Source organism: Nocardioides sp. (assembly GCF_014360585.1).
Lineage (GTDB): Bacteria > Actinomycetota > Actinomycetes > Propionibacteriales > Nocardioidaceae > Nocardioides.
The window spans coordinates 1-56,358 of the sequence record NZ_JACIXG010000020.1 but is presented as its reverse complement, the minus strand read 5'-3'; the positions used below and the strand labels follow the sequence as shown (position 1 = coordinate 56,358).

Below are 56,358 nucleotides of genomic sequence, written 5' to 3'. Positions count from 1 at the left end.
GGTGCTGGCCGGCCTCGTCGTCGCGCTCGCGCTGATCCCCGAGGCGATCTCGTTCTCCATCATCGCCGGGGTCGATCCGCGGGTCGGGCTGTTCGCGTCGTTCACCATGGCCGTCGCGATCTCGTTCCTCGGTGGACGGCCGGCGATGATCTCGGCAGCCACCGGTGCGATCGCGCTGGTGATCGCCCCGGTGATGCGCGACCACGGCTACGACTACCTGATCGCGACCGTGCTGCTGGGCGGGCTGATCCAGGTCGTGCTGGCGCTGGTCGGCGTGGCACGGCTGATGCGGTTCATCCCGCGCTCGGTGATGGTCGGCTTCGTCAACGCCCTCGCGATCCTCATCTTCGAGGCGCAGATCGCCCACATGGTCGACGTCCCCTGGCTGGTCTACCCGATGATCGCCGTCGGCATCGCCGTCATCGTCGGCTTCCCGCGGATCAACAAGGTGATCCCGGCCCCGCTGGTCGCCATCGTCGCGCTCACCGCCTTCACCGTCGTCGGCGCGATCAACGTGCCGAACGTCGGCGACGAGGGCGAGCTGCCCAACAGCCTGCCGAGCTGGTTCATGCCCGACGTACCTCTGACTCTCGAGACGCTGCAGATCATCGCGCCGTACGCCCTCGGCATGGCCCTGGTCGGGCTGCTCGAGTCGCTGATGACGGCCAAGCTCGTCGACGACATCACCGACACCCACTCCGACAAGACCCGCGAGGCCCGCGGCCAGGGCATCGCGAACCTCATCACCGGCTTCTTCGGCGGCATGGGTGGCTGCGCGATGATCGGCCAGACGATGATCAACGTGAAGGCCTCCGGGGCGCGGACCCGCCTGTCGACCTTCCTCGCCGGTGTCTTCCTGCTCATCCTGGTCGTCGGGTTCGGCGACATCGTGGCGCTGATCCCGATGGCCGCCCTGGTCGCGGTGATGATCATGGTCTCGGTCGGCACCTTCGACTGGCACTCGATCCGTCCGGCCACGCTGCGCCGGATGCCGCGCTCGGAGACCACGGTGATGGTCGCGACCGTCGTGGTCACCGTCGCAACCCACAACCTCGCCATCGGCGTCATCGTCGGTGTCCTGGTGGCGATGACCCTCTTCGCCCGCCGGGTCGCCCACCTGACCGAGACCGACCGCACGCTGGTCGAGGGCGCCGACGGCCGGGTCACCGCCGTCTACCGGGTCACCGGCGAGCTCTTCTTCGCCTCCAGCAACGACCTCTACACCCAGTTCGACTACGCCGAGGACCCCGCCGACATCGTCATCGACCTCTCCGACTCCCACATCTGGGACGCCTCCACGGTCGCCGCGCTCGACGCGATCACCCACAAGTACGAGACCAAGAACAAGTCCGTACGCATCATCGGTCTGAACCGGTCCAGCGCCGATCGGCACGAACGGCTCACCGGCCAGCTCAGCAGCCACTGACCGGCACCCCGGCCGGCTCACCCCAGCGACACGCGGGCCGCGACCGGTAGGTGGTCGCTCCCAGACAGCGGGAGGACCCGCAGCTCAGTCACCTCAGCACCACGGGCCAGAACATGGTCGAGCTGCACGACGGGGAGCGCAGCAGGGAAAGTGAGCCGGAACCCGTGCTCCTCGCGGGAGACCTGATCGGTCACGGGGGCCAGCCCGCGGTCGCGCAGATTCCCGTTGAGGTCGCCGGCCAACAGCACCGCCGGCGCCGGATCCGCGGCGATCTCCTCTCCCAGCAGCTCGGCGCTCCGGTTGCGGCTGCTCGCGGCGAGCCCGCGCGGGCCCAGTCGGACCGAGGGCAGATGTGCAACGTAGACGGCCGCATCGCCCGCCGGGGTCCGGACGACCGCTCGCAGGCACCGGTCCCAGGAAGCGCCGATGCCCGGCGGGCGGATGTCTACACGCGTGCGCTCCGCGATCGGGTGACGCGACCAGAGCCCGACGGTGCCTTGGGTCGCGTGATGTTCGAAGGTCTGGCCCAGAGCCGCTTCGTACTGCGAGAGGTGCTCGGAGGTGACCTCCTCGAGCGCCACGATGTCAGGATCCGCGGCCAGCAGGACCTCGACGGTCCGCTCGACATCGTGGTTGTCATCGGCGACGTTGTGCTGCACGACCGTGAGGTCGTACGCCCTCGGCTCGACGGGCGTCAGCTGCGGGCCGAACACGCCGACCCAGGCGGCAAGCGGGGCCAGCGCGAGCAGTGCGGCGATGGCCGAGCGGCGTACGACGGCTCCGAGGATCAGCAGTGGCACCGCCAGACCGAGCCACGGCAGAAACGTCGCGACCAGCGAACCCAGGTTGCCCCAGCGGTTCGGCACCAGCTCATGCAGCCCGATCACCACCGCGAGCAGCACCGCACAGACCGCGAGCAGCCGTCCTCGTCGCCACCGCGACCCCCGCGGCGCAGGTCGCCCGCCGTCGTCCGCCTCGACCTTCACAGACAGCGACACTAGTGGCCCGGCCGGCTCTCTCCGAGTTCGCGAATCCACCGCCGTGACCATGTAGAGAACCGCGTGCCGGCCTCGTTCACCGCGCAGAGACACCACACAGACACGAGGATGGCAGTCATGACACACCAGTTGCGGTTCGACCACATCGGTATCACCGTCGCCGACATCGAGCGGGCCACGGAGTTCTTCGTCAGCCTGGGCCTGGAGGTCGAGGGGCGTGCGTTCGTCGAGGGTGAGTTCATCGACACCGTCTGCGGGATCCCCGACTCCCGCTGCGAGGTCGTGATGCTGCGGCCTCCGGGCGGTGACACCTCGCTCGAGCTGGCCCGGTTCGTACGTCCTGACCACGTGCCCGGATCGCCCGAGGCGATGGCCAACGAGCTGGGTCTGCGCAACGTCTGCTTCGAGGTCGACGACCTCGACGCGGCCCTCGAACGGGTGGCCGCGGACGGCTATGGCCTGGTCGGAGGCGTCGGCGTCTATGAGGGCACGGTGCGGATGGCATACGTGCGCGGCCCCGAAGGCATCGTCGTCTCGCTCTCGGACCGACTGACCTCGCAGAGACGACGTGGGAGTGCTGAGGTCACTGGGTGACCCCAGCACTCCCACGTCGCTGGGCTCAGTCGAGCGGCGGGGCGATCGGCGGGTCGCCGCCGTCGTCGGCGGGCGGGGCCAGGGGCGAGTCTGCGACCTGCTTCTCGGCAGCCTGCTCCGCCGGCTTCTCGGCGGGCGGCTCGACGGCGGCCGGCTTCGCCTCCTCGGCCTGCGGCTTCGTGGTCACCGAGCTGAGGATCTCGACAAGCGTCGCCGGCCGGATCCTGCGGAACTTGCGCGGCTGGGTGCGGTTGCGGTCGAGGACCGCGACCTCGAGGTCCTTCGCGGCGATCTCACGATCGTCGGTGTCGGTGTGGCCCAGCGCGGCGACGGCCAGCCTGATGGCGTCCTCGAGCGTGGCGCCCTGGGTGTAGCGCTCCTTGAGGTAGCCCCCGACGGACTCGGCCGCGCCGCCGATGGCAGCGAACCCGTGCTCGTCGACGACCTGGCCGTCGTAGGTGAGCCGGTAGAGCTGGTCGTCCTCGGCGGAGTCGCCGATCTCGCCGACGAAGAGCTCGACCTCGTAGGGCTTCTCCCCACCGGAGGAGAAGATCGTGCCGAGAGTCTGGGCGTAGGCGTTGGCGAGTCCGCGGCCGGTGACATCGCGCCGGTCGTAGGCGTAGCCGCGCATGTCGGCCAGCCGCACCCCGGCGATGCGGAGGTTCTCGAACTCGTTGTAGCGACCGACCGCGGCGAAGGCGATCCGGTCGTAGATCTCGCTGACCTTGTGCAGCGCAGCCGAAGGATTCTCGGAGGCGAAGACGATGCCGTCGGCGTACTGCAGCGAGACCAGGGCCCGGCCCCGGGCGATGCCCTTGCGCGCGAAGTCCGCGCGGTCGCGCATCAGCTGCTCAGGGCTCACATAGAAGGGTGTGCTCATCGACGGCCTCGCTTCGCTCGTGCCGCCGAAGAGACTGGCTCATGGCGGTGTTGAATTGTTCGCTCGCTACGCTCGCTCACTTGGCCTCCAGCTCGGCGATGGGACCGTCGGGCCGCTGGAGCCTCCCGGCGATGACGTTCTCGGCCACGGCCGCGACCTCGGCGTCGGGCAGCGTGCGCCCGCCGTCGGCGGTGATCACGTGGACCAGCGGGAACAGCCGGCGTGACAGGTCCGGGCCACCGGTGGCCGAGTCGTCGTCGGCCGCGTCGTAGAGGGCCTGGATCAGGACCGCGACCAGGCCGGCCTCGTCGAGGTCGGGTCGGTAGAGCTTCTTCAGCGAGCCCTTGGCGAACAGCGATCCCGATCCGACGCCGGTGTATCCGGTCTGCTCGAAGCGGCCGCCGGTGGGGTCGTACCCATAGATCTTCCCCTTCTCGGCGTCGGGGTCGAAGCCGACGAAGAGAGGCACGACGACGAGGCCCTGCATCGCCATCGCGAGGTTGCCGCGGACGAGAGCGGACAGCCGGCTCGCCTTGCCCTCGATCGACAGCGTGGTGCCCTCGATCTTCTCGTAGTGCTCCAGCTCGGTCTGGAAGAGCTTGACCAGCTCGATCGCGATCCCCGCGGAGCCGGCGATGCCGACCGCGGAGTATTCGTCGGAGGGGAAGACCTTGCGCATGTCGCGCTCGGCGATCAGGTTGCCCTGCGTGGCCCGCCGGTCACCGGCGATGATCACGCCGCCGGGGAAGGTGGCCGCGACGATCGTGGTGCCGTGCGGCGCGATGTCGCTCAGGTTGCCCGGGACGGCGTCTCGTCGCGGGAGCAGGTCTGGGGACTGCGCCGTCAGAAAATCGGCAAAGGACGAGGTGCCCGGCGTCATGAAGGCGGCCGGGATACGAGATTCGGACATCTACTACTGCCCGCCCTTCTGGATGAAGGACTTCACGAAGTCCTCGGCGTTGGTCTCGAGGACGTCGTCGATCTCGTCCAGGATGTCGTCGACGTCGGAGTCGAGCGCTTCCTTGCGCTCGTTCACATCGGTCTCGGGCGCGGTCTCGACGGACTCCTCCGTCTCGGAGGACTTCTTCGGCTGCTTCTGCTCCTGTGCCATGTCATCAACCTATCCACTCGCACCGACAAACCTGAGGAAACAATGCCCGATTTCGCTACGGGAGGAAGCAGAAGTCGTCCGTTGGACCGTGATGTGGCACGAGTCGTGACCTACGGGTCAGGAACCGGTCAGTCGGTTGAACAGGTCGAGGGCGGTCTCGGAGGAGTCGAGCAGGCCACCGACGTGCTTCTTGGTGCCGCGCAGCGGGTCGATCGTCGGCACCCGCTGCAGCGACTCGCGACCGGGCAGGTCGAAGATGACCGAGTCCCAGCTGGCCGCGGCGACGTTCTCGGAGTACTTCTCCAGGCAGCGGCCGCGGAAGTAGGCCCGGGTATCGGTCGGCGGCTCGTGCATCGCCTTCTCCACCAGGTCGTCGGTGAGCAGGCGCTCGATCCGGCCGGAACGGACCAGCCGCTGGTAGAGGCCCTTCTCGGGGCGGATGTCGGCGTACTGCAGGTCGATCAGGTGGAGCTTGGGGTCGTCCCACTCCAGGGAGTCGCGGTCGCGGTAGCCGAGCAGGAGCTTGTACTTCGCCACCCAGTCGAGCTCGGTGGCGCACTCCATCGGGTCGCGCTCGAGGCGGTCGAGGATCGACTCCCAGCGCTCCAGGACGTCCTTCGTCTGATAGTCGGCATCCGAGCCGTAGCGCTCCTCGACGAACTTCTTGGCCAGGTCCAGATACTCCATCTGCAGCTGGACACCGGTCAGCTTGCGACCGTCCTTGAGCGTGATCAGCGTCTTCAGGGTCGGGTCGTGGGAGACCGCTCGCAGTGCCGAGACCGGGCCGTCGACACTGAGATCGCGGGTGATGTAGCCGTCCTCGATCATGGCGAGCACCAGCGACGTACTCCCGACCTTGAGGTAGGTCGAGACCTCGGCCAGGTTGGCGTCGCCCAGGATCACGTGGAGCCTGCGGTATCTCTCCGGGTCCGCGTGGGGCTCGTCGCGGGTGTTGATGATCGGCCGCTTGAGAGTGGTCTCCAGGCCGACCTCGACCTCGAAGAAGTCGGCGCGCTGGGAGATCTGGAAGCCGTGCTTGGGGCGCTCCTGGCCGATCCCGACCCGCCCGGCGCCGGCGAAGACCTGCCGGGAGACGAAGAACGGGATCAGATGCTTGACGATGTCGGCGAACGCGGTGCTCCTGCGCATGAGGTAGTTCTCGTGCGCGCCGTAGGAGACGCCCTTGTTGTCGGTGTTGTTCTTGTAGAGGTGGATCTGCGGGTTGCCCGGCAGCCGCGCAGCCGCGCGGGAGGCGTCGAGCATCACCTGCTCACCGGCCTTGTCCCAGCGCACCGCGTCGAGGGGATTGGTCACCTCGGGGCAGGAGAACTCCGGATGGGCGTGGTCGACGTAGAGCCGGGCGCCGTTGGTGAGGATGACGTTGGCCAGCCCGAGATCCTCGTCGGTGAGCTGGCTGGGGTCGGCCACCTGCCGCGACATGTCGAAGCCGCGCGCATCACGCAGCGGCGACTCCTCCTCGAAGTCCCAGCGCGCTCTCCTCGCCTTGAGAGTCGAGGTCGCGTACGCATTGACGACCTGCGAGGACGCCACCATCGGGTTGGCCTGGGGCTGTCCAGCCACGGAAATTCCGTATTCGACCTCCGTGCCCATAACCCGTCGTACGCTCATGCCTGCAAGGCTACCGGCCACGTGTGCGAAGGCACGTGAGCATCCACCCGCCGCGCTGAGGTTGGCGGCAGTTGTTCGGCTGGACGGAACCAGGAGGATCCCGCACGTGAGACGCTATGCCTGGTGGTACGGCGCCGGAACGGCCGTCCTCGCGATGCTGGTGCTGTGGCCGCTCGCGGCGGCCGCGGTCTGGGAACGCACCGGCGAGACCGTCGCCGAACCGACCACGATCACCGACTACCGCGCGGAGTTCACCGTCGGCGCCGACGGTTGGATGGACGTCACCGAGACGATCACCGTCGACTTCCCGCGCGAGGGCAGCCACGGGATCTTCCGGTTCTTCGACTCCGCCGACCCCAACGCACCGAAGCTGCGTCGGGAGCCCGTCCTCCAGGACGTCACCGTCGATCCTGACACCACCGAGGCGCAGCGGCTCGAGCTCGCCCGGAGCTCGTTCTCGGAGGGCTACTTCGACGAGGAGATCCTGCCCGGTCTCGTCGAGGAGTACGGCGAGGCCGAGGGCCGGCGCCGAGCACTGGACTACTACGGCGACCCGTACAGCGAGACCTCGACCTCGAAGGCGGGCTGGGCCGACCGGTTCACCAACATCCGGATCGGCAGCGAGTCGGACGAGGTCGCCGTCGGCGAGCACGTCTACGTCATCACCTACAAGATGAGCTCGGTGCTCCTGGCCGACGGTGACGGCTCGCGGTTCTACTGGAACCTGGTGCCCTCCGGATGGCGTCAGCCGATCGAGCGGGCCGACCTCACGGTCCATCTGCCCGCCGAGGCCGACGGGGTCCGCTGCGCGGTCGGGAGCGGACGCGGCTCCGGCTGCGCGAGCGTCGAGGGCGAAGGCACCGGCACCGTCCACGTCACCGCTCGTGACCTGGCTCCTGGCACCCCGGTGACGCTCCGGACCGGGATGGACCTCGCCGCGCCCTCGACCGAGTTGGCCGAGCTGCCGTGGTCCCAGTCGTGGGACCCGGTGATGGGCTCCGACACCGGGATCCTGGGTGTGCTCATCGGGCTGGTGGTCGCTGCCATGATCCCTGCCGGGTACATCCTGGCCAGGACCTGGGACCCGCTGCCCCGCGCCGATGCCCGGGCGACACCACCGGCCGGGGTCGGGCCGGCGCAGGCGGCGTACCTCGTCTCGAAGACCGTCCGACCGCGACAGCTCGCGGCGTCGCTCCTCTACGCGGCTTCCCGCGGAGCCCTCGCCATCCGGTCGACGCAGAACGGCTGGAAGGTCTCCCTGGACAACCCGAGATCGTCGTGGGACGACATCGACGGGGTCAGCGCCGTCGTCCGCGAGCTGGGTGGCGTCGCCATCGGGGCGAAGAAGAGCACCGCCGCGGCGCAGTCGGCCGGGCGCCGGATGTACCGCATCCGCAACACCTACGGAAAGAAGGTCCGGGCGTGGGCTCTCGACGAGGGCCTGCTGGAACAGCGTACGAGCCGGGTCGGGTGGATCGTCGCCTTCGTCGTCTGCGCCCTCGCGGCGGTCGTCCTCGCGGTCGTACGTCCCGGCGGCACCACCCTGTGGGCGCTCGTCCCCGGAGTGTTCGCCGTCCTCATCGGTCCCGTTCTCGCGGCCGGGTCCGGCCTGGTACGCACCCGGGCGGGGCGTGAACTGGCCGCCGAGGTCATCGGGTTCCGCTCGACGCTCGGCTCACGCAAGGGCGACTTCGTCGGCGACCAGGCCACCTACGACTCCTTCCTGCCCTGGGCCGTCGCGCTCGGCTGCGCGAAGGACTGGGCGCGCAAGCTCGAGGTCAAGGGCTCCGCACCCGCCGCCCCCAGCTATCTTCCCTACGACCAGCACCCTCGGTATCGGAACATGACCGTCGTAGGCACCGCCGGTCTCGTCAGCGAGATCACCCACGACTTCGAGTCCTCGATCGACTCCGCCGTCCGCTCCTACTCGGTCTCCTCCAGCGGCGGCTCGTCGTCCGGCGGTGGGTCCTCCTACTCCGGCGGTGGAGGCGGCGGAGGCGGCGGCAGCTTCGGTGGTGGCGGAGGCGGCGGAGACGGCGGCGGCGGGTCATGGTGAGGTTGGACCATGGGCACTCCTGAGATCCGGCGGGCGACCGCCGACGACCTCGACGACATCTTCTCGATCTGTCTGCTGACGGGCGCATCGGGCGAGGACGCAACCGAGTTCTACGACGACCCTCGGCTGCCTGGAAACATCTACGCCGCCCCCTACATCGTGCTCCGTCTCGGCCTCGGCTTCGTCGCGGTCGACTCCGAGGGTGTGGTGGGCTACGTCGTCGGCACCCCGTTCACCCGTGCCTACGAGCTGGAGTGCGAGGAGGACTGGTGGCCCGCCCTGCGCGTGGTCAACCCCGATCCCGGACCCGACCACGACCCCAACGACTGGAACGCCCGGCTCCGCTCCTTGATCCACCGGCCCGTGCGGACGCCGGGCGAGCTGTTGAGCGAGTTCCCGGCCCACCTCCACATCAACCTGCTCCCCCGCGCCCAGGGCCAGGGCGTCGGCAAGGAGCTGATCGGGATGATGCTCGGCTCCTTCCACGTCGCGGGCGTACGCGGCGCCCACCTCGGCGTCAGCACGGCCAACACCAGCGCGATCGGGTTCTACCAGCGCCTGGGGTTCGCGACGATCGCCGAGACCGAGAGCACGCTGCTGCTCGGGGTCCAGTGGACCGGCGAGATGGAGGAGTGAGCTCCGATGGGACTGTGGGAGACGCGCGTGGTGCCACACATCGTGGACCGCTCCTGCGGAGTCGCCCAGCTCGATCCGCTGCGGGCGCGAGCGTGTGAAGGTCTTCGCGGCCGCGTCGTCGAGATCGGGTTCGGCAGCGGGAGCAACATCGGCCGCTATCCACCCGCCGTCACCGAGATCGTCGCTGTCGAGCCCTCCGACGTCGCCTGGCGGCTCTCTTCCTCGCGGCGCTCGGACTCGTCGGTCCCCGTCAGCAGGGTCGGGCTCGACGGCGCCCGGCTCCCGCTCGCGGACACCTCGGTCGACACCGGCCTGGTCACCTTCTCGCTGTGCACCATCCCCGACGTCGCCGGCGCACTCGCAGAGCTGCGCCGCGTCCTACGCCCCGGCGGCACCGTCGGCTTCGTCGAGCACGGCCTCTCCCCCGACGCCTCCGTCGCCCGTTGGCAGCACCGCCTCGACGGTCTCCAGCAGCGGCTCTTCGGCGGCTGCCACCTCACCCGCGACATCCCGAGGCTGATCGAGTCCGCAGGCTTCACCTTCGACGCGCTGGAGCAGTCCTACCTCCCCGGGCCGGCGCTCTCCCGCCCGTGGGGATATCTCTCGGTCGGGCGGGCTGCTCCTTCGTAAAGGTATGCAGGTCAAGGCTCACTTCCCTAGCGGAACTCCGCACGGGATGTGTTACTTCGCCTGCATACCTTTCGACAGGCTCAGTGCGCGACGTACGCGTGCGGCGGTCACCGCGGGGTGGGCGAAGTCGCTCCAGATCAAGCGGATCATCGAGAAGCCGGTGATCTCGCGCAGCTCATCCTCACGCCTCTTCTCTGCGAAGACGACGTCGCCGGGGTCCTGCCCCGGTTGGAGCAGGCGGCCGTACTTGACCCGCCCGTCGAACTCGCCCAACAGTCCGAACTCTGGCCATGCCCAGTCGGTGACACCCACGATCGAGCCATCGGCGCGACGTACCTCGTACTGAAGTTCTGGCTGCGGGAGGCCGAAGGAACGGAACAGATGCTTTCCACGTGACTCCCCGATCGAGTCCGATCTGCCGTCTGCGAACGGAACGAGATCTCTCACACGGTGCATGTACGGCCAGTGCTCCACGATCTTGTACGCCGCCTCTAGGCGGTCTCGGTCGAATGTCTCACTCCTGAGTCCGGCATCGAGCAGGCATCACGCGGTCTCCATATCGACGCGCGAGGCCGCTTCGAGAACGCATCGCTCCGGAAGCACCGCCCGCGTCCCGTCAGCCGAGACCAACTCGCTGTCCAGACTGAAGCCCTCGTGGTGGACGACGTCACCTTCGATCCGGCCGGCGCCGTCGTCGAGACGGGTGACGTGCACTCGGTCGAGAGGCAGGTTCCAGACGTCGATGCCGTGGGCCACGACACCGGAGGTGTGGCTCAGCGCCACGGCCCCACCCAGCGATCGCATAACCGCTCGAGACCTGACCCGATGCTGCGCCACCGGGTCCAGCTCCAGCCAGGTAGCCCCTGGCGCGTAGGCGCCACGCCGAATTCGGTGCCACTCGCCTGAGCGCGTCATGCGGGTGATGTCTCGTTTCCCGTACCCGACCTCCAGCGCCATCTGGGTGGTGAAGAATCCGTCTCGCTCGATGAAGTAGTGAAGTGCGTCCATGACCGCAACCTTCACGCTGCGGCGCGAGTCCAGAAAGCCCAAATCCCCCAGCCTGTGGATAACCTCCGATCGAGCCAGGTGTGTGGGCGGCGAGCGGCCCGGCGTGCGTCGTGCTCCTTCGTCAAGGTATGCAGGCGAAGTCACACATCCCCAGCGGAGTTCCGCACGGGATGTGTCACTTCGCCTGCATACCCTTCGACAGGCTCAGGACGCGGCCTTGCTCGAGGAACACCCCGGAGCCTCAGCGTTTGCGCGTACGCAGCGCGTGGGCGACGTTGACGCCGACGAGGCCCACCCAGGAGATCACCAGGGCACCGACGTTGTCGGTGACGCCGAGGGTGATGCTGATCGGGATGCCGGCCACGGCCGATCCTGCGCCCAGGACGAACTGGAAGACCGAGGTGCGCGACTCGTTGCGCTCGGCGAGGGTGCGGGCGGAGGCGGTGGCGCCGACCCGCTCCTGGACGGTCTTCTCGATGCGATCGGCGAAGCCCGCCACCAGCTCGGCGTCGAAGGCGTCCCCCAGCTCATGGCGGGTCTCAAGCCCAGCCTCGATGTCCTTGCGCGCCATGTCGTCTGCCACGTCGATCAACCTTAAGAATCAGATGCCGGGGCCGAGGTCCCCGGAGTTGTGTTGAATGTTGGTTCGCTCGGCGTGGCCGTGTGCGGCCTGCACGCCCGGGGCGTTGTTCGGGTCGATCACGCCTCCCGGCCTGGCTCGACCCGACAGCATCCAGACTAGAGCCACGAGGCCGACGACGAGCAGCGCTGCTCCACCCAGGATCAGCAACCACGCTGCCATCTGACTCCCCCGTTCTCCGGCCCGCTCTCGCGAACGTTCAAACACTAGCCCGCGGGCCGCGCACCCGCAGCCGAATACATTTCGGCCGGTCTCCCCGATCGCCCGAGTCGACGAGTTGAGTACCCATGCTCACGCGCCGCACCACCGCGAGCCGCTGCAATGGCCATATGGAAACCGGAGCAAGACCCGTCGCGCCGAGGCGGCTCGACTGGCTGAACGACGAGACCGCCCGCTGGGTCGGCGAGGGCATCCTCACCGATCACACCGCGGAGAAGATCAAGGCGCAGTACGTCGCTTCCCACACCGGCTCGCTGACGCGGGTCATCTCCTACCTCGGCGGCGCGTTTCTGGGTGTCGGGCTGGTGTGGCTCGTGGCGACCAACCTCGACGCGCTCTCGCCGCTGGTGCGGTTCGCCGGGATCGTCGTCGTCTGGCTCGCGTTCACCGCTGCCGCGGAGGTGCCCACGCTGCCGCATCCCCTGCGCGGCGCTTTCCGCGGGATCGCGGCGATCGGCTTCGGTGGTGTCGTCTTCCAGGCGGCGCAGAGTCTCCAGGTGCCGGCCTACGAGCCCTCTCTGGTCGGGCTATGGGGACTCGGGGCGCTGCTCTACGCCTACGCGAGCACAGGCGTGGCGCCACTGGTCGTCGGCATCACGACCACGATGATCTGGTTCGACTGGCAGGTGGTGGCGAGCAGCGAGAGCACCTTCGCCGGCGTCTTCGCGGTGCTGATAGGCGGCGTGATCGCGACTGCGACAGCCGCGCTGCACGACCGAGGCCGGGAGGCGTTCGCCCGGGTATGGCGGCTCGCGGGCGGCGTACTCGTCCTGGGTGGCCTCTTCGTCGCCGCCATCCCGCAGATCGGCGACCGCGACCTGGCGTGGAGCCCGACCCTCGTCGTGGCGCTGGTGGTCGCCGCGCTTCTCACCGTCGTCGCGGTGGGGCGTACGCGTGGATCGTCCCGGTGGGAGGTGCTGGCCTCGGCGCTCATCGTGCCGATCGGACTCGCGCTGGTCGCCTGGGACCCGCAGGTGAGCGACCTCGGCGCCGTGTCAGGCGAGGCGTGGCTGTCCGCCTTCGTCAGCATCGCGGTATACGTCGTCGTTGCCGGCGCGGTCGCCGTCGACGGCTCAGTGCGCGACCACACGCTGCTCGTCGTGCTCGCCACCGGCGCGCTCGTCGTCTTCACGACCATGCAGAGCTTCGCGGTCTTCGCGCCGATCATGTCCGGCGCGACCCTGTTCCTGTTGCTGGGAGTGCTCCTGCTCACCACCGGATTCGTCTTCGACCGCGCCCGACGTGGCGTGGCCGCCAACCTCAGCGAGGCCCTCTCATGAACGCTCGTATGAAGTTGATCCTCGTCTGCCTCCTCAATCTCGGACTGGTCGGCCTCGCCGTCGCCGGTCAGCTCTCCGCACGTGTCACCGGCGACGAGATCCGACTCCGCGTCGCCCCAGTCGATCCGATCGACCCGTTCCGTGGCGCCTACGTCGACCTCGCCTACCCCGACATAACCGAGCGTACGACGCACCAGACCGGGGATGCGTACGTCTCGCTGGCACGACGTGGCCAGGTCTGGGAGGCGACCAGCGTCTCGGTCGACCCGCCTGCCGACGGGCTGTTCCTGAAGTGCCACGACGACGGCTCGCGCCTCGCCTGCGGCATCGAGAGCTTCTTCGTCCCGCAGGACCGAGCGCGGGAGATCGAGAGCGACGTCGGCCGCGGCGATGCCGTCGCGGTGGTGAAGGTCGATTCGCGCGGCAACGCGGCGCTCGTCTCCGTCCGGACGCGCTGACAGGCACCCGCGCGCCGCAGGCCCGCTCCGACAAGGAGCGGGCCCTGCGTACGGACTCCTCTACGAATACTGACCCGTAGACCTGCTCGGTCGAACGGCCAGGTTCGGTGCCCTGCTTGCCGGTGATGAGCATGCGTATGAAGACGGCCCGCACCAAGGCGCTCTTGAGTGATACACGTGGCTGCTGCCGGATCGGGGGCTGACATTGCGCTGATCCCGGTATGAACGTCAGGCCGTGAGCATGCCTTCGACCGTTTGCGTCGTGAGGGGGTTTCCACCCCAGCGTCGAATGAGTTCATCGAAGACGTGATCCACATCCGCCCTGGGGAGACCGTACCCGTAGACGGAAGCTGCCAGCAGCGAGGACGGGACCGCATCCGCCTCGAGCAACGTCCTCCACTCGGCCAGACCGATCTCGAGGTACTCCAGGTGATCAAGCTCGCCGATGACAGGCGGGGCCGCGATCGTTCCCGGGGCGGCACGCAGCGTACGTAGCCTGGGCAGTCCGACAAGCGGGGTCAGATCGGTCGGTGCGTCCGACCGGCCGATGGTGAGCACCTCGAGGGCAGTCGTCGCGGCAGCCTCGATGGTCAGGTTGGACCCAGCAACCAGATTGACGACTGCCGGGGGACTTGTGCAGGCGTCCTCGGGGACGTTCGTGGTCTTGCCGTGGACTAGGAGGTCAGTGAACGACTTGGCGAGCAGCTCAGCCCCGATCTCGGCTTCATGGCTGATGACCACCAGTTGGCCGATGTGCCCCGCGGGCCCAGGGGCGAGGTCCACAGCAACCCAGTCGCCTGTGCCTCCCCCGTGATCGCCGATCACCAGCCAGTCCGGTGGGTCGATGAGGCCTTGAACCGCAGAGTCCAGGGTAGTGACGGCGGCGACGCTTGCCAGCATGTCGAACGGGAGGCCTTTGCGTACGTCTGCGGTCGACGCTGACTCGATCCCGTGGAGACCGAAGAGGCAGATCCCGCCCAGCGCCTCGGTCTCCGTGCTCTCCAGATCCCAGTCGGTTCCGTAAGCCGCCTTGGTCACCGTGAGCACAGCGCGCAGCTCGTCGGGCAGCGGACGACCGATCCGTTTCTCCAGGTCGGCCAGCTCGTCCGCGCTGGCGCCGATGGCCCCGGGCATCCGCTCACGGAGGACACTCTCAAGAAGCTCCGGATCAGCTGATGGGGCGGTGCGTACGTCAGGAAAGAAACTTGGTCTCTGCCGAGCCGGAGCCGGGTCGCGATCAGGAACCAGAAGCAAGGTTCCCGCCGAGTTGATGCCGGGCACCCGAACGATTTGATGGGTAGTGGACTCGGCGGCCAAGGTGATACTCACGCGGCCGTCATCGGCGATGTGTACCGCGAAGTCGACAGAGCCGCGACCGGCTTTTCGTAGTGCCTGTTGGACTGGTTCGCAGGCACGCATGAGGTCGAGATAACCGTCGTCCGGCGTCATGGCGAATCCTCCGATCACGCCGCGACCGACACTCGCCTTCCAGTCGGACAACCTGGGCTCCCACGTGTTGACCAGCTGGATCAACGTCCGCCAGGTGGCAAAGTCCGTCAACTCGTGAGACTCGGTCGGCTCCATATGACTCCTGGTTCGTGAAGGGGGACCTCGCGGCCGTCCTGTGAACCCCTGAGAGTAACGAGGCCTGCCACCTGATTCCGCAGGTGGCAGGCCGACGTCGGTGGTGCGACGCTTACAGGTACTGACCCGTGTTGGAGACCTGCTCGATGGAACGGCCGGGCTCGGTGCCCTGCTTGCCGGTGATGAGCGTGCGGATGAAGACGATCCGCTCGCCCTTCTTGCCGGAGATGCGGGCCCAGTCGTCGGGGTTGGTGGTGTTGGGGAGGTCCTCGTTCTCCTTGAACTCGTCCACGCAGGCCTGGAGCATGTGCTGCACCCGCAGGCCTTTCTGGTTCTGGTCCTGCTTGGAGTCGAGGAAGTCCTTGATGGCCATCTTCTTGGCCCGATCGACGATGTTCTGGATCATCGCGCCGGAGTTGAAGTCCTTGAAGTAGAGGATCTCCTTGTCACCGTTGGCGTAGGTGACCTCCAGGAAGCGGTTCTCCTCGGACTCGGTGTACATCCGCTCGACGGTGGTGCGGATGAGGCCGTCGACGGTCGCCTGACGGTCGCCACCGAACTCGGCGACGTCGCCGGGGTGCAGGGGCAGGTCGGGCAGGAGGTACTTCGTGAAGATGTCGCGAGCGCCCTCGGCGTCGGGGCGCTCGATCTTGATCTTCACGTCGAGCCGGCCCGGGCGCAGGATCGCCGGGTCGATCATGTCCTCACGATTGGAGGCACCGATGACCAGGACGTTCTCCAGCGCCTCGACACCGTCGATCTCGGAGAGGAGCTGCGGCACGATCGTGTTCTCGACGTCGGAGGAGACGCCGGAGCCACGCGTGCGGAACAGGGAGTCCATCTCGTCGAAGAAGACGATGACCGGGGTGCCGGCCGCGGCCTTCTCACGAGCACGCTGGAAGACCAGGCGGATGTGGCGCTCGGTCTCGCCGACGTACTTGTTGAGAAGCTCGGGGCCCTTGATGTTGAGGAAGTAGGACTTCCCGTCGGCACCGGTCTTGGCGGCGACCTTCTTCGCCAGGCTGTTGGCGACAGCCTTCGCGATCAGGGTCTTTCCGCAGCCCGGAGGGCCGTAGAGCAGCACGCCCTTGGGTGGCTTGAGCCGGTGCTCGATGAAGAGCTCGGGATAGAGGTAGGGAAGCTCGACCGCGTCCTGGATCTGCTCGATCTGGCCGGCGAGGCCACCGATCGACTCGTAGGCGATGTCGGGCACCTCCTCCAGGACGAGCTCCTCGACCTCGGACTTCGGGACCTTCTCATAGACATAGCCGCTGCGTGGCTCCAGAAGAAGCGAGTCGCCGGCACGGAGGGTCTCGTTGAGAAGCGGGTCGGCGAGACGTACGACTCGCTCTTCGTCGGCGTTGGCGATGACCAGGACGCGCTCGCCGTCGGCGAGCAGCTCCTTGAACATCACGACCTCGCCGACCTTCTCGTACTCCATCGCGGCGACGACGTTGAGCGCCTCGTTGAGCATGACCTCCTGGCCATAGCGCAGCTCGTCGAGGTCGACGTTGGGCGATGCGGTCACCCGGAGCTTGCGCCCACCGGTGAACACGTCGATCGAGTCGTCCTCGTTGCGCTCCAGGAACGTGCCGAAGCCTGCCGGCGGCTGCGCCAGCCGGTCGACCTCCTCCTTGAGCTTGATGATCTGGTCGCGAGCGTCCCGAAGCGTCACGGTGAGTCGCTCGTTCTGCGACGTCACGGCGGCCAGGGAGCGCTGCGCGTCTGCGAGCCTCGCCTCCAGGCCACGCGAAGATCCGGGCATCTCGGTCAGCCTGTGCCGCAGGTCGGTCACCTCAGCTTCGAGGAAACGGACATGACTCTCGAGCTCCTCGGGGCTGCGCCCCTCGGACTGGAATCCATCGGATGTCGACATCAGCACACCTCCTCTACTGCCTCGACCCTACAAGGGCGAGGGGTAGGAGAGGTGAAGGATTTACCGGTGTTGGACACATTCGCTCGACTTCGGTCGAGTTCGTGTCGACCCGTGGCACGCCGGAATATCCGGACCGGCGCGGTGCGGACTCAGTCCAGCTCGCTGCCGTCCTCGGGAAGCACCTCGGCGACAGGCTCCGGAGCCGGCATGTCGGCCGGGCGCGGGCCCTTGTAGTCAGGTCCGTACGCCCCAGGAGCAGGTCGTCGCGTCTTGCGGGGCGCACGCTCGCCGGGCGCGAGCTTTCGGGCCGTCACCAGGAAGGCGGTGTGGCCGATCATCTTGTGACCCGGCCGGACAGCGAGGCCCTCGACGTGCCAGTCGCGCACCAGCGTCTCCCACGCCTGCGGCTCGGTGAACCCGCCGTGGGCACGGACCGTCTCGACGAAGCGGGACAGCTGGGTGGTGGTCGCGACGTAGGCGCAGACCATCCCGCCGGGGTAGAGCGCGTCGGCGGTGGCGTCGATGCACTCCCACGGAGCGAGCATGTCGAGGATCAGCCGGTCGCAGCGGATCTGCTGGCGCGGCAGCTCCTCCTGGAGGTCGCCGAGGTTGAGCGACCAGTTGGGGTGCGTCTCCCCCGCCGGCGTGCCGAAGAACTGGTCGACGTTCTTGCGGGCGACCTCGGCGAACTCCTCGCGACGCTCGAAGGAGGTCACCTTGCCGTAGGGTCCGACCGCGCGCAGCAGCGAGCAGGTCAGGGCGCCGGAGCCGACCCCGGCCTCCACCACGGAGGCGCCGGGGAAGATGTCGGCCATGGCGACGATCTGGGCGGCGTCCTTGGGGTAGACCACGGCGGCACCACGCGGCATGGAGACGACGAACTCGCTCAGCAGCGGGCGGAAGACCAGGTATTCACCACCGGTCGAGGCGGTGACCGTGAAGCCCTCTTCGCGGCCGATCAGCTCGTCGTGGTCGATGTGGCCCTTGTTGGAGAAGAAGCGCTTGCCGGCGACGAGCTCGAAGTTGTGGCGGCGACCCTTGGTGTCGGTCAGCCGCACCCATTCGCCCTCACGGAGCGGCCCTCGGTGCACGCCCGCTCGGGCCTCTACCGGAATGTCTGGGATATCAGCGCTTGACACCCGCCGAGGTTATCGGTTTCCCGGGCGAACCCGGCAAACCGCGATCCCTATGCCCCCGCGCGGAAGGCCGCGTCGACGTCGGAGGTGACCAGTACGCCGTAGATCGAGCCGTCCGGCTCGACCAGGAGGTATTCGGGCGCCGGGGCCTTCGAGATCGCCTGGATGAGCTCCTCGCCGTCGAGGTCGGCCGGGAGGGTGAGGCCCTCCTCGAGCCGGCGGGTGACCGTCGAGGTGGCCATCCACGGGCGGCGATCCTCCGGCGTCGCCAGCAGCGCGCCCTCGTGCACGAGACCGATCGGCTCGCCGCCGCTGGTCACGGTGACGATGCTGCCGGCCTCGGCCTCATGGGCGCGGCGTACGGCCTCGGAGAGCGGGAGATCGGCGGGCACGGCCAGGGTGCGGCGGGCGAGGTCGCGGGCGACGAGGAGCGGGAGCCGGAGGCGTACCTTCGCCGACATGATCGCCGCGGAGGCACCGCTCCAGAGGAAGATGCCGATGATCACGGCGAGGACGTAGTCCAGGAGGTCGGGCTGCGCGCCGAGGATCTGGCCCTGGGTGAAGGGCCACAGCAGCACGAGGACGGCGAGTGCCCGGCCGGTCCAGCCGGCGACGATGCTGCCCCGGTTGATGTTGCCGGTCGCGGCCCACACGCCTGACTTGAGCAGCCGGCCGCCGTCGAGGGGCAGGCCAGGGACGAGGTTGAGCACACCGACGAAGAGGTTGGTGATCCACAGCCCCCCTACGATCAGCGCGATCAGGCCGTCGGGGGTGGTGCGCAAGGGGTTGCCGAACGCGACTGCGGAGGCACCGAAGGCGGCCGCGGCGACGGCCAGCGAGACCAGCGGTCCGACGACGGCGATCCAGAACTCGTCGCGCGGCCGCTTTGCCTCTTTCTCCACGGCGGTCGCGCCGCCGAGGAAGTGGAGCATGATGACGCCGACGGGATAGCCCAGGCGCTTGGCGACCACGGCGTGGGCCGCCTCGTGCAGCAGGACCGCGCCGTAGAGGACGATCGCGAACACGAAGCCCGCGACGTACGCCAGCGGGCCCAGGCCCGGCTCCACGGCCTCGATCCGGGGCGCCATCAGCCAGGCGATCAGCGCAGCGATGAGGAACCAGGACGGCGTCACCAGGACGGCGCTGCCGGCGATGGAGCCGACCTTGATCGTGCCCGGGACGCGGGAGGCGGGCGCCGCTTCGACCGGCTTGTCGCCGTCGGGGCGTGGGTCGGGGTCTGCCACGTTCCGAGCGTACTTGAGCGGCGGTTGAGGGGCGGCGTCGACCCAGGGGGCATGTCTCCTCGGCGCGCGCCCAGGTCTCGACCCGCTTCGCGGCTTCGTAAGCTCAGCCGCTGCGCTCGCTCGACCTCCTCCCGTTGCCCGGCGCAAGCGCCGGGCAGGCTCGGATGTCGGTGCCTGCCAATAGTGTCGCTTTCATGAGCACCTCACCAGCCGATGCGCAGTCGACCCCGGTCGACGGCGTCAACGTGCTGGGCTCGCTCTCGCCGAGCCGTGCGAGCGACTTCACCTCGTGCCCGTTGCTCTACCGGTTCCGCACCATCGACCGGCTCCCCGAGCCGCCCTCGGAGGCGGCCGCGCGCGGGACCGTGGTTCACAAGGTGCTCGAGGACCTCTTCGACCTCCCCGCTCCCGACCGCACGCCCCGGCAGGCGAGGTCGATGGTGGAGCAGGCATGGGAGGACGTACGCAGCCTCGACCCGTCGCTCGCGACCCTGTTCACCTCGGAGGCCGACGGCGCGGAGGAGGGCTGGCTGGACTCGTGCCGCCAGGTGCTGCGGCGCTACTTCGACCTGGAGGACCCGCGCCGCCTCGAGCCCGCCGAGCGCGAGCACTACGTGGAGGCGCTGCTCGACTCCAAGCTGCTGCTGCGGGGCTTCATCGACCGCGTCGACGTAGCTGCCGACGGCCGGATCCGCGTGGTGGACTACAAGAGCGGCCGCGTGCCCAGCGAGGCGTACGAGGCGAAGGCGCTGTTCCAGCTGAAGTTCTACGCCCTGGTGATCTGGCGCACCCGCGGGGTCGTGCCGGCCATGCTCCAGCTGATCTACCTGGGCAGCGGCGACATCCTTCGCTACGTGCCCGACGAGGCCGACCTGCTGGCGACCGAGCGCAAGGCCGAGGCGATCTGGCGAGCGATCCGCCTCGCCCAGGAGACCGGCGAGTGGCTGCCGAACCCAGGCAAGCTGTGCGACTGGTGCGCCCACAAGTCACTGTGCCCCTCCTTCGGCGGCACTCCTCCCCCGCTGCCGGCGATCCCGGGCCCCGTCTCCGCGGGCGACGACGTCGACCTGGACTAGGGGCGCCGGCACCCGCGCTAGGCGCGTCTACCAGGATCGACCAGTTGCGCGAGTTATCGTCGCGACGGATGTGACGGATGTGCTTGGCTGAGGGAGGTGCAGCTGCTCGTGGTCTCGGCAAGCCCGCCGACCGGGGACGCGACCCAGTCTCGGCATCGTCCCGACATCCAGGGGCTTCGTGCGATCGCGGTGCTCGCGGTCGTCGCCGTGCACGTCGGCTTCGGCTCGCTGACCGGCGGATTCGTCGGCGTCGACGTCTTCTTCGCGATCTCCGGCTTCCTGATCACCCAGCAGCTGATGCGGCAGGTGCGCACCGAGGGCCGGATCAGCCTGCTCGGCTTCTACGCGCGCCGGGCCCGCCGGATCCTGCCTGCCGCGACCCTGGTGCTGTTGGCGACGGTCGTCTACGCCGCCCTCTTCCTCGGCTTCGTACGCACCCGCGAGATCGCTCTCGACGCGCTGTGGTCGGCGGCGTTCGCCGCCAACTTCCGGTTCGCATCGCTGGAGACCGACTACTTCTCGGCCGCGCTGCCGCCGTCACCGCTGCAGCACTTCTGGTCCCTGGCGGTCGAGGAGCAGTTCTACCTCGTGTGGCCACTGGTGATCCTGGGCTGCCTGTGGGCGATGAAGCGCCGGGCAGGTGCCGACGCGCTCGATCCCCGCGACCAGCGGGCGCGCCGGCGCGTGCTGGTCATCGCTCTGGGCGTCGGCATCGTGGCGTCGCTGCTCGCCTCAGCCGTGCTGACCCGGGTCAGCCCGGAGGCGGCGTACTTCTCCCCGTTCACCCGCGCCTGGGAGCTCGGCCTGGGTGCGATCGCGGCGATCGCGTTCCGCGACAACGGGCCTCAGGACGCCACCGCGCGCTGGCGGGCGCAGGTGCTCTCGGCATTCGGGATGTTCTTCATCGTCTGCGCGTGCCTGCAGTTCAACGACGCCACCCCGTTCCCGGGGACGCCGGCGCTCGTCCCGGTGCTCGGCAGCGTCTTCATCATCGTGGCCGGGACGCTGTGGCACGGCCCGACGGTGGTCGGCCGGCTGCTCTCGGTGCGGCCCCTGCAGGTCATCGGCAACTGGTCCTACTCGCTCTACCTGTGGCACTTCCCGGTGCTCGTCCTCGCCGAGCTGCAGCTCGGCCGCGAGCTGCGCTGGTGGGAGCAGGTGCTGCTCGTCGCGCTGGCGTTCGGTCTGGCGGGACTCTCCTACCGCTTCGTCGAGGAGCCTTTCCGGCGCGGCATCCTGTGGCATCGCCCCGCCTTCGGACGCGCCGCGACGCTCGGTCCGGTGGCGCTCTATCCGCTGAGCATCAGCCTGGTCGCGGTGACCTGCTTCGCAGCCAACACCTACGCCACCGGAACCGCGCGTGACGGCTACGAGCCGGCCATCACCCTGGCCGAGGCCAACGCCTCCGGCTCCGCCGAGCCGTCCGAGAAGCCCGAGCAGCCCGAGCAGTCCGAGCAATCCGAGCAGCCCGACAGCCCCGAATCGAGCGCCGCGCCGCCCGCCGCCAAACCGCAGGAGCCCGACCCGCTCCCCGCTCTGCTGAAGGCCTCAGTCCTCGCGGCCCGCAAGAACCAGCCGATCCCCACCAACCTGAAGCCCGGGCTCACCAACCTCTCCGACGACGTGGAGTCGGTCGGCGAGTGCAACTACTACTCGACCAAGGTGCGCAAGCTGTGCCCGCGCGGAGACGCAGACGCCGAGAAGACGATCGTGGTCATCGGCGACTCCCACGCCCGCCACTGGACGCCCGCGCTCGAGGCGATCGCAGAACGCTCCGGCTATCGGGCCTACATGCTGGCGATGCCCCAGTGCACGGTCTCCCTGGTGACGCCCGACAAGCTCGACAGCACCGACCCGATGACCTCCTGCGACGACTTCCACGACTTCATGCTCTCGACGGTCAAGAAGCTCCGCCCCGACCTGCTCCTGATCTCCTCGCGCCCGATCAGCGCCGCCTACCACGACTCCGCCGGCCGCCACACCGACCGCGCTGACGTACGCCGCGCCGTCTACCGCGGTTACCAGCGCCTGCTGGCCCAGGTGAAGCCGGCCGCGAAGCGCACCGTGTGGCTACGTGACGTGCCGGCGATCGAGTTCGACCCGGCCACCTGCCTGAGCAGCAACAAGACGCTCTCGCCCTGCACCTACAAGCCGCTCGCGAGCCAGCAGGACGGCGCCGACCTGCAGATGCAGGCGGCCAAGTCGGCCCGTGTGGAGACTCTCGACCTCGACGACATGTTCTGCGACAGCGCCGGCATCTGCACCACGGTCGTCGGCGACACGATCACCCACCGCGACGGCCATCACCTCACCGCGACCTACTCCGAGCAGCTCGGTCGCACCCTCGGCGAGCGGCTCAAGATCTGGTGAAGCCCGGCGCGGCGCTCGGTCACCCGGCGTCGGGCTCCGGTGGCGTCTCGGCCCCGTCACGCTCGTCTCGATCGGCCCATTCCAGCAACGGCTCGATCGAGAAGGGATGATCGTCGATGTCGGCGTGAAGATCTCCGATCTCCGCGAACCGCGCCGGCACCGTACGCATCGTGAACTCGCGCGGGTCGACGTCCTTGGTCTCCTCCCAGGTGATCGGGGTGGAGACGCGGCCGTCGGCGACGCCGCGGATCGAGTAGGCGCAAGCGATCGTGTGGTCTCGCGTGTTCTGGTTGAAGTCGACGAACAGCTGCGCGGGGTCGCGGTCCTTGCGCCACCAGGCCGTGGTGACCAGCTTCGGAGCGCGGCGCTCGACCTCGCGGGCGAAGGCGTGCGCGGCTCGGCGTACGTCAGCGAAGCCGTGCTCGGCCGGGATCCGGACGTAGACGTGCATCCCCGAGCCGCCGCTGGTCTTCGGGTAGCCGACCGCACCGAGCTCGTCGAGGAGCTCGCGGACGACGCCGGCGACGGTCTGCACGGTCGAGAACGGGCAGTCGGGGCCGGGATCGAGGTCGATGCGCCACTCGTCGGGCTTCTCGGTGTCCTCGCGGCGGCTGTTCCACGGGTGGAACTCGACGGTCGACATCTGGACGGCCCAGATCACCGCGCCGAGCTCGGTCACGCAGAGCTCGTCGGCGGTGCGGCCCCAGCGCGGGAAGTAGAGGCGGACGGTCTCGACCCAGTCGGGTGCCCCCTGCGGCAGCCGTTTCTGGTGCACCTTCGGCCCTTCCAGGCCCTTGGGGAAACGGTGCAGCATGCACGGGCGCTCCCACAGAGCGTTGACGATGCCCGGGCCGACGGCAAGGTAGTACTGCGCCACGTCGAGCTTGGTCGCACCGGTCTCAGGGAAGTAGACGCGATCGGGGTTGGAGATCCTGACGACACGGTTGTCCACCTCGATCTCCACCGACGGCGATGCCTTGGCCATGCTCGCCAGCGTAGGCGCTGAGATGATGGGTTGAGACGAAACTCGCTCATCCGGATCCTCACGGGGTGTCCAGAGCGGGCGGGGCACCACCGACGCCGAGCTCAGGTCGCTCGCGGGCTCGCTCGAGTGGTTCCGCTGAGACTGTCTCGCCGGGTGCCGGGTGGGTCCGCGCTGGACCCACCCGGCGAGGCCGAACGGTCAGACCGGGGTGCGTCGCAGCAGGGCCATGAACATCGCGTCGGTCCCGTGCCGGTCGGGCCACAGCTGCACGGTCCCCTCGACCGGGCCCGCGCTGTCCGCGATGTCGCCGACCCTGCCTCCGATCGGCTCGAGGCCGACGTCGTCACGGGCGGCGAGAACGCCCTCGACCACGCCCTTCGTCTCGGCGAGGACCGGCGAGCAGGTGGCGTAGAGCACCACGCCGCCTGGCCGGGTCAGGTCGATCGCCCGGTCGAGCAGGGAGCGCTGGAGGTCGACGAGGACGTCGAGGTCGCTCGTGGCCCGACGCCAGCGCGCCTCCGGCCGCCGGCGTAGCGCTCCCAGGCCGGTGCACGGGGCGTCGACGAGGACCCGGTCGAACGTCGCGTCCTTGAACGGCGGCCTGATCCCGTCGCCCGCCACGACTCCTGCGGTCCCGTCCACATGCGTGTCGGCTGATCGGTCGGTCAGGTTGGCGAGGACGAGCCCGGCACGGTGCGGCTGGCGCTCGTTGGCGACCAGCGAGGCGCCCTGCTCGGCGGCCAGCGCTGCCAGCAGCGCCGACTTGCCGCCCGGACCGGCGCACAGGTCCAGCCACGACTCGTCCCGGTGGTCGAGCTTGTCGAGACCAGCCTCGGCCAGAGCGATCGCCACCAGCTGTGAGCCCTCGTCCTGAACCCCCGCGCGTCCGTCGGCGACCGCGGCGATCCCGGCCGGTGACCCGGAGTCGAGCGTGACCCCGTAGGGCGAGTAGGGCGTCGGCACGCCACCGAGCTCCTCGACCGTCGCCCGTCCGGGACGGGCGACCAGCGTCACCGACGGCGGCACGTTGTCGGCCTCGAGCAGCGCGTCGACCTGGTCGCGACCGACGGCCTCGGCGAGCCGTTGGACGACCCAGCGCGGGTGACTGAAGGCCACCGCGGCCCAGCCGTCGTGGTCCTTCTCTCGCGCGGGCGCCACCTCGGCGACCCACTCGTCGAGTGGCTTGCGAGTGACCTTGCGTAGGACGGCGTTGACGAAGCCCGCCGGCCCCTGCCCGACCTTCGAGCGGGCCAGGTCGACGCTGGTCGAGATCGCGGCATGGTCGGGCACCCGCATCGACAGCACCTGGTGCGCCCCCAGCCGCAGCACGTCGAGCACCTTCGCCTCGACCTTGGCCAGCGGCCGGTCGATGCAGGCGGCCAGCACGGCGTCGTAGGTGCCCTGCTGCCGCAGCGTCCCCGCGGCCAGCTCGGTGGCGAAGGCCGCGTCGCGACCCTCCAGACCGAGACGGCCGAGGACGTGGGGCAGCACCAGATTGGCGTACGCCTCGTCGACCCGAACGGCCTTCAGCACCTCGAACGCGGCGAGCCGAGCCGGATCGACGGGCTTGGTGCTGCCCCGCGGGCCGGATCGACGGGGCCCCTGTGGCCCCCTGCCGGCCCCTGAACTCCTACCCGGCTGTGTCCTATTCGAAGGCGACACCGGACTCCAGACGTACGCCGCGGGCCCAGTCCGCCGCCGGCATCTCTTTCTTGCCGAACGCCTTCACGCGGTCGAGGCGGACCGCCGTGGTGCCGGTGCCGACGAGGACCTCGTTCTTGCGGACGAGCAGCTCCCCGGGGGCCACCGTCTCCTCGGTCATCTTGACCGGTCCGACCTTGAACCGCTCGCCGTCGAGCAGCGTCCAAGCCCCAGGCGCCGGGGCGCAGGCCCGGATCTGGCGGTCGATCGCGGCCGCCCCCTGAGTCCAGTCGATCTGGGCGTCCTCCACAGTGATCTTCTCGGCGTAGGAGATCCCCTCGGCGGGTTGCTCGCGCGCCTCCAGCGACCCGTCCTCGATGCCGTCGAGGGTGCGGACCAACAGCTCGGCTCCACCCTCGGTGAGCTTCTCGAAGAGCGAGCCGGAGGTCTCCCCCTGCGCCAGCGCCTGCGTCATGGTGCCGAAGACCGGGCCGGCGTCCATCGCCTTCACGATCCGGAACGTGGTGGCCCCGGAGATCTCCTCACCGGCCCAGACCGCGCGCTGCACCGGTGCGGCGCCGCGGTAGGCGGGCAGGAGCGAGAAGTGCAGGTTGACCCAGCCGTGGGGCGGGATGTCGAGCGCCGACTGCGGCAGCATCGCACCGTAGGCGACCACCGGGCAGCAGTCGGGCTCGAGCGCCTTCAGCGCGGCCTGGAACTCGGGCTCGCGGGGATGCTCCGGCTTGAGCACCGGCACCCCGAGCTCCTCGGCCCGCTGAGCCACCGGCGACGGCACCAGCCGCTTGCTGCGTCCCTGCGCGGCATCGGGCCGGGTGACGACACCGACGAGCTCGTGGCGCGAGTCGGCGATCGCGTCCAGGGAGGGGACGGCGACCTCGGGCGTACCCGCGAAGACGACCCGCATCAGAACCCGAACCCGTTCGTGGCGTGCGGCGAGATCTTCACCTTCGGCTTCTCCAGGCCGAACCATTCCGACTGCCGGATCTCCTTCATCGCCGCCTTGCGCGCGGCCTCGTCGAGCCGGTCGATGAAGAGGATTCCGTCGAGGTGGTCGGTCTCGTGCTGGATGGCCCGGGCGAGCAGCTCGGAGCCTTCGATCGTGACCGGCTCGCCGTGCATGTCGAAGCCCTTCGCCACCACCGACAGGGCGCGGCGGCAGTCGAAGGTGAGGTCGGGCAGCGACAGGCATCCCTCTGACCCGTCCTGCGTCTCCTCCGACAGGCTCAGGTCCGGGTTGACCAGATGGCCGACCTCGCCATCGACGTACCAGGTGAAGACCCGCAGGCTCACCCCGATCTGCGGAGCGGCCAGCCCGGCACCGGGCGCCTCGAGCATGGTGTCGGTCAGGTCGGCGACGAGCTTGCGCAGCTCCTTGTCGAAGTCGACGACCTCGATCGCTGGCTTGCGCAGCACTGGGTCGCCGAAGAGTCGGATGGGCTGGACTGCCACTGTTCTCCTAGGTGGTCGAGCGTGTCGGGACCACAATACGTGGGCTGAGGGCCAGGCCCAGATCCGCTCAGAGCGTCGGCGGATCCACCTGGACCCGGACGGGGTCGAGCTTGCGGGCCGACCGCACCCGCTGCAGCTCACCGAGCGCCTCGGTGAGCCTCACCCCGAGAGTCCGTGGCACCCGCACGACCGCGCGCAGCCGCGGGTCTCCGGTCGAGGTCGGCTCGGCGGGGACCGGGCCCAACACCTCGGCACCCGGCGGCAGCGCCAGCAGGGTGAGCGCGTCGTCGAGCGCGCCGGGCGTGCCGGTGATGGTGGCCAGCCTCGATGCCGGCGGGAGGTGGGCCTCCTGCCGCGCCGACGCCTCCCGCTGGGCGAACCCGGGCTGGTCCCACCGCACCAGCGCCTGCAGCACCGGCAGCGCCGGGTCACCGACGACCAGCACCCGCCCGCCAGGCCGCACCAGCCCGGCGGCGTTGCTCCACCGCCGCAGCGCCTCCTCGTCGGTGCGCAGGTCCGGTCGCCCCAGCAGCAGCCAGGTGTCGAGCAACAGCACCGCGGCGTACCCACCGTCGGCGACGGGCTCGGCGCCGATGGTCGCGACCACGATCGCCGGCGTGTCCGGCACGGTCTGCCTGACCGAGCCGGCCGAGGACGTCACCACTCGAGTGCCGGCGAAGGAGCGGCCCATCTCCTCGGCCGTACGCGCCTCGCCGATGATCGGGGCCCGCAGCCCGAACCCGCCGCAGGCACCACACGCCCAGGCCGTCTCGGTGTGTCCGCACCAACCGCAGGTCGGGGGCGCGGCCGGTCCGCCTAGCTGCAGCGGCCCCTGACAGGCAGGACACCTGGCCGGCGTACGGCATCGGTCGCAGGCCAGCGAGGCGGCATAGCCCCGGCGCGGGGTCTGCAGCAGGACCGGCCCGGTGGCGAGGGCGGCGCGGATCACCTCGTGGGCCTCGCGGGGCACCCGGGAGGCACGGGTGAGCGGGTCCTTCTCGAGGTCGAAGTCGGTGTCACCGGTGATCTCGATGCTCACTCGCTGCCTGGCCAGGGCGCGCGTCGGCCGGATCTCCTGGGCCCAGCCGGTCTCGGTCAGGAACCCGGCCTCCACCGTCCGTGCGAAGCCGCCCACGAGCGCCGCCGCCTGCTCCTGCTCGGACCGCAACAGCAGCACGTCGCGAGCGTGCGGATAGGGCGAACGCTGTTCGGCCAGCAGGTCGTCACCGTCGTCCCAGACGACCACCAGGCCGAGGTCGTGCACCGGCGCGAAGGCAGCCGCTCGAGTGCCGATCGCCACCTTGACCGCACCTCGGGAGACCCGCAGGAACTCCCGGTAGCGCTGGGCCGGGCCGGCGTCGGCGGCCAGCACGGCATGCTGCCCCTCCCCCAGCACCTTCGTCATCGCAGCGTCGAGACGGGCAAGATCCTTCCAGTCCGGCACCACGACCAGCGCGCCGCGACCGGAGTCCAGCGTCGCGGCGGCCGCGTGAGCGATCAGGTCGGCGTGGTCGGTGCCGGCCGCGGCGTGCCAGACCGCGCGCGGGGCGCCGCCGGAGGCGAGATGCCGCAGGAACGCGGCCGCCGGCTCGTGGCCGGCCCATGCCGCCGCCGCGGCATCCGCGTCGAACCGACGTCCGGCGGGGGCGGCCGAGAGCGCCTCCTTCTCCGTCGAGGCATGCCGCGGCGGCAGCGCGAGCCGGAGAACGTCAGCCCGGGCGCCCGCGTAGCGTCGGGCGACCGAGTCGCTCAGCGCGGCCACCTGCGGGGTGAGCACCACTTCCGAGCTGACCACCCGCTTGAGCGGCTGCAGGTTCGCGATCTCGGAGGCCTCAGTCCGCGCCACGACGTAGCCGTCGACGTCCTTGGGCCCGAACCGCACCTTGACCCGCACCCCGGGGCGCGCCTCCTCGGCCATCGAGGCCGGGACGGCGTAGTCGAAAGGCTTGTCCAGATGGGCCATCGGCAGGTCGACCAGGACCTTGGCGACGGGATCGATCTCGGCGACCGAGGCCTCCGCGGCCTTGCGCGCCCGGGTGGCAGCGGCTTTCGCGCGCCCCTCCTTCACCCGGTCGCGAACCAGCCCGGGCAGCTCGAGCTCGGCTGCCCCAGCTGCCTCCTGCGGTCCCCGGGTCACAACCGATATTCCTACCAGCCCGCGCCGACACAACGCCGAGTCGGCTCGTTCTGACCAAGAACCACGCCGAGTCGGCGCGTTAGAACGCGCCGACTCGGCAAATTACGGGGGTGCGGTGTGTCAGGCGCCGGCAGCGGCCTTGAGCGCGTCGGCGCGGTCGGTGCGCTCCCAGGTGAACTCGGGGAGCTCGCGACCGAAGTGACCGTAGGCGGCGGTCTTGGCGTAGATCGGGCGGAGCAGGTCGAGGTCGCGCAGGATCGCGGCCGGGCGGAGGTCGAAGACCTCCAGGACGGCCTTCTGGATGTTGGCCTCGGGCACCGTGTGGGTGCCGAAGGTCTCCACGAAGACACCGACGGGCTGGGCCTTGCCGATGGCGTAGGCGACCTGGACCTCGGCGCGACGGGCCAGGCCCGCGGCGACGATGTTCTTGGCCACCCAGCGCATGGCGTACGCAGCCGACCGGTCGACCTTCGAGGGGTCCTTGCCGGAGAAGGCGCCGCCGCCGTGGCGAGCCATGCCGCCGTAGGTGTCGACGATGATCTTGCGGCCGGTCAGACCGGCGTCACCCATCGGGCCACCGACGACGAAGCGGCCGGTCGGGTTGATGTGGAGCTTGTAGCCGTCGAAGGGGACCGAGGCCTTGAACTGCTCGAGGACGGGCTCGATGACGTACTTGGTGATGTCGGCGTGCAGCTGCTCCTGGGTGGTCTCCTCGGAGTGCTGGGTCGAGAGAACGACGGTGTCCACACGGACGGCGCGGCCCTCCTCGTCGTACTCGATGGTGACCTGGGTCTTGCCGTCAGGACGCAGGTAGGCCAGCGTGCCGTCCTTGCGGACCGCGGTCAGCTTCTCGGCCAGCGTCTGCGCCATCTTGATGGGCAGCGGGAACAGCTCGGGCGTGTCGTCGCAGGCATAGCCGAACATCAGGCCCTGGTCGCCGGCACCCTGCAGGTCCAGCTCGTCGATCGAGCTGTCCAGGCGGTGCTCCTCGGCGGTGTCGACACCCTGGGCGATGTCCTGGCTCTGCGCACCGATGGCGACCTGCACACCGCAGGAGTGACCGTCGAAGCCCTTGAGGGAGGAGTCGTAGCCGATGTCGAGGATCTTCTGACGCACGAGCTGAGCGACCGGCGCGTAGGCGTCGGTGGTCACCTCGCCGGCCACGACGACCAGGCCGGTGGTGAGCAGGGTCTCGACGGCCACCCGGCTCTTGGGGTCGTGCTCGAGCAGGTAGTCGAGCACGGTGTCGCTGATCTGGTCGGCGATCTTGTCCGGGTGCCCCTCGGTCACCGACTCCGACGTGAAGAGACGTCCGGTCACGTGTAGCTCCGTTTCACAGGTTCGTGTGGGTGTTCAGGTAAGAAACGTCAGTCGTTCTGGTCGACAAACATAGACCCCGAACCCCAGGACCGTTGGGCTGGTCCTCATCGTGGCGCGTGGCGTGTCGTCAGTTTGTGGGACGTTCATCCATTCGTAAGACGATCTGGTCCCAGATCACCTCGGCGAGGGCGGACTTGGCCCCTTCGGCCACGTCGACGTGGCCGCCGTCGGCGCCCAGGATGACGGCCTTGTTGACCTCGCTGCCGAAGACGGCGCCACCGCTGACGTCGTTGACGACGAGCAGGTCGCAGCCCTTCCGCTTCAGCTTGGCCGCGGCCAGGTCGAGCACCGAGCCGGTCGCGTCACCGGTCTCGGCAGCGAAGCCCACCACGATCTGTCCCGGCTTGGTGCGGTGGTGGGAGATCTCGGACAGGATGTCCGGGTTCTGCATCAGCTCGATCGTCGGCGCCGACCCGTCGGCCGCCTTCTTGATCTTGGCCTCGCTCACCCCGGTCGGGCGGAAGTCGGCCGGGGCGGCGGCCATGACCACCGCGTCCGCACCGGCAGCCGCGGAGACCACGGCGTCGCGCAGCTCGGCGGTGGTGCCGACACGTACGACCTTCAGGCCGGCCGGGTCGGGCAGGGTCACGTTGGCGGCGATCAGGGTCACCTCGGCCCCGCGGGCGGCCGCGGCGCGGGCGATCGCGTAGCCCTGGAGCCCGGAGGAACGATTGCCGAGGAAGCGGACCGGGTCCAGATACTCCCGGGTGCCGCCGGCGGAGACCACGACGTGACGGCCGACGAGGTCCGCTCGGCCGCCGTGGGTGAGCACGGCGCGGGAGAGCTCGAAGATCTCGGCCGGCTCGGGCAGTCGGCCCTTGCCGGTGTCCTTACCGGTCAGGCGGCCCTCAGCGGGCTCGATCACGATGTTGCCGCGCTCGCGCAGCGTGGCCACGTTTGCCTGGGTGGCCGGGTGCTCCCACATCTCGGTGTGCATCGCCGGGGCGAAGACGACCGGGCAGCGCGCGGTCAGAAGTACGTTGCTCAGCAGGTCGTCCGCGAGGCCGTGGGCCGCGCGGGCGAGCGTGTTGGCGGTCGCGGGCGCGACCACGACGAGGTCGGCCTGCTGCCCGATGCGTACGTGCGGGACCTCGGTGATGTTCTCGAAGACGCCGGTGGCGATCTCCTTGCCCGACAGCGCCGCCCAGGTGGGGGCGCCGACGAACTCGAGGGCGGAGGCCGTGGGGACCACGGTCACGTCATGGCCGGACTCGGTGAACCGGCGCAGCAGCTCGGCCGCCTTGTAGGCGGCGATGCCGCCGGCGACCCCTAAGACCACTTTCGGCCGCCGCTCGTCGAGAGCGGCGGCCGGGGTGGTGCTGTTGGTGGACAGCGGAAGACCTGAGGATCAGGCTTCGGCGGCGGGCGCTTGGGCAGCAGCCGCCTGAGCAGCGGCCTGAGCGGCCAGCTCGGCCGGGTCGATGTCCTCGCAGGTCAGCAGGTCCTCGTTGATCTCGCGCAGCGCGATCGAGAGGGGCTTCTCCTGGACGTGGGTGTCGACGAGGGGGCCGACGTACTCCAGCAGGCCCTCCCCGAGCTGCGAGTAGTAGGCGTTGATCTGGCGAGCCCGCTGGGCGCTGTAGAGAACCAGCTTGTACTTGCTGTCGGTCTTCGTCAGCAGGTCGTCGATCGAGGGGTTGGTCACGCCCTGGGCGTCGATCTGAGGGGCAGCCACGTGAGCCTCACTTGTCGGCTTGGTCGGATTTCTTGCTCGGAAGCCCGAGCGTCATCAAGGTTACCAACTCATCGGCTGCCTGATGAACTTCGTGGTTGACGATGGTGACGTCGAACTCCTTCTCCGCCGCCAGCTCGACCCGCGCGGTCTGCAGGCGCCGCTCGCGTTCTGCCTCGGTCTCGGTGCCACGACCGACCAGGCGACGGACGAGCTCTTCCCAGCTCGGCGGGGCCAGAAACACGAAGATGGCCTCGGGCATTGTCTCGCGCACGAGCCGGGCACCCTGCAGGTCGATCTCGAGCATCGCCGGGCGACCCTCGGCCAGCGCCTTGTCGACGGGGCCGCGAGGGGTGCCGTAGCGCGCCATGTTGTGGACCGTGGCCCACTCCAGGAGCTCGCCGCCGGCGATCATCGCGTCGAACTCCTCGTCGGAGACGAACAGATAGTGCACCCCGTTGACCTCGCCCTCGCGAGGCTTCCGGGTCGTCGCCGAGACGGACAAGAAGACCTCGGGGTGGCCGTCACGTACCGCTGCGGAGACGGTGCCCTTGCCGACCGCGGTCGGGCCGGCCAGGACGACCAGTCGGTTCTCCTGGCTCTCGCCCGCTCCGGCCGTGGTCTTCTCGTCCGTCATCAGACTCATCGCCGAGAGAACTCCTCGACCAACGCGGCCACCTGCTTGGGGCCGAGGCCCTGCACACGGCGGCTCATCGCGATGCCGAGACGCTCCATCATCTGGGTCGCCCGCACCTCACCGAGGCCGGGGTGGGAGGTGAGGAGGTCGATGACCTTCATCTTGCCGACGACCTCGTTCTTCTTCCCCTCCTCGATGACCTCGGCGACGGACATGCCGCCAGTGCGGACCTTGTTCTTGACAGCAGCCCGCTCCTGGCGCGACGCCGCGGCTTTCGCCAGCGCGGCAGCGCGCTGTTCAGGGGTGATGTCCGGAGGCAGAGCCACGAAGACTCCCTTTCACGTTCAAGTGTGTAGTCGACAGGGCAACCGGGTCGCGCGGTACTAGGGATCGAGCCCCCCGGCTGAGCGCTGAAATAAGCGCTCGCGCCAATCTAGCCATTACGTTGCCGCAGCGGCAATCGGGGTCGCCTAACTCGCGTCCATCTGGTTTCCAGCTGGTTCACAGGGTCAGCGAGGTGTGGCAGACATCTCGCGCCTGCTGCTGGACGCGTACGGATGCTTCCTGTGTCTTCGTGCTGCTCACCTGCGTGGCCGCGTCGGCGATCTTCTTCGCCTCGGCCGCGGAGACCCCCTCCGGCGGCTCACCGTTCTCGAAGTCGTCGGCGCTGACGCCGGCCTCCTCCAGGGCGCCGCTGAGCCCGGAGATCGCGGTGTTGAGCGTCTTCCAGTCCTTCCTGATGTCCTCGGGCGCGTTGCGCTCGAGGTCCTCGAAGACCGGAAGGGCCGCGATCAGGCCACTGGTGTCGCCCTCCCCCAGCGTCTTCGTCAGCTCCGCCTGGTGCCCCTTCAAGGACTCGCAGTAGTCGTCGATCGGGTCGCCGCACGCGGTCAGGGTCGTGGCGAGGATCGGGACGACGAGGAACTGGGCGGCCATCCGGAGACTGGTCATCTGATCAGTCTGCCAGCCGCCGGAGGCGGGCTGTGCGATAGGGCCGACGGCGACCCACATGTGCGATAGCGCGCTGAACTGTCGCTGGCGCGGCTTGGATATGACGGGACGTTCTTGTCGGTTACCAGGCGGTAGACCGACAAGAACGTCCCGTCATATCTCGACCGTCAGCCGAGCACGTCACGCAGCCGCAGAGCCTCGTCCCGCAGCGCGGCGAGGCTCGGACCCTTGCGGAGCAGACCGCGGCTGGTGCTGGCGACGACGCTCGCGTTGGCGGCGCCGAAGATGCGGGCGAGGTCGGCGGGGGTGCCGCCCTGCTCCCCGAATCCCGGCGCCAGGATGGGGCCGTTGAACCCGAAGTCGTACGCCACGCCGGCGCCGTCCGCTCCGTCAATCGTCGCGCCGACGACCGCGCCGAAGGAGCCCAGCGGCGTCTCTGCCTCGTTGAGCCGGCGCAGGTGGTCGAGCATGACCCGGCCGACGCTGCGGCCGTCCTCGACCGTCGCGTGCTGCACCTCGGGGCCCTCCTTGTTGGAAGTCAGGGCGAGCACGAACAGCCCGGCGTCGAACCTCGTCGCCGTCTCCACGAAGGGCGTCAGCGAGCCGAAGCCGAGATAGGGGCTCACCGTCACCGCGTCGGAGCCCAGCGGGTTCGCGGGATCGAGATAGGCATCCGCGTACGCCTGGCTGGTCGAGCCGATGTCGCCGCGCTTGATGTCGAGGAGCACCAGCGCCCCGGCGGCCTTCGACTCGGCGATGACCCGCTCCAGCACCGCGACGCCGCGGGAGCCGAAACGCTCGTAGAAGGCGCTCTGCGGCTTCACGACGGGGACGTGGGGCGCCAGCCCCTCGACCGCCGTCAGGGCGAACTTCTCGAGCCCGGCCAGGTCGTCGTTCAGACCCCAGTCGAGGAGCAGCGAGGAATGCGGGTCGATCCCCGCGCAGAGCCTCCCCCGCTCGGCGAGTGCGGCGGCGTAGCGGGCACCGAAGCTCATGCGCGGACTCCGTTCGCGATGCGGCGGGCGTAGAGCGGACCCTCGTAGATGAACCCGGTGTAGCCCTGCAGCAGGTCGGCACCGGCCGCGAGGCGCTCGCGAGCGTCCGCAGGCGTGGTGATGCCACCGACACCGACAAGGGTCATCTCGGCGCTGACCCGGCTGCGGAGCAGCCGCAGGACGTCGAGAGCGCGCGCCTTGAGCGGGGCGCCGGAGAGGCCGCCGGCGCCGGCGGCGGTGATCTCGGCGGGCGCCGAGGCGAGGTGCTCGCGACCGATGGTGGTGTTGGTCGCGATGATCCCGTCCAGGCCGATCGCCATGGCCAGGTCGGCGACCTCGACGACGTCGGAGTCGGCCAGGTCGGGGGCGATCTTGACCAGCAGCGGGACCCGGTGCTTGGTCACCTGGTCAGAGATGGAGCGGACATGCTCCAGCAGCGGCTGCAGCTTCTCCACCGACTGCAGGCTGCGCAGGCCGGGCGTGTTGGGCGAGGAGACGTTGACGACCAGGTAGTCGGCATAGGGGGCCAGCAGCCGCGCCGACTTGGCGTAGTCGGCCTCGACTGCCGCCTGGTCGTCCTCCGGCACCAGCTTCGTCTTGCCGATGTTGATGCCGAGGACCGGGCCGCCGGTGGCGGTGCCGCGCCGCTCGAGCCGGCTCGCCAGCCGGGCGGCGACCGCCTCGGCGCCGTCGTTGTTGAAGCCCATCCGGTTGATCACGGCGCGGTCGGCGGGCAGCCGGAAGAGCCGCGGCGTGGGGTTGCCCGGCTGGCCCTCACCGGTGACCGTGCCGATCTCGACGTGGCCGAACCCGAGCCCGCCCAGCGCGTCGATGCCGACCGCGTTCTTGTCGAAACCCGCGGCCAGCCCGATCACGTTCGGGAAGGTGAGCCCCATCGCGTGCACCGGCGATCCCGGCGTACGCGCCTTGGCCAGTGCCGGACCGGCGGCCCGGATGGCGGCGAAGGCCTGCTGGTGGGCGCGCTCGGGATCCGACTTCGTCAGGACCTTGTCGAACAGCGTCCGATACGCCCTCACTTGGCCGAGACTCCGCCGTCGTGGTGTCCGACGATGTCGCGCCACTCCTGCAGGCTGCGTACGTCGATCTCACCGCGCCGCAGCGCCTCGATGCCCTGCACCGCGGCGCCGAGCCCCTGGACCGTGGTGATGCAGGCGATGTTGGCCATCACCGCGGCGGTGCGGATCTCGTAGCCGTCCATCCGGGCGGACTTCGCGTTGGAGGTGCCGTTGGGCGTGTTGATGACCAGATCGACCTCGCCGTCGAGGATCCGCTGCACCGTGGTCTTCTCACCGTCGGGGCCGGTGCCCTCGGAGTGCTTGCGCATCAGCCGCGAGGGCACACCGTTGCGGCGCAGCACCTCGGCGGTGCCCTCGGTCGCGAAGATCTCGAAGCCGTGGTCGGCGAGCACCTTGATCGGGAAGATCATGGTGCGCTTGTCTCGGTTGGCCATGCTCACGAAGATGCGGCCCGACGTCGGCAGCGGACCGAACGCGCCGGCCTGGCTCTTGGCGAAGGCGCGGCCGAAGTCGGAGTCGAGCCCCATGACCTCGCCGGTCGACTTCATCTCCGGGCCGAGGACGGTGTCTACCTGCTGGCCCTCGGGGGTGCGGAACCGGTTGAACGGCATGACCGCTTCCTTGACCGCGATCGGCTGGTTCGGCGGCAGCGCGCCGCCGTCACCCGTCCTCGGGAGCACCCCGGCCGTACGCAGCTGGGCGATCGACTCGCCGAGCATCACCCGTGCCGCAGCCTTGGCCAGCGGGGTCGCGGTCGCCTTGGAGACGAACGGGACCGTGCGGGAGGCACGCGGGTTGGCCTCGATGACGTAGAGCACGTCGGAGCCGAGGGCGTACTGGATGTTGAGCAGGCCGCGGACGCCCACGCCCTCTGCGATCGCGAGAGTCGCGACGCGGATGCGCTCGACCTCGGCAGCACCCAGGGTGATCGGCGGCAGCGCGCAGGAGGAGTCACCGGAGTGGATCCCGGCCTCCTCGATGTGCTCCATGACGCCGCCCAGGAACAGCTCGGTGCCGTCGTAGAGGGCGTCGACATCGATCTCGACGGCGTCGTCGACGAACTTGTCGACCATCACCGGCTTGTCAGGAGTGACCTCGGTCGCGGCCTCGATATAGGAGCGCAGCGCCTCGTCGTCGTAGACGATCTGCATGCCGCGGCCGCCGAGGACGTAGGAGGGACGCACCAGGACCGGGTAGCCGATCTCGGCCGCGATCTCACGCGCCTCATTGAACGTGGTGGCCATGCCGTGCTTGGGCGCGACCAGACCGGCCTGGGCCAGCACGCGGCCGAAGGCGCCGCGCTCCTCGGCGAGGTGGATGGCCTCGGGGCTGGTGCCGACGATCGGTACGCCGTTGTCCTTGAGCGCCTGCGCGAGCCCCAGCGGGGTCTGCCCGCCGAGCTGACAGATGACTCCGACAACCGGCCCGGCCTGCTGCTCGGCGTGGACGATCTCGAGCACGTCCTCCAGGGTGAGCGGCTCGAAGTAGAGCCGGTCGGAGGTGTCGTAGTCGGTCGAGACCGTCTCCGGGTTGCAGTTGACCATCACGGTCTCGTAGCCGGCCTCGCTGAGCGCGAGGGAGGCGTGCACGCAGGAGTAGTCGAACTCGATCCCCTGCCCGATCCGGTTGGGACCGGAGCCGAGGATGATCACCGCCTCCTTCTCCCGGGGCGCGACCTCGGTCTCCTCGTCGTAGGAGGAGTAGTGATACGGCGTACGCGCCTCGAACTCGGCCGCACAGGTGTCGACGGTCTTGTAGACCGGGCGGATGCCCAGCGCGTGGCGTACGCCGCGGACCACGTCCGCGGTCATGCCGCGCATCTTGCCGACCTGGTAGTCGGAGAAGCCGTGGCGCTTGGCGTAGCGCAGCACGTCGGCGGTCAGCTCGGGCGAGGCGATGATCTCCTGGGCGATCTCGTTGATCAGGAAGAGCTGGTCGATGAACCAGGGGTCGATCCGGGTGCTCTCGAAGATCTCCTCCGGCGTCGCGCCGGAGCGGATCGCGTCCATGACCCGCTTGAGCCGGCCGTCGGTCGGGACCTTGATCTCCTCCAGGAGCGCGGGCTTGTCGAGCTCGACGATCTCCTGGGTCCAGTCGAAGACCGCCTCGGGCTTCTCCAGGCTCCGCAGCGCCTTCTGCAGGGCCTCGGTGAAGTTGCGCCCGATCGCCATCGCCTCGCCCACGCTCTTCATGTGGGTGGTCAGGGTCGTGTCGGCGCCCGGGAACTTCTCGAAGGCGAAGCGCGGGACCTTGACGACGACGTAGTCGAGCGTGGGCTCGAACGAGGCGGCGGTCGAGCCGTTCGGCCCGGCGGTGATGTCGTTCTCGATCTCGTCGAGGGTGTAGCCGATCGCTACCTTGGCGGCGATCTTGGCGATCGGGTAGCCGGTCGCCTTGGAGGCCAGCGCCGAGGACCGCGAGACGCGCGGGTTCATCTCGATGACGATGATCCGGCCGTCGGCCGGGTTGACCGCGTACTGGATGTTGCAGCCGCCGGTGTCCACGCCGACGGCGCGGATGATGCCGATCGCGAGGTCACGGAGCTTCTGGTACTCGCGGTCGGTCAGCGTCAGCGCCGGGGCGACGGTGATCGAGTCGCCGGTGTGCACGCCCATCGGGTCGAGGTTCTCGATCGAGCAGACGATGACCGAGTTGTCCTTGCGGTCGCGCATGACCTCGAGCTCGTACTCCTTCCAGCCGAGGATGGACTCCTCCAGGAGCACCTCGGTGGTGGGGCTGGCCGCGAGGCCGGCGCCGCCCAGACGCCGCAGCTCGGCCTCGTTGTACGCGAACCCGGAGCCGGAGCCACCCATGGTGAAGCTCGGCCGGATCACGACGGGGAAGCCGAGCTGCTCGGCGCCGGCGAGCAGGTCGTCGATGGTGTGGCAGATGACCGACTTGGCCGACTCGCCACCGAGCTCGGCGACGATCTTCTTGAACTCCTCGCGATTCTCGCCGCGCTGGATGGCGTCGATGCTCGCGCCGATCAGCTCGACGTCGTACTTCTCCAGGATCCCGCGCTCGTCGAGCGCCACCGCGCAGTTGAGCGCGGTCTGGCCGCCGAGGGTGGCCAGGAGCGCGTCGGGGCGCTCCTTGGCGATGACCTTCTCGACGAACTCCGGGGTGATCGGCTCGACGTAGGTCGCGTCGGCGAACTCCGGGTCGGTCATGATAGTGGCCGGGTTGGAGTTGACCAGGACGACCCGGATCCCCTCCTCGCGCAGCACCCGGCAGGCCTGGGTGCCGGAGTAGTCGAACTCGCAGGCCTGGCCGATGACGATCGGGCCGGAGCCGATCACGAGCACGGACTTGATGTCCTCGCGCTTGGGCATCGCTCAGACCTCCTTCGCCATGAGAGAGATGAACCGGTCGAAAAGGTAGGCGGCATCGTGCGGGCCGGCCGCTGCCTCCGGGTGGTACTGGACCGAGAAGCCCTTCAGCTTCCCGGTCTGGGCGTCCTTGAGCTCGAGGCCCTCGACGCAGTCGTCGTTGAGGTTGACGTGGGAGACGGTCGCGATGCCGTACGGCGTCGAGGTCTCCTCGTCGACCGGCGCGTCGACGGCGAAGCCGTGGTTGTGGGCAGTCACCTCGACCTTGCGGGTGGTGAGGTCCATGACCGGCTGGTTGATCCCGCGGTGGCCGTACTTCAGCTTGTACGTCCCGAAGCCGAGCGCGCGGCCGAAGAGCTGGTTGCCGAAGCAGATGCCGAAGTAGGGGATGTCCTCGGCCAGCGCCGCCTGGAGCAGCTCCACCTGGCCGGTGGTCGCGGCCGGGTCGCCGGGGCCGTTGGAGTAGAAGAGGCCGTCGGGGCCGCCGGAGTCAGCGCCGACCGCCTTGACGTCCTCGAGGGTCGCGGTCGCCGGGAGCACGTGCACCTCGATGCCGCGCTCGGCCATCCGCTCCGGAGTCATCTCCTTGATGCCGAGGTCGAGGGCCGCGACGGTGAACCGCTTCTCGCCCTTCGCGGGCACGACGTACGCCTCGGCGGTGGTGACCGCGTCGGAGAGGTTCGTGCCGCTCATCTCAGCTGAGGCCAGCACCTTCTTCAGCAGCACCTCGGGGTCGGTCTCGATCGTCGAGATCCCGACGCGCATCGCCCCGCGCTCACGCAGGTGGCGGGTCAGCGCGCGGGTGTCGATCCCACTGATGCCGACCACGGACTGGTCGCGGAGGTCGTCGTCGAGGCTGCGCTTGGCACGCCAGTTGGAGGAGACCCGGGCAGGGTCGCGGACGACGTATCCGGCCACCCAGATCCTGCGCGACTCCGGGTCCTCGTCGTTCACACCGGTGTTGCCGACGTGCGGCGCGGTCATCACGACCACCTGCTGGTGGTAGCTCGGGTCGGTCAGCGTCTCCTGGTAGCCCGTCATACCGGTGGAGAAGACCGCCTCGCCGAAGGTCTCACCCTCGGCGCCGAACGACTCTCCCCGGAACGTTCGACCATCCTCGAGTACGAGGATTGCTTCTTTGTGGGCATGCAGCGGCACGCCGTACCTCCTTCTCCGCCTCACAGGACGGTGCTTAAAGGATGTCGGTCAGTTGCTGGTGACAGTATCAAGCAGATGCCGGTTGACGGCAGTTGGCGTCCGCCGCGTACGTCACCGGTGTGACGTACGCGGCAGTCGGCCTGTCCTGGTCGGACTCAGTTGTGCGAGTGGGGCGGGACGACCCCGCCCTCGGACGGCTGCACGATGACGAAACCGGCGCCGTGGAAGGCGACCTGGAACGCCTCGCCGCTGCCGCGGCCGATGAGCGCACCGGCGGTGAACGACTTCTGCAGGCTGGTCTGCAGGCCCAGCGACCAGCCGACCACGGCGTTGGTGTCGGCGAAGGTCGGAGCCTCGGCGGCGTTGAGGACCACCGGGTCGCCCTCGGTGGTCACCGCGATCCAGCCGGTGCCGTGCAGGGTCGTGTTGAAGAGTCCTCCGGTGAGCATGCCGGCGCCCTGGACTCGTTCGATGTTCCACTGAAGACCGCCGGAGAAGGCGAGCACGTGGTCGCCGTTGATCGAGATCCCGGAGTTGTTCAGCTGGAGGATGTGGACCTCCTTGGCGGAGTCGGCCAGGAAGACGTCGCCCTGGCCCTCGACACCCATCAGGCTGAGCCCCTCACCGGTGACGGCCCGCTTGAGGAACTTGCCGACCCCGCCGCTCTGGTACTTGAACTCGACGTTGCCCTGGTAGGCCACCATCGAGCCCTGGCGTGCCTGGAACGGCTCCCCGACGCGTACGCGCAGGAGCCTCTTGTTCTGCAGCACCGCGCCGCTGCCCTCGATCTCGGCGAAACGGCCGTCGACCAGCTCACCGGAGATCCCCGCGAACGGGTCGCCCGTGGGCTGCTGGACCTGGGCCGGCTGCTGCCCGTACTGGCCCGCGGCAGCCTGCGCCTGGGCGCCGTCACCGTGCACAGGCTGCGCCGAGCCGACCTGCGTCGGCGCTTCCTGCTCGACGTTGACCTGAGGTGGCGTCAGGGGCGCCGTCGACTGCTGCCCACCCGTGGACACGTGCTCGGTCCACTGGCTCCCGTCGTAGTAGCGAAGCTCGGCCTGACCGGTCGGGTCCGGGTACCACGCTGCGTCCGTCATCTCCACCCTCTGAAACTTCGGCCGACCCATCTCAGTCGGCTCCGGTCCATCCTGGCATGTACGTGAAGTCCCGCCCACCGGTGTTCCACACACCTCGCCCTATTCTGTGACCGTGGCGACGAGGTTCGGTGCGGCCGATGCCCACTACCCAGCATCCGGAGGCGGCCACGCCGCGCTCGTGGTGAGCGGCGAACCGGAGCTCGGGGCGATCAGCGAGCAGAGCACTGTCTGGCTCGATGAGGTCGCCGACTACGCCCCGGGCAGGTTCTACGAACGGGAACTGCCCGCGTTGACGGCCCTGCTCGCCGAGGTCGACCCACTAGACGTACTCATCATCGACGGGTACGTCGACCTCGACCCGACCGGGCGGCCCGGTCTGGGGTGGCATGCCTGGGACGCGGGGCTCGCGCCTAGGGTCATCGGCGTCGCCAAGACCAGCTTCCGCGCCGCGACCCACGCCGAAGCTGACCTGCGCGGAACCTCGACCAGACCGCTGTACGTCACCGCCGCCGGCATGACACGGACAGATGCCGCCGACCTGGTCCGCAACATGTCCGGCACCGCCCGCCTCCCCGACGCCCTGCGGCTCGTCGATCGACTTGCCCGCGCCGTGCCTCCCGGGCGCAGCGCTGAACAGATGATCTAATCGAGCCAACTCAGGCGATCACTCCGAAGTACCGGGCCAGCCAGGTCTGCGAGAAGGGGCCGCCAGTCGCGAGGGTAAGTAATAGCGCCACAGGCGCCTCCAGGAGCGGCGAACGTACCGCCTGCGATCGCAGGCGGTGATTCGTACGCGTTCAAGGAGAAGTACCCAATGACCGACGACCTTTCACTGCCCGACGGCTACACCGAGTGGCTCGGGGATCTCAAGGACCGGATCCGCACCACTCGACAGCGGGCCGCGCTCGCCGTCAACGCTGAGCTCGTGCAGCTCTACTGGCACATCGGGAGCGAGATCCTCAACCGTCAAACCGCTCAGGGCTGGGGCGCGAAAGTGATCGACCAGATCGCACACGACCTGCGCACCGCGTTCCCGGACATGAAGGGCCTGTCCGCCCGGAACCTCCGTTACATGCGGGCCTTCGCAGTGGCATGGCCGGAGCCGGCAATTGTGCAACAGCTTGTTGCACAATTGCCCTGGGGGCACAACGTCATCCTTCTCAACCGGTTCAACACCGCCGATGACCGCATCGCGTACGCCCAGGCTGCCATCAAGCACGGCTGGTCTCGCAGCGTTCTGTCGATGCATATCGAGGCCCGCACGCTGGAACGGTCTGGTCGCGCGATCAGCAACTTCGAACGAACGCTCCCGCCCGAGACCTCCGATCTCGCTCGCGAGATCGTCAAGGATCCCTACAACTTCGAGTTTCTCGGCGTCGGCAGGGAAGCCGTGGAGCGCGAGATCGAGAAGGCTTTGGTCGACCATGTCACCCAGTTCCTGGTCGAGCTCGGTGTCGGGTTCGCGTACGTCGGCCGTCAGGTGCTTCTCGAAGTCGGAGGCGAGGACTTCTTCATCGACCTGCTCTTCTATCACCTGAAGCTGCGCTGCTATGTCGTCATCGAGCTCAAAGCCGGAAGGTTCAGACCGGAACACCTGGGCCAGCTCAACTTCTATCTGGCGGCGGTCGACGGGGAGATGGCGCATCCCGACGATGCGCCGACGATCGGGATCCTGTTGTGCCAGAGCCGCAATCAGGTCGTCGCCGAGTACTCCCTACGCGGTTCGACACAGCCTCTGGGCGTCGCTGAGTATCAGTTGCAGGCCAGCCTTCCGAGCGTCGAGCGGCTCGAGCAGGAGCTGAGCGGTCCCGAGTGAGGCTCAGGCGCCGAGGGTCTTCAGCTTGTCGAGCATCCGGCCCATGTGGGGGTCGAACAGAGCCGGATCGGCGGCGCGGATCTCCGCGGGTGTCCACCAGCGCACGCCGGCGTACTCTCGCTCGTCCGGCTCCAACGGGTCTTCGCGGTCGTGGGCGAGGACGAACCAGAGACTGACGTCGGTGTGCGTGTCCGGACGGTCGGGCCGGGTCGTGTTCACGGTGATGAACAACGGGCGTGGTCCGAGATCTGGGTGGAACCGCGCCTGCACGCCGAGCTCCTCGACGCATTCACGACGAACGGTCTCAACGGGGTTCTCGCCTGGCTCGACGTGGCCACCCGACGGCAGCCAGAGGCCCGACTTGCGGTGGTCCCCCAGCAGGATGTGACCGCTGACCGGGTCGACGAGCAGGAAGTAGGAGACCAGATGCTTGGCCGGTTCGGTCGGATCGGTGGTGCGCCGAAACACGTCGCTGGTCACGCACAGCCACGCCGACGCGGCGGCGATGTGACCGCTCTCCACCGCGTCCATCGGCTCGATCGAGTCCACCATGATCGAGATGTCGGTCAGCAGTCGGTCCGCCGGGCTCATGATCGTGCACCCTAGAGGCGACCACCGACATCCGACTCCGACATCCGGCTTCGCCCCCGATCCCAGGTGAGTGCGACACGTTGTGACGGTCGTCGCAGGTCATTGCGTTGCACGTTGAGCACCGCTAACGTTTCGCTGTTTCATCCAGATTTCCGTGCGGGGGTACGCCATGACCGAGACGTCGATCAGCATCGATGAGGAGCTGTTGGCCGAGGCGAGGAAGGTTGCCGGGACGACGACCAACCAGGCTGCCATCGACCACGCCCTGCGCGACCTGGTCGAGCGCGAGGCGGCCGCCGTCGTGTTCGACCGCATCGTCGAGCGTGAGCTCGGCGACACGAAGATCACGCTGGAGTTCTAGGTCCACCTCAGGCGACCCTCTGGCCGACCGCGTCCGCTGGGATCGGCCAGAAGTCTTTGTCGGTCGCGAGGTGGATGACTCCGACCTGGACGGCAGCGGCTCGACAGGCTTCGTAGAGATCAGCCGCGTTCTTCTGGTCGGTCGGACTCGGCGGGCCGTCGTCGGGCCGGCACAGCAGGAACTCCACCCGCTCGAAGCCCATGTCGGTCACCAGATGACTCATCACCGTCGCGACGCTCTCAGCGCCGTCCGGTCCGATCTCGGCGGGCATGTCCTCGATCTGGCTGAGCTGTGGGAACGGGACGCCGTCGGCGCCGACGAACATGAACCACAGGCGTGGCTCGGGCCAGCCGAGCGGGTTGATCAGATGTCGCCAGGCGGCTTCGACGTCGGCCTGGGTGCGGAGGACTGGAGCGTACGGAGTCTTGTCGGTCATGGGTCCACCGCACCACGGGGCGGCGGGCGGGGACAACGAGGATCTGCTCGCCTGTGGATAACTCGGCTCATCCACAGGCGTTCGCCCGCAACTGGCCCGTCAGAGCTCGAGCCGGTGCTCCGGACCCGACCAGCGGCGGCGCAGCCAGCGATCGTGAGACGCGACGACGATGGTGCCGGGCGTGACCCCGATCGCCTCCTCCAGCTCGCCCGCCAGGTTGAGCGAGATGTGGTTGGTGGGCTCGTCGAGGAGCAGCACGTCCGGGCCGGTGGCGATGGCGATCGCCAGGTCGAGCCGACGCCGCTGGCCGACGCTGAGCGCGCCGACCGGCCGGTTGAGGTCGCGCGGATGCACCAGGCCCAGGTCACGTAGCGGCACCTGGATCGCCAACACCTCCCCGACCGTCTCCCGATAGACGTCGTCGACCTTGCGCCGCAGGTCTCCGAACTGAGGGTCCTGGGTGAGCTCCTCGACACGCCGGGCGCTGACCTGGACCTCCCCGGAGGTCGGTTTGACGCGACCGGAGAGGACCCCGAGCAGCGTGGACTTGCCACTGCCGTTGGGGCCGGTGACCAGCAGGTGCTCCCCCGCCATGATGTCCAGGATCGGCAGCCTGACCCGACTCTCGACGACCAGGTCACGGACGACGACCATCCGGCCGCTGGCACCGGCAGCCGACAGCGCCGCGTTGAGCCGCAGGGGCGCCGGCGGCTTGCGTACCTGCGTCTCCTCGGCCTCCTCCAGACGCCGGTTGGCGTCCTTCTTGCGACGTGCGACGGTCCGCTCGACGTTGCTGCCCTTGAACTTGTAGATGAACTTGTCGTTGTCGGTCGGGCCGCGGTTGTAGGCGATGGCGTCGTTGCCGATCCTGGTCGCGGAGCGAAGTCGCTTGATCTCGTCCTGCTGCTCTGCGTACGTCTGCTCCCATCGCTCGCGCGCGGCCTTGCGTGCCTCCTCGTAGGCAGTCCAGCCACCGCCGAAGAGGCGACCGCCGGTTCCGTCGGTGCCGAAGGCCGTCGGGTCGAGATCGAACAGCCCCGTGGCGACCTCGTCGAGAAAGACGCGGTCGTGGGAGGCCATCAGCACGACGCCGGGCAGCTCACGCAGGAACTCCCCCAGCACCGAGACCGCCTCGTCGTCGAGGTGGTTGGTCGGCTCATCGAGCAGCAGCGCGTCCGGCCGGCGGGTGATCGCGGTCGCGAGCGCGAGCCTGGTGCGCTGACCGCCCGACAGCGTGCTGATCGGCCGGTCCCGGTCGAGCCCGCTCAGACCGAGGCGCTCCGCAGCCAGGATGGCCCGCCGGTCGGCGTCCCACGCGTCGTGCGCGACCGCGAAGTCGAGCGCTCTCGCATAGGTCTCGGCGACCTCGGGATCGTCGAGCCGGTCGGCGAGCGTCTCCACCGTGGCGACAGCCTCGCGGAGCGGGCGCAACGTCGTGGCGAGTACGTCCTCGATGCTCGCCGCGTCCCGGAACGGCGGCTCCTGCGGCAGCCAGACGAGGTCCTCCGGCGCCTCGACCGTGCCGCTGCGCTGGGCGGTGCGCGGCAGTGCCGGACTCGAGGATGAGTCTGCGATGGCGCGGAGCAACGTGGACTTGCCGGCGCCGTTCTCCCCCACGAGCGCGATCCGCTCCCCGGGAGAGACAGTCAGGTCGATCCCGGTGAGGACGGAGCCGTTGCGGAAGGAGACGGACAGGTCGCGGACGACGATCGGTCCGGAGATGACGGAAGATGACATGAGAGCGCTGCCTTCGGGTTCAAGGACGACTCGCCGGGCATCTGCCTCGGGCGCGGGTCGGGGTCAGCGCGAGATCTTCATGATGCGACAAGCGTACGCGGCCGGCGAAAGCGCCGTCCAACGGGTTATCGATCGCCTGGACGCGTACGCCGCAGCCCAGCTCGAACCTAGCCCGGCCGCTCCGCGACGAGCTGGCACATCCCGGCGATGCGTACGAAGGGCTCCCGGTCGCACAGCGCACGCTCGAGCTCGAGGAGCGTGTCGAAGTAGGCGGGATCGTTCTTGGCCTCGTTTCCGGTGAGGAGGTCGTTGGCGATCCTGGTGCCGAAGCGGCCGGTCAGGCGAAGTCCCGCGGCGGCGAGCTCGGCCTCGAGGTCGGGTGTCGAGACCTTGCGTACGTCATGGTCGAAGGTCACAGCGCGCTTGGTGTCGGCGTGCAGCTCGGTGAGCGCGGCCTCGGGTCCATCCGTGACCAGCTGGCGCAGCACCATGCTCGCCGGGTTGGGGACCATCACCGACAGCCGGCCGCCGGGCCGGACCGCGGTCGCCAAGCGGCGTACGTCGCCGGCGTCTGCCGGCCGGTAGTGGAGCACGAAGTGGCACAGCACCAGATCCCACTCGCCCTCGGGCAGCTCGTCGAGGCCGCCTTCGAGCGTGGTGAGCGATGCACCGGCCTCCGCCGCCCGCCGCTCCGCCTCGGCCAGCCAGGACGCGGACGGGTCGAGGATCGTGACCTCGTGCCCGGCCAGGGCGAGGGGAAGCGAGTCCACACCGTCACCGCCGCCGACGTCGAGGACCCGCAGCCGCTGTCCCTGCTTCTCGCCCAGCTCGGCGCACTGGCGCGCGAGGATCTCCTCGACCACGGTGTAGCGGATGCGGGCCCAGGGGGTCTCGGTGTAGGCGCGCCACTGCTCGAGCTTGTCGGAGAAGACATCGGTCATGGCGGTGGAGCCTATCCATACCTACGGGAGTGAAAGAAAAGCTTCTTTCACTCCCGTACGCCGCATGTCGTTGGGCCGGAACTAGCCGGAACTAGCCGGCGAAGGTTCGCTTCCCCCGCAGGAACGTGGCCACCACGCGGCCGGTCAGCTTGCGGTCGTGCCACGGATTGTTGCGCGAGAGCGACAAGGACCGATCCCGGTCCACGACGTAGGTCGCAGCCGGGTCGAGCAGGGTCAGGTTGGCCGGCTCGCCGACCGCGATCGGGCGGCCATGACCCTCGAGACCCGCGATCCGGGCCGGGGTCGTGGACATGACCCGGGCGACCCCGGACCAGTCCAGCAGCCCGGAGGAGACCATCACGGTCGAGACGACCGAGAGCGCCTCCTCGAGCCCGAGCATCCCGAAGGCGGCGTCGACGAAGGCGTGCTCCTTGTCCTGACGCGCGTGCGGGGCATGGTCGGTGGCGACCGCGTCGATGGTGCCGTCGGACAGCGCCGCGCGCAGCGCCTCGACGTCCTCCGCCGGACGCAGCGGCGGGTTGACCTTGAAGGTCGGGTCGTAGCCGGCGAGCAGGTCGGTGGTCAGCAGCAGGTGGTGCGGGGTGACCTCAGCGGTGACCGCCCAGCTGCCGTCCTTCTCCGCCTGGGCCTTCGCCCAGCGGAGCACCTCGACGGTGCCGGCGGTGGAGGCGTGGGCGACGTGGACGCGCGAGCCGGTGTGACGCGCGAGCATCACGTCACGGGCGACGATGACCTCTTCGGCGACACCCGGCCAACCGGGAAGACCGAGCCGCCCGGAGAGCTCCCCCTCGTGGCAGCAGGCCGAGCCGTACGGCGCGAGCGAAGGATCCTGGGAGTGCTGGGAGATCACGCCGCCGAACGCCTTGACGTACTCCAGCGCCCGTCGCATCACCCGCGGGTCCGAGACGCAGCGGCCGTCGTCGGAGAAGACCTTGACGCCGGCCCGGGAGCGGTTCATCAGGGACAGCTCGGCGAGCTCCTCGCCGGCCAGGCCCTTGGTCACCGCCCCGACCGGGAAGACGTCGGCCAGTCCTGCCTCGCGACCGAGCTCCCACACCGAGACCGCGGCCTCGGCCGTGTCGGTGACCGGCGAGGTGTTGGCCATCGCGAGCACCGCGGTGTAGCCACCGGCGGCGGCAGCCGCCGCCCCCGAGGCCACCGTCTCGGCGTCCTCGCGGCCCGGCTGGCGCAGGTGGGTGTGCAGATCGACCAGCCCGGGGAGGAGGACGAGGCCGGCGGCGTCGACCACCTCGTCAGCGACGACATCCGTCGAGAGCGAGCCGATCTCCCGGATCACTCCCCCCTCGACGTACACATCGGTCGGCTCGGCACCGAGGACGGAGGCACCCTTGATCAACAGACTCATGCGGACTCCTCGCCGGCAAGCAGGTGGTAGAGGACGGACATCCGGATCGCGACCCCGGCGGAGACCTGGTCGAGGATCCGTGAGGAGGCGGCGTCGGCAGCCTCGGGAGAGATCTCCAGGCCGCGGTTCATCGGCCCGGGGTGCAGGATCGGCGCGCCTTCGCGCAGCATTCCCAGCCGCTGACGGGTGAGCCCGTAGCCGACCGTGTACTCCCGCGAGGTCGGGAAGAAACCACCGCTCATCCGCTCTCGCTGGACGCGCAGCATCATCACCGCGTCGGCCTCCGGCAGCACGTCGTCCAGGTGGTACGAGGTTGCGAAGCCCTCGGCCTTGGACCAGTCGGCCACGCCCGAGGGCATCAGCGTGGGCGGGGCCACAGCGACCACGGACGCGCCGAGCTTGGTCAGCGACTTCACGTTGGACCGAAAGACCCGCGAGTGGGTCAGGTCGCCGACGATCGCGATCCGCTTGCCCTCCAGCGAGCCGGGTCCACCGAGCTGGCGCTGGAGGGTGTAACCGTCGAGCAGCGCCTGGGTCGGGTGCTCGTGGGTCCCGTCGCCGGCGTTGACGACGGGGATGTCGAGCCAGCCCGCGACCTGGTGGGCGGCGCCGGAGGCCGAATGACGCATCACCAGACCGTCGACCCCCATCGCGGTCACGGTCAGCACGGTGTCGCGCAACGACTCGCCCTTGGAGGCCGAGGAGCCCTTCGCGGACAGGTTGATCACGTCGGCCGAGAGCCACTTCCCGGCGATCTCGAAGGAGGACCGAGTGCGGGTGGAGTCCTCGAAGAACAGGTTGATCACGGTGCGCCCGCGCAGCGCCGGGAGCTTCTTGACCTCGCGCTTCTGGACGTCGTGCATCTCGGCGGCGGTCGCGAAGAGCTGCTGGATCTCCTCAGCGTTCACGTCGTCGATGGACAGCAGATGACGGGTCATGCCGTCGTCACCCCTTCGAGCTCGACGATGCGTACCTCGTCGATGCCGTCGGTCTCCTCCAGGCTCAGCCCGACCCGCTCGGAGCGCGCCGTGGGGAGGTTCTTGCCGACATGGTCGGCCCGGATGGGCAGCTGCCGGTGGCCGCGGTCGACGAGAACAGCCAGACGTACGACGGCGGGACGGCCGTAGTCGGCCAGCGCGTCGAGCGCGGCGCGGACGGTGCGGCCGGAGAAGAGCACGTCGTCGACAAGCACGACTGTCTTGCCGTCGATGCCGACGGGTGGGATCTCGGTATGGTGCGGGGCCCGGGTCGGGTGGGTGCGCAGGTCGTCGCGGTACATCGTGACGTCGAGCGCGCCGTGGGCCACCGGATGGCCCTCGGCGGCCTCGATCCGCGCGGCGATCCGCCGCGCCAACGGCACGCCGCGGGTGTGCAGACCGAGGAGGACCAGATCCTCCGCGTCGCGGTTGCGCTCCAGGATCTCGTGGGAGATCCGGGTCAGCGCCCGGGAGATGTCACGGGCGTCGAGCACGACACGGCCGTCGGCGGACGGGTCGGACACACGCTCAGGGGCAGGCTCAGACAAGGTCAGGTCTCCTTCTCCGCCTCACGGGACGGCTCGTTAAAGGATCGCGGCCACACTATCCTCACTCCAGGTCGATCAGCACTTTCCCGACGGCGCCCGCCTCGACCGCGTCGTGGGCGGCGGCGGTCTCCTCGAGCCGATAGTGGTGAAGAGGTACGCCGGCCTCCTGACCCACCTGCAGGGCCCCTGCCGCCACGGCGGCGGTGACGTCGTCAGCCGCGGCCCGGATCTGCGTCTCCTCGACGCCGTAGAGCTGGATGAACTGGTAGCGCAGGTTGAGCGAGAAGGTCGCCCGCAGGGGCATCGTGAGCTCGTCGCCGCCGTTGTTGGCGTAGATGGCGATCGTGCCGCGGTTGGCGATGACTGCTCGGTCCACGTCGTTGTTGACCGCTGGCGCGACCTCGACGATCTGGTCGACGCCGTCGGGCGCGATCTCCCGGATCGCCTTCCCGAGGTGGTCGAGACCCACCTCGCGGTAGTTGACGATGTGGTGTGCGCCGGCGGCCTTCGCCAGCGCGGCCTTCTCCGCGGAGCTGATCGTGGTGATCACCGTCGCCCCCGCCCACACGGCCAGCTGGATCGCGGCGTTCCCGACGGCTCCGGCACCCCCGTGGACCAGGATGGTGAGCCCGCTGAACGACCCCGGGGCCACTCGCGCCACGGCTCCTGAGGTGAGCGCCCGATGGGCGGTCATCGCCGGGACCCCGAGCGAGGCGCCGAGGTCGAAGGACGCGCCCGCGGGCAGCTCGACCGCCTTGCGGGCCGGCACGGTGACGTACTCGGCGGCCGTCCCCCACGCCGACCCGTGCTGGGCCATGTAGAGCCAGACCTGCTGCCCGACGACGTGGGTGCTCACCCCCTCGCCGATCTCCTCGACCACCCCGGCGCCGTCCTGACCCGGAGTCGCCTCCGGAGTGCTGAGCGTCCCGCTCAGGCCGGCGCGCACCTTCCAGTCGGTCGGGTTGACCCCCGCCCGCACCAGCCTGACCAGGACCTCGCCGGGGCCGGGCTTCGGCACCGGGCGCTCGGTCAGACGCATGGCGGAGGAGGGACCGTTCTCGGAGTAGACCACTGCACGCATGGGGAAGACGCTACCGCCCCGTCCCCCTCGCCGGCCGCGCGCGGATTGCGGAGCAGTCTCACAAGCTACAGCGCGTGCGCCATCCCAGCGCAGGCCTTCAGCCACGACATCTTGGTCTCCTCCGAGAGCTGGGAGTACTGCACCGTGGACCCGGCGACGAGCACCGGGTCGAACGGGACCCGGTAGACCCCTCTGGTGCGCTGCTGGTAGACCTCGGTGAGGTCGCGGGCCAGGTTGGTGTCGACCTTCGGGGACGGGTCGGAGAGCACGGTGATCGTCTTCAGCTTGAGGTCGGCGTAGCCGGACTCCTGGAGGGCGTCGAGCATCCACAGTCCGCTGTAGCCGGTGTCCTCGCGCACCGTCGAGGTCACCACCAGCAGATCGGCGGTGTCGGCGGCGGCCAGCCAGTTCTCGGCGCGCATGTTGTTACCGGTGTCGACCAGGATCACCTTGTAGAAGCGCTCCAGCAGCTGGTGGACCTGCGCGAAGTCGTCGGCATGGATCTGACCGGTGACGTCAGGACGCTCGTCGGAGGCGAGCACGTCGAAGTGGGCATCGCCCTGGGAGCGTACGAAGGCACCCAGGTCACCGATCCGGGACTGGTAGACGTTGTTGAACGCGGCCAGGTTGTCGAGCAGCTCGCGGGTGGTGTTGCGGTGGGTGCTCCGCATGCCGCGGATGCCGAGTGTGCCGCGGGTCTCGTTGTTGTCCCAGGCCACGATCCCCCCGCCACGTACGGTGCCGAAGGTGTAGCCGGCGGCGAGCACGCCGGTGGTCTTGGCGGCGCCGCCCTTGGGGTTGATGAAGCAGATGGTGCGAGGTCCGTCGAAGTCGCGCTGGATCATCGCCCGGTCCTGCTCGAAGGCGACCTCGGCGGCGCCCATCGGCGGGCTGATCAGCCCGCCGGACATCTTCCGAACCGCACCTCGCCAGCCCCAGGTCGCGGGGCCGAACCCGGCCGATTCGGCGCGCCGGTCGAGGAAGTCGGTCGCGGTGGGGACTTCCTGCCCGTGGGGGCCCGGGGGCGGCGGCACTGCGCCAGATGGAGCGGGCGCGGCCGGCGGGGCGGGCGTCGAGGTGACCTGTGGGTTGGTGATGCGAGTCGCCTCCTGACTCGGGTCGACATGAGAATAGGGCTGGGCATTGGGGTTGGTCTGCGGCCCGCCGGGGTCCGGCCGCGAGGGCTGCGGCGGCTGTCCCGCCGAGCCCGGCGGAGGCGGCGGTGTCACCCAGTGTGAGGGTGCGCCGGTCGGCCGGGTGCGCGAGTCCGGCTCGTCATAGGGGTTGTTCTCCTGCGTCATGCGCTCTCCGAAATACGGGTCTGGTTGGCGGCCCATCTCAGCCTTGGGTCCAAACATACGGTCCCGACCGAAGCAATCGTCGATAACCGGAAAACAGACGCGTCGTGCCGCACCCTGAAATGACGGCACGCCCGCCCGGAACGGTCCAGGACAGGCGTACGTCTCGCGCTGATCAGGCCTTGGGGAGATCCTTCGCGACCGCGGCGAGCACGCCGTTGACGAAGGACGGCGAGTCGTCGGTCGAGAGCTCGGTCACCAGGGCGGTCGCCTCGCTGATCGCGACCTCGGCGGCGACATCGCCATCGAGGAGCTCCCAGACACCGATGCGCAGGACGTTGCGGTCGACCGCCGGCATCCGGGTCAGTGTCCAGTCGTGGGCGTGGCCGGAGATCAGGGCGTCGATCCGCTCGGACTCGGCGACCACACCACGGACGAGCTTGACCGTGAACGGGTTGTTGGGAACCTGGCCCTCGCCGATCTGCTGGTCGAGCAGGTCACCGGCGGAGAGACCCCGCGCCTCGGCGGCGAAGAGCAGGTCCAGGGCCCGCTTGCGGGCCTTGGACCGTGCGGTCGCGACGTGAGCCACAGGTCAGCCCTTGACGCGGGAGAGGTAGGAGCCACCGTCGCGGGTGTCGACCTTGATCTTCTCGCCCTGCTCGATGAAGAGCGGCACCTGGATCTCGGCGCCGGTCTCGAGGGTTGCCGGCTTGGTGCGGCCGGTGGCCGAGTCACCCATGACGCCGGGCTCGGTGTAGGAGATGACGAGCTCGACCGACGGCGGGAGCTCGACGAAGAGCACGCGACCCTCGTTGGTGGCCAGGATGACCTCCTGGTTCTCCAGGAGGAAGCCGGCGCCGTCGCCGATGATCTCCGGGGTGACCTCGACCTGGTCGAAGTCTGCGACGTCCATGAAGACGAAGTTGGTGCCGTCGTTGTAGAGGTACTGGAACGAGCGGCGGTCGACCGTGGCGGTCTCGACCTTGGTGCCGGCGTTGAAGGTCTTGTCGACGTTCTTGCCCGACTCGACGTTCTTCATCTTGGTGCGGACGAAGGCCGGACCCTTGCCGGGCTTCACGTGTTGGAACTCGACCACCTGCCAGAGCTGGCCCTCGAGCTTCAGCACCATGCCGTTCTTGAGGTCGTTCGTCGTCGCCATAACCGTCCGTCAGCCTTCGTCTCTGTGACCTGCACCGATGCAGGCTTCATTGTCAATGTTCCTGGGGCCCGATGGGCCTCGGGGAATCCTAGTCAACGAGACGTACGCCCACCCAATCCGCCGCCGCACTGATGGCTCACTCGCTGACGCTCATTCACGCACGGCCGATCTTCGCGGCGACGACCTCGAGCGCCTCGCGATAGCCGTCGATCCCCTTGCCCGCCACGACCGCCACCGCGTGCTCGGTGACGACGCTGGTGTGCCGGAAGACCTCGGGGCGCTGGGACGGGTCGGAGATGTGCACCTCGACCAGCGGAGCGGTCAGCTGCGCGCAGGCGTCGTAGATGGCGTAGGAGTAGTGGGTCCAGGCGGCGGCGTTGAGCACGACCGGGATCTCCTTGTCGGCCGCGTCGTTGAGCCAGTCGACCATGTCACCCTCGTGGTTGGTCTGACGTACGTCCGCCGCGAAGCCGAGTGCATGACCCCAGTCGACGCACATCGCGGCGAGCTCGTCGTGGGTGGTGTGCCCGTAGATCTCGGGCTGACGTTTCCCGAGACGCCCGAGGTTGGGGCCGTTGAGGACCAGTACTTGCTTCAACGCATTGCTCACGAGCAACATCTTCGCATTGTTTTCTCGCGCCGAATCTAAGCGCTCACTTACCTTTATGCCAGACTGATGGCATGAGCGAGCGACAGCGAGCGACCACAAGCCTCAGGCCGCCGCGTCCGTACTCTTGGTTCTGCCCTACGGAGGCGGCGGCATGAGCGACGTACGCACCAGCACCCAGGCACGCGGAGACCGCAGCCGTGCCCGTCTGCTCGACGCGGCGGTCCAGGCCTTCTCCGCCAAGGGTTTCCACGGCACCAGCACCCGCGACATCGCCACCGCGGCCGGGCTGAGCCCGGCGGCGGTCTACGTGCACCACCGCTCCAAGGAGGAGCTCCTGCACGCGATCGCGGTGCGTGGGCACGAGGTGATCCTCGAGGCGGTCACCGACGCGGCCCGTGCCGACGCCACCGCCGCCGAGCGGGTCGCCGCGGCCGTACGCACCTATGTCCTCTTCCACGCCCGCTCCCACACGACGGCGCGGGTCATCAACTACGAGCTCGCCGCGCTGACCGACGAGCACCTGCGCGAGATCGCGGCCCTGCGCCGCGCCATCGACACCGTCATGCGCGAGATCGTCGAGGAAGGCGTACGCAGCGGCGACTTCGACACCCCCGACCCGGCCAAGGCCGCCACCGCACTGCTCTCGCTCGGCATCGACCTGGCCCGGTGGTACCGCGACGACGGCTCCTGGACCCCTGAGGCTCTCGCCGACTTCTACGCCGACCTCGCGCTCCGCGTCGTCGGCGCCCGCCCCTGATCTCTCGAACGACAACCAGCGCCCCCTAGAAGAAAGCAAGGATCCATGCGTCGCACGATCTACACCGAGGACCACCAGTCCTTCCGCGAGACCATCCGCTCGTTCATCGAGAAGGAGGTCACCCCGGTCTACGACGAGTGGTACGAGGCGGGCATCGTCCCCCACGACTTCTACCTCAAGCTCGGCGAGCTCGGCGTGTGGGGCATCCAGGTGCCCGAGGAGTACGGCGGCGCCGGGATCGAGTCGTTCAAGTACTCCGCCGTGATGACCGAGGAGCTCTCCCGCGCCGGTGTCTCCTTCGGCGGTTCGTCCGTCCATGTCGGGCTGTGCCTGCCCTATCTTCTCAACCTCGGCACCAAGGAGCAGATGGAGCGCTGGATGCCCGGCTTCGTCGCCGGGTCCGAGATGTGGGCGATCGCGATGACCGAGCCGGGCACCGGCTCCGACCTCGCCGGGATGACGACCAACGCCAAGCTCACCGAGGACGGCAAGCACTACGTCCTCAACGGCGCGAAGACCTTCATCACCGGCGGCGTCAACGCCGACCGGGTGATCGTCTGCGCCCGCACCGCATCGGCGACCTCCGAGGACCGCCGCGCCGGGATCACCCTGCTCGCCGTCGACACGTCGCTGCCGGGCTACGAGGTGGGCCGCAAGCTCGACAAGCTCGGGCTCAAGGTCTCCGACACCGCCGAGCTCTCCTTCACCGACGTGCTCGTCCCGGTCGAGGACGTCCTCGGCGAGGTCGGCAAGGGCTTCTCCTACCTCGGCCAGAACCTCCCGGTCGAGCGCCTCGGCATCGCCGTCGGCGCCTACGCACAGGCCGCGGCCGCGATCGAGTTCGCCAAGAAGTACGTCGCCGAGCGCAAGGTCTTCGGCACCGCCGTCGCCTCCTTCCAGAACACCAAGTTCGAGCTGGCCGCGTGCAAGGCCGAGGTCGACGCCGCCGAGGCCGTGGTGGACCGGGCCATCGAGGCCGAGGACGCCGGCATCCTGACCGCCGCCGAGGCCGCCTCCGCCAAGCTGTTCTGCACCGAGGTCGCGCACCGCGTCGTCGACCGCTGCCTCCAGCTCCACGGCGGCTACGGCTACATGAACGAATACCCCATCGCCCGCCTCTACGCCGACAACCGCGTCAACCGCATCTACGGCGGCACCTCCGAGGTCATGAAGCTGATCATCGCCAAGGACATGGGCCTGTGAGCTGAGACGTGGGAGTCCTGAGGTCACCTGGAGGCTGTTGCGAAATCGCCGATCGGGTCCGTGACCCGGCCGGTGGTTCGCGAAATACTGGTGGGCATGGCGCGTTCGTATCGTCC

55 protein-coding genes (1 of these 55 only partly in view) are annotated in these 56,358 nt (G+C 69.2%); 14 read left to right on the top strand and 41 right to left on the bottom strand.

All coding sequences use genetic code 11. From position 1 onward, the window contains the following. Positions 1–1,426: the 3' portion of a SulP family inorganic anion transporter gene (locus tag H5T77_RS09075; RefSeq protein ID WP_292647929.1), read on the top strand. Its footprint begins 83 nt before the window's first position; the window shows 1,426 of its 1,509 coding nt (coding positions 84–1,509); the start codon falls outside the window, past its left edge; the stop codon is at positions 1,424–1,426. Positions 1,427–1,443: 17 nt separating this feature from the next. Here H5T77_RS09075 and H5T77_RS09070 read toward each other — a convergent pair whose 3' ends face one another. Beyond that, positions 1,444–2,412: an endonuclease/exonuclease/phosphatase family protein gene (locus tag H5T77_RS09070; RefSeq protein WP_292647927.1), complete on the bottom strand. Its 969-nt coding sequence runs from the start codon at positions 2,410–2,412 to the stop codon at positions 1,444–1,446. A gap of 129 nt (positions 2,413–2,541) precedes the next feature. Here H5T77_RS09070 and H5T77_RS09065 point away from each other — a divergent pair, with 129 nt between their 5' ends. Next, complete coding sequence (locus H5T77_RS09065) at positions 2,542–3,018, top strand: VOC family protein (protein WP_292647925.1); 477 nt, start codon at positions 2,542–2,544, stop codon at positions 3,016–3,018. Positions 3,019–3,043: 25 nt separating this feature from the next. Here H5T77_RS09065 and prcA read toward each other — a convergent pair whose 3' ends face one another. From prcA to dop, 4 genes are all read right to left on the bottom strand, one after another. Continuing rightward, a complete protein-coding gene (prcA, locus tag H5T77_RS09060; RefSeq protein ID WP_292647922.1) occupies positions 3,044–3,898 on the bottom strand; it encodes a proteasome subunit alpha in 855 nt (284 codons plus the stop codon). A 76-nt stretch (positions 3,899–3,974) separates the two neighbouring features. Then, positions 3,975–4,808 (bottom strand): proteasome subunit beta, encoded by an 834-nt coding sequence (gene prcB / locus H5T77_RS09055; protein WP_292647919.1) that lies wholly within the window; start codon positions 4,806–4,808, stop codon positions 3,975–3,977. A 3-nt stretch (positions 4,809–4,811) separates the two neighbouring features. Continuing rightward, positions 4,812–5,009: a ubiquitin-like protein Pup gene (locus tag H5T77_RS09050; protein ID WP_008356645.1), complete on the bottom strand. Its 198-nt coding sequence runs from the start codon at positions 5,007–5,009 to the stop codon at positions 4,812–4,814. Between the two features lie 117 nt (positions 5,010–5,126). Then, complete coding sequence (gene dop, locus H5T77_RS09045; RefSeq protein WP_292647909.1) at positions 5,127–6,638, bottom strand: depupylase/deamidase Dop; 1,512 nt, start codon at positions 6,636–6,638, stop codon at positions 5,127–5,129. 106 nt (positions 6,639–6,744) lie between these two features. On the opposite strand from dop, the gene H5T77_RS09040 reads away from it, so the two are divergent. The 3 genes from H5T77_RS09040 to H5T77_RS09030 are packed head-to-tail and all read left to right on the top strand — an operon-like array spanning position 6,745 to position 9,960. Beyond that, entirely contained in the window at positions 6,745–8,694 is a 1,950-nt protein-coding gene (locus H5T77_RS09040) for a DUF2207 domain-containing protein (protein WP_292647906.1), read from the top strand. Positions 8,695–8,703: 9 nt separating this feature from the next. Continuing rightward, a complete protein-coding gene (locus H5T77_RS09035) occupies positions 8,704–9,330 on the top strand; it encodes a GNAT family N-acetyltransferase (protein ID WP_292647904.1) in 627 nt (208 codons plus the stop codon). A gap of 6 nt (positions 9,331–9,336) precedes the next feature. After that, positions 9,337–9,960, top strand: a complete 624-nt coding sequence (locus tag H5T77_RS09030; protein ID WP_292647901.1) for a class I SAM-dependent methyltransferase — start codon at positions 9,337–9,339, stop codon at positions 9,958–9,960. A 51-nt stretch (positions 9,961–10,011) separates the two neighbouring features. On the opposite strand, the gene H5T77_RS09025 is transcribed toward H5T77_RS09030, so the two are convergent. The 4 genes from H5T77_RS09025 to H5T77_RS09010 form a co-directional block, all read right to left on the bottom strand. Then, a complete protein-coding gene (locus H5T77_RS09025) occupies positions 10,012–10,272 on the bottom strand; it encodes a hypothetical protein (protein ID WP_292647899.1) in 261 nt (86 codons plus the stop codon). 231 nt (positions 10,273–10,503) lie between these two features. After that, positions 10,504–10,968: a type IV toxin-antitoxin system AbiEi family antitoxin domain-containing protein gene (locus tag H5T77_RS09020; RefSeq protein WP_292647896.1), complete on the bottom strand. Its 465-nt coding sequence runs from the start codon at positions 10,966–10,968 to the stop codon at positions 10,504–10,506. A gap of 241 nt (positions 10,969–11,209) precedes the next feature. Then, the gene (locus H5T77_RS09015) at positions 11,210–11,551 is read right to left on the bottom strand and encodes a hypothetical protein (protein WP_292647893.1); all 342 of its coding nucleotides are present in this window, start codon (positions 11,549–11,551) and stop codon (positions 11,210–11,212) included. Positions 11,552–11,569: 18 nt separating this feature from the next. Next, on the bottom strand, positions 11,570–11,770 hold the full coding sequence (locus H5T77_RS09010; protein ID WP_292647890.1) for a hypothetical protein: 201 nt from the start codon (positions 11,768–11,770) through the stop codon (positions 11,570–11,572). A 167-nt stretch (positions 11,771–11,937) separates the two neighbouring features. Between H5T77_RS09010 and H5T77_RS09005 the strand changes: the two genes are divergently transcribed. Beyond that, positions 11,938–13,107 carry a DUF2157 domain-containing protein gene (locus H5T77_RS09005; RefSeq protein WP_292647887.1) on the top strand — a complete coding sequence of 390 codons (1,170 nt, stop codon included), beginning with the start codon at positions 11,938–11,940 and terminating at the stop codon, positions 13,105–13,107. 8 nt (positions 13,108–13,115) lie between these two features. Beyond that, on the top strand, positions 13,116–13,565 hold the full coding sequence (locus tag H5T77_RS09000) for a GDYXXLXY domain-containing protein (RefSeq protein ID WP_292647884.1): 450 nt from the start codon (positions 13,116–13,118) through the stop codon (positions 13,563–13,565). A gap of 228 nt (positions 13,566–13,793) precedes the next feature. Here H5T77_RS09000 and H5T77_RS08995 read toward each other — a convergent pair whose 3' ends face one another. The 4 genes from H5T77_RS08995 to H5T77_RS08980 all read right to left on the bottom strand — a co-directional run bounded on the left by H5T77_RS08995 (position 13,794) and on the right by H5T77_RS08980 (position 19,405). After that, the gene (locus H5T77_RS08995) at positions 13,794–15,149 is read right to left on the bottom strand and encodes an SMI1/KNR4 family protein (protein WP_292647881.1); all 1,356 of its coding nucleotides are present in this window, start codon (positions 15,147–15,149) and stop codon (positions 13,794–13,796) included. A gap of 112 nt (positions 15,150–15,261) precedes the next feature. Beyond that, complete coding sequence (arc, locus tag H5T77_RS08990) at positions 15,262–17,025, bottom strand: proteasome ATPase (RefSeq protein WP_292647878.1); 1,764 nt, start codon at positions 17,023–17,025, stop codon at positions 15,262–15,264. Positions 17,026–17,174: 149 nt separating this feature from the next. Continuing rightward, entirely contained in the window at positions 17,175–18,164 is a 990-nt protein-coding gene (locus H5T77_RS08985) for a tRNA (adenine-N1)-methyltransferase (RefSeq protein WP_292647875.1), read from the bottom strand. A 47-nt stretch (positions 18,165–18,211) separates the two neighbouring features. Beyond that, on the bottom strand, positions 18,212–19,405 hold the full coding sequence (locus H5T77_RS08980; RefSeq protein ID WP_292647872.1) for a site-2 protease family protein: 1,194 nt from the start codon (positions 19,403–19,405) through the stop codon (positions 18,212–18,214). 194 nt (positions 19,406–19,599) lie between these two features. Here H5T77_RS08980 and H5T77_RS08975 point away from each other — a divergent pair, with 194 nt between their 5' ends. Together H5T77_RS08975 and H5T77_RS08970 are read left to right on the top strand one after the other, a co-directional pair. Next, a complete protein-coding gene (locus H5T77_RS08975; protein ID WP_292647869.1) occupies positions 19,600–20,481 on the top strand; it encodes a RecB family exonuclease in 882 nt (293 codons plus the stop codon). Positions 20,482–20,577: 96 nt separating this feature from the next. After that, a complete protein-coding gene (locus H5T77_RS08970) occupies positions 20,578–22,851 on the top strand; it encodes an acyltransferase family protein (RefSeq protein ID WP_292647866.1) in 2,274 nt (757 codons plus the stop codon). A 19-nt stretch (positions 22,852–22,870) separates the two neighbouring features. On the opposite strand, the gene ligD is transcribed toward H5T77_RS08970, so the two are convergent. From ligD to H5T77_RS08890, 16 genes are all read right to left on the bottom strand, one after another. Next, positions 22,871–23,836: a non-homologous end-joining DNA ligase gene (ligD, locus tag H5T77_RS08965; protein WP_292647863.1), complete on the bottom strand. Its 966-nt coding sequence runs from the start codon at positions 23,834–23,836 to the stop codon at positions 22,871–22,873. A 198-nt stretch (positions 23,837–24,034) separates the two neighbouring features. After that, complete coding sequence (locus H5T77_RS08960; RefSeq protein ID WP_292647861.1) at positions 24,035–25,498, bottom strand: RsmB/NOP family class I SAM-dependent RNA methyltransferase; 1,464 nt, start codon at positions 25,496–25,498, stop codon at positions 24,035–24,037. After that, the gene (gene fmt, locus H5T77_RS08955; RefSeq protein WP_292647858.1) at positions 25,482–26,402 is read right to left on the bottom strand and encodes a methionyl-tRNA formyltransferase; all 921 of its coding nucleotides are present in this window, start codon (positions 26,400–26,402) and stop codon (positions 25,482–25,484) included. The genes H5T77_RS08960 and fmt overlap by 17 nt, the downstream gene beginning before the upstream one ends. Continuing rightward, positions 26,402–26,947, bottom strand: a complete 546-nt coding sequence (gene def, locus H5T77_RS08950) for a peptide deformylase (protein WP_292647856.1) — start codon at positions 26,945–26,947, stop codon at positions 26,402–26,404. Before def ends, fmt begins: the two co-directional genes overlap by 1 nt. 67 nt (positions 26,948–27,014) lie before the next feature. Then, positions 27,015–29,084, bottom strand: a complete 2,070-nt coding sequence (locus tag H5T77_RS08945; protein WP_292647853.1) for a primosomal protein N' — start codon at positions 29,082–29,084, stop codon at positions 27,015–27,017. A 120-nt stretch (positions 29,085–29,204) separates the two neighbouring features. Next, a complete protein-coding gene (metK, locus tag H5T77_RS08940) occupies positions 29,205–30,404 on the bottom strand; it encodes a methionine adenosyltransferase (protein ID WP_292647851.1) in 1,200 nt (399 codons plus the stop codon). Between the two features lie 127 nt (positions 30,405–30,531). Next, positions 30,532–31,743 (bottom strand): bifunctional phosphopantothenoylcysteine decarboxylase/phosphopantothenate--cysteine ligase CoaBC, encoded by a 1,212-nt coding sequence (gene coaBC, locus H5T77_RS08935; RefSeq protein ID WP_292647849.1) that lies wholly within the window; start codon positions 31,741–31,743, stop codon positions 30,532–30,534. Positions 31,744–31,812: 69 nt separating this feature from the next. Next, positions 31,813–32,139: a DNA-directed RNA polymerase subunit omega gene (rpoZ, locus tag H5T77_RS08930; RefSeq protein ID WP_292647846.1), complete on the bottom strand. Its 327-nt coding sequence runs from the start codon at positions 32,137–32,139 to the stop codon at positions 31,813–31,815. 7 nt (positions 32,140–32,146) lie between these two features. Continuing rightward, on the bottom strand, positions 32,147–32,782 hold the full coding sequence (gene gmk, locus H5T77_RS08925) for a guanylate kinase (RefSeq protein WP_292647843.1): 636 nt from the start codon (positions 32,780–32,782) through the stop codon (positions 32,147–32,149). Next, positions 32,779–33,099 (bottom strand): integration host factor, actinobacterial type, encoded by a 321-nt coding sequence (mihF, locus tag H5T77_RS08920; RefSeq protein ID WP_292647840.1) that lies wholly within the window; start codon positions 33,097–33,099, stop codon positions 32,779–32,781. The genes gmk and mihF overlap by 4 nt, the downstream gene beginning before the upstream one ends. Before the next feature lie 175 nt (positions 33,100–33,274). Next, entirely contained in the window at positions 33,275–33,724 is a 450-nt protein-coding gene (locus tag H5T77_RS08915; protein ID WP_292647837.1) for a hypothetical protein, read from the bottom strand. Positions 33,725–33,891: 167 nt separating this feature from the next. Next, positions 33,892–34,719 (bottom strand): orotidine-5'-phosphate decarboxylase, encoded by an 828-nt coding sequence (pyrF, locus tag H5T77_RS08910; protein ID WP_292647834.1) that lies wholly within the window; start codon positions 34,717–34,719, stop codon positions 33,892–33,894. Continuing rightward, on the bottom strand, positions 34,716–35,756 hold the full coding sequence (locus H5T77_RS08905) for a quinone-dependent dihydroorotate dehydrogenase (protein WP_292647832.1): 1,041 nt from the start codon (positions 35,754–35,756) through the stop codon (positions 34,716–34,718). Before H5T77_RS08905 ends, pyrF begins: the two co-directional genes overlap by 4 nt. After that, positions 35,753–39,088 (bottom strand): carbamoyl-phosphate synthase large subunit, encoded by a 3,336-nt coding sequence (gene carB / locus H5T77_RS08900; RefSeq protein WP_292647829.1) that lies wholly within the window; start codon positions 39,086–39,088, stop codon positions 35,753–35,755. The genes H5T77_RS08905 and carB overlap by 4 nt, the downstream gene beginning before the upstream one ends. Before the next feature lie 3 nt (positions 39,089–39,091). Beyond that, on the bottom strand, positions 39,092–40,243 hold the full coding sequence (carA, locus tag H5T77_RS08895; protein ID WP_292647827.1) for a glutamine-hydrolyzing carbamoyl-phosphate synthase small subunit: 1,152 nt from the start codon (positions 40,241–40,243) through the stop codon (positions 39,092–39,094). 155 nt (positions 40,244–40,398) lie between these two features. Further along, positions 40,399–41,340 carry an AIM24 family protein gene (locus tag H5T77_RS08890; protein ID WP_292647824.1) on the bottom strand — a complete coding sequence of 314 codons (942 nt, stop codon included), beginning with the start codon at positions 41,338–41,340 and terminating at the stop codon, positions 40,399–40,401. Between the two features lie 112 nt (positions 41,341–41,452). On the opposite strand from H5T77_RS08890, the gene H5T77_RS08885 reads away from it, so the two are divergent. Together H5T77_RS08885 and H5T77_RS08880 are read left to right on the top strand one after the other, a co-directional pair. Next, positions 41,453–41,986 (top strand): endonuclease V, encoded by a 534-nt coding sequence (locus tag H5T77_RS08885; protein WP_292647821.1) that lies wholly within the window; start codon positions 41,453–41,455, stop codon positions 41,984–41,986. A 168-nt stretch (positions 41,987–42,154) separates the two neighbouring features. After that, positions 42,155–43,156 (top strand): PDDEXK nuclease domain-containing protein, encoded by a 1,002-nt coding sequence (locus H5T77_RS08880; RefSeq protein WP_292647818.1) that lies wholly within the window; start codon positions 42,155–42,157, stop codon positions 43,154–43,156. Positions 43,157–43,159: 3 nt separating this feature from the next. On the opposite strand, the gene H5T77_RS08875 is transcribed toward H5T77_RS08880, so the two are convergent. Beyond that, a complete protein-coding gene (locus H5T77_RS08875; RefSeq protein ID WP_292647815.1) occupies positions 43,160–43,747 on the bottom strand; it encodes an NUDIX hydrolase in 588 nt (195 codons plus the stop codon). A gap of 169 nt (positions 43,748–43,916) precedes the next feature. On the opposite strand from H5T77_RS08875, the gene H5T77_RS08870 reads away from it, so the two are divergent. Continuing rightward, on the top strand, positions 43,917–44,108 hold the full coding sequence (locus tag H5T77_RS08870; RefSeq protein ID WP_292647813.1) for a type II toxin-antitoxin system VapB family antitoxin: 192 nt from the start codon (positions 43,917–43,919) through the stop codon (positions 44,106–44,108). Between the two features lie 7 nt (positions 44,109–44,115). Here the strand turns inward: H5T77_RS08870 and H5T77_RS08865 are convergent, their stop codons facing one another. The 11 genes from H5T77_RS08865 to H5T77_RS08815 form a co-directional block, all read right to left on the bottom strand. Further along, complete coding sequence (locus H5T77_RS08865; RefSeq protein ID WP_292647811.1) at positions 44,116–44,544, bottom strand: hypothetical protein; 429 nt, start codon at positions 44,542–44,544, stop codon at positions 44,116–44,118. 99 nt (positions 44,545–44,643) lie between these two features. Continuing rightward, positions 44,644–46,281 carry an ABC-F family ATP-binding cassette domain-containing protein gene (locus H5T77_RS08860; RefSeq protein WP_292647809.1) on the bottom strand — a complete coding sequence of 546 codons (1,638 nt, stop codon included), beginning with the start codon at positions 46,279–46,281 and terminating at the stop codon, positions 44,644–44,646. Positions 46,282–46,448: 167 nt separating this feature from the next. Then, positions 46,449–47,222, bottom strand: a complete 774-nt coding sequence (locus tag H5T77_RS08855) for a methyltransferase domain-containing protein (protein ID WP_292647807.1) — start codon at positions 47,220–47,222, stop codon at positions 46,449–46,451. A gap of 91 nt (positions 47,223–47,313) precedes the next feature. Continuing rightward, on the bottom strand, positions 47,314–48,609 hold the full coding sequence (locus H5T77_RS08850) for a dihydroorotase (RefSeq protein ID WP_292647805.1): 1,296 nt from the start codon (positions 48,607–48,609) through the stop codon (positions 47,314–47,316). After that, the gene (locus H5T77_RS08845) at positions 48,606–49,547 is read right to left on the bottom strand and encodes an aspartate carbamoyltransferase catalytic subunit (RefSeq protein WP_292647802.1); all 942 of its coding nucleotides are present in this window, start codon (positions 49,545–49,547) and stop codon (positions 48,606–48,608) included. The genes H5T77_RS08850 and H5T77_RS08845 overlap by 4 nt, the downstream gene beginning before the upstream one ends. Next, complete coding sequence (gene pyrR / locus H5T77_RS08840) at positions 49,544–50,134, bottom strand: bifunctional pyr operon transcriptional regulator/uracil phosphoribosyltransferase PyrR (RefSeq protein ID WP_292647799.1); 591 nt, start codon at positions 50,132–50,134, stop codon at positions 49,544–49,546. Before pyrR ends, H5T77_RS08845 begins: the two co-directional genes overlap by 4 nt. 61 nt (positions 50,135–50,195) lie before the next feature. Further along, complete coding sequence (locus H5T77_RS08835) at positions 50,196–51,215, bottom strand: NADPH:quinone reductase (protein ID WP_292647796.1); 1,020 nt, start codon at positions 51,213–51,215, stop codon at positions 50,196–50,198. Between the two features lie 65 nt (positions 51,216–51,280). Next, positions 51,281–52,516 carry a hypothetical protein gene (locus H5T77_RS08830; RefSeq protein ID WP_292647793.1) on the bottom strand — a complete coding sequence of 412 codons (1,236 nt, stop codon included), beginning with the start codon at positions 52,514–52,516 and terminating at the stop codon, positions 51,281–51,283. A gap of 172 nt (positions 52,517–52,688) precedes the next feature. Continuing rightward, positions 52,689–53,102 (bottom strand): transcription antitermination factor NusB, encoded by a 414-nt coding sequence (gene nusB / locus H5T77_RS08825; protein ID WP_292647790.1) that lies wholly within the window; start codon positions 53,100–53,102, stop codon positions 52,689–52,691. 3 nt (positions 53,103–53,105) lie between these two features. Beyond that, the gene (efp, locus tag H5T77_RS08820; RefSeq protein ID WP_292647787.1) at positions 53,106–53,672 is read right to left on the bottom strand and encodes an elongation factor P; all 567 of its coding nucleotides are present in this window, start codon (positions 53,670–53,672) and stop codon (positions 53,106–53,108) included. Positions 53,673–53,826: 154 nt separating this feature from the next. Beyond that, entirely contained in the window at positions 53,827–54,291 is a 465-nt protein-coding gene (locus H5T77_RS08815; RefSeq protein ID WP_292647785.1) for a type II 3-dehydroquinate dehydratase, read from the bottom strand. Positions 54,292–54,433: 142 nt separating this feature from the next. On the opposite strand from H5T77_RS08815, the gene H5T77_RS08810 reads away from it, so the two are divergent. Together H5T77_RS08810 and H5T77_RS08805 are read left to right on the top strand one after the other, a co-directional pair. Further along, positions 54,434–55,039: a TetR/AcrR family transcriptional regulator gene (locus H5T77_RS08810; RefSeq protein WP_292647782.1), complete on the top strand. Its 606-nt coding sequence runs from the start codon at positions 54,434–54,436 to the stop codon at positions 55,037–55,039. Positions 55,040–55,084: 45 nt separating this feature from the next. Continuing rightward, entirely contained in the window at positions 55,085–56,242 is a 1,158-nt protein-coding gene (locus tag H5T77_RS08805) for an acyl-CoA dehydrogenase family protein (RefSeq protein WP_292647779.1), read from the top strand. The last annotated feature ends 116 nt before the right edge of the window (positions 56,243–56,358 follow it).

Excerpts from the sequence above, each read along its gene's own strand:
- H5T77_RS08835 (WP_292647796.1), bottom strand. The coding sequence starts at position 51,215 with ATGCGTGCAGTGGTCTACTCCGAGAACGGTCCCTCCTCCGCCATGCGT.
- H5T77_RS09010 (WP_292647890.1), bottom strand. The coding sequence starts at position 11,770 with ATGGCAGCGTGGTTGCTGATCCTGGGTGGAGCAGCGCTGCTCGTCGTC.
- H5T77_RS09005 (WP_292647887.1), top strand. The coding sequence starts at position 11,938 with ATGGAAACCGGAGCAAGACCCGTCGCGCCGAGGCGGCTCGACTGGCTG.
- H5T77_RS08810 (WP_292647782.1), top strand. The coding sequence starts at position 54,434 with ATGAGCGACGTACGCACCAGCACCCAGGCACGCGGAGACCGCAGCCGT.
- H5T77_RS08815 (WP_292647785.1), bottom strand. The coding sequence starts at position 54,291 with ATGTTGCTCGTGAGCAATGCGTTGAAGCAAGTACTGGTCCTCAACGGC.
- H5T77_RS08890 (WP_292647824.1), bottom strand. The coding sequence starts at position 41,340 with ATGACGGACGCAGCGTGGTACCCGGACCCGACCGGTCAGGCCGAGCTT.
- H5T77_RS08830 (WP_292647793.1), bottom strand. The coding sequence starts at position 52,516 with ATGACGCAGGAGAACAACCCCTATGACGAGCCGGACTCGCGCACCCGG.
- carB (WP_292647829.1), bottom strand. The coding sequence starts at position 39,088 with ATGCCCAAGCGCGAGGACATCAAGTCCGTGCTCGTGATCGGCTCCGGC.
- gmk (WP_292647843.1), bottom strand. The coding sequence starts at position 32,782 with ATGAGTCTGATGACGGACGAGAAGACCACGGCCGGAGCGGGCGAGAGC.
- H5T77_RS09065 (WP_292647925.1), top strand. The coding sequence starts at position 2,542 with ATGACACACCAGTTGCGGTTCGACCACATCGGTATCACCGTCGCCGAC.
- efp (WP_292647787.1), bottom strand. The coding sequence starts at position 53,672 with ATGGCGACGACGAACGACCTCAAGAACGGCATGGTGCTGAAGCTCGAG.
- prcB (WP_292647919.1), bottom strand. The coding sequence starts at position 4,808 with ATGTCCGAATCTCGTATCCCGGCCGCCTTCATGACGCCGGGCACCTCG.
- H5T77_RS08875 (WP_292647815.1), bottom strand. The coding sequence starts at position 43,747 with ATGAGCCCGGCGGACCGACTGCTGACCGACATCTCGATCATGGTGGAC.
- H5T77_RS08845 (WP_292647802.1), bottom strand. The coding sequence starts at position 49,547 with ATGACCCGTCATCTGCTGTCCATCGACGACGTGAACGCTGAGGAGATC.
- H5T77_RS08915 (WP_292647837.1), bottom strand. The coding sequence starts at position 33,724 with ATGACCAGTCTCCGGATGGCCGCCCAGTTCCTCGTCGTCCCGATCCTC.
- prcA (WP_292647922.1), bottom strand. The coding sequence starts at position 3,898 with ATGAGCACACCCTTCTATGTGAGCCCTGAGCAGCTGATGCGCGACCGC.
- H5T77_RS09030 (WP_292647901.1), top strand. The coding sequence starts at position 9,337 with ATGGGACTGTGGGAGACGCGCGTGGTGCCACACATCGTGGACCGCTCC.
- H5T77_RS08850 (WP_292647805.1), bottom strand. The coding sequence starts at position 48,609 with ATGAGTCTGTTGATCAAGGGTGCCTCCGTCCTCGGTGCCGAGCCGACC.
- H5T77_RS09000 (WP_292647884.1), top strand. The coding sequence starts at position 13,116 with ATGAAGTTGATCCTCGTCTGCCTCCTCAATCTCGGACTGGTCGGCCTC.
- arc (WP_292647878.1), bottom strand. The coding sequence starts at position 17,025 with ATGTCGACATCCGATGGATTCCAGTCCGAGGGGCGCAGCCCCGAGGAG.
- H5T77_RS08880 (WP_292647818.1), top strand. The coding sequence starts at position 42,155 with ATGACCGACGACCTTTCACTGCCCGACGGCTACACCGAGTGGCTCGGG.
- dop (WP_292647909.1), bottom strand. The coding sequence starts at position 6,638 with ATGAGCGTACGACGGGTTATGGGCACGGAGGTCGAATACGGAATTTCC.
- H5T77_RS08865 (WP_292647811.1), bottom strand. The coding sequence starts at position 44,544 with ATGACCGACAAGACTCCGTACGCTCCAGTCCTCCGCACCCAGGCCGAC.
- H5T77_RS08860 (WP_292647809.1), bottom strand. The coding sequence starts at position 46,281 with ATGTCATCTTCCGTCATCTCCGGACCGATCGTCGTCCGCGACCTGTCC.
- H5T77_RS09035 (WP_292647904.1), top strand. The coding sequence starts at position 8,704 with ATGGGCACTCCTGAGATCCGGCGGGCGACCGCCGACGACCTCGACGAC.
- H5T77_RS08995 (WP_292647881.1), bottom strand. The coding sequence starts at position 15,149 with ATGGAGCCGACCGAGTCTCACGAGTTGACGGACTTTGCCACCTGGCGG.
- H5T77_RS08975 (WP_292647869.1), top strand. The coding sequence starts at position 19,600 with ATGAGCACCTCACCAGCCGATGCGCAGTCGACCCCGGTCGACGGCGTC.
- H5T77_RS08870 (WP_292647813.1), top strand. The coding sequence starts at position 43,917 with ATGACCGAGACGTCGATCAGCATCGATGAGGAGCTGTTGGCCGAGGCG.
- H5T77_RS08805 (WP_292647779.1), top strand. The coding sequence starts at position 55,085 with ATGCGTCGCACGATCTACACCGAGGACCACCAGTCCTTCCGCGAGACC.
- H5T77_RS09050 (WP_008356645.1), bottom strand. The coding sequence starts at position 5,009 with ATGGCACAGGAGCAGAAGCAGCCGAAGAAGTCCTCCGAGACGGAGGAG.
- H5T77_RS08855 (WP_292647807.1), bottom strand. The coding sequence starts at position 47,222 with ATGACCGATGTCTTCTCCGACAAGCTCGAGCAGTGGCGCGCCTACACC.
- H5T77_RS09020 (WP_292647896.1), bottom strand. The coding sequence starts at position 10,968 with ATGGACGCACTTCACTACTTCATCGAGCGAGACGGATTCTTCACCACC.
- ligD (WP_292647863.1), bottom strand. The coding sequence starts at position 23,836 with ATGGCCAAGGCATCGCCGTCGGTGGAGATCGAGGTGGACAACCGTGTC.
- fmt (WP_292647858.1), bottom strand. The coding sequence starts at position 26,402 with ATGCGGGTCGTCTTCGCGGGTACGCCCGAGGTCGCCGTCCCCTCCCTG.
- pyrF (WP_292647834.1), bottom strand. The coding sequence starts at position 34,719 with ATGAGCTTCGGTGCCCGCTACGCCGCCGCACTCGCCGAGCGGGGGAGG.